The 55,944-nt window shown below is 72.0% G+C and carries 55 protein-coding genes (1 of these 55 only partly in view); 27 read left to right on the forward strand and 28 right to left on the reverse strand.

The window, feature by feature from the left end:
* Positions 1-545: 545 nt before the first annotated feature.
* The 3 genes from rlmN to BIV01_RS17010 form a co-directional block, all read right to left on the reverse strand.
* A complete protein-coding gene (rlmN, locus tag BIV01_RS17000) occupies positions 546-1,778 on the reverse strand; it encodes a 23S rRNA (adenine(2503)-C(2))-methyltransferase RlmN (protein ID WP_070416448.1) in 1,233 nt (410 codons plus the stop codon).
* A 40-nt stretch (positions 1,779-1,818) separates the two neighbouring features.
* Entirely contained in the window at positions 1,819-2,733 is a 915-nt protein-coding gene (locus BIV01_RS17005) for a C40 family peptidase (RefSeq protein WP_071303622.1), read from the reverse strand.
* Between the two features lie 179 nt (positions 2,734-2,912).
* Complete coding sequence (locus BIV01_RS17010; RefSeq protein WP_071303623.1) at positions 2,913-3,656, reverse strand: pyridoxamine 5'-phosphate oxidase family protein; 744 nt, start codon at positions 3,654-3,656, stop codon at positions 2,913-2,915.
* A gap of 58 nt (positions 3,657-3,714) precedes the next feature.
* Between BIV01_RS17010 and pdxR the strand changes: the two genes are divergently transcribed.
* The gene (pdxR, locus tag BIV01_RS17015; protein ID WP_175473773.1) at positions 3,715-5,109 is read left to right on the forward strand and encodes a MocR-like pyridoxine biosynthesis transcription factor PdxR; all 1,395 of its coding nucleotides are present in this window, start codon (positions 3,715-3,717) and stop codon (positions 5,107-5,109) included.
* Here pdxR and BIV01_RS17020 read toward each other — a convergent pair.
* The 3 genes from BIV01_RS17020 to BIV01_RS17030 all read right to left on the reverse strand — a co-directional run bounded on the left by BIV01_RS17020 (position 5,096) and on the right by BIV01_RS17030 (position 7,160).
* Complete coding sequence (locus tag BIV01_RS17020) at positions 5,096-5,974, reverse strand: alpha/beta fold hydrolase (protein ID WP_071303624.1); 879 nt, start codon at positions 5,972-5,974, stop codon at positions 5,096-5,098. The two genes, pdxR and BIV01_RS17020, sit on opposite strands and share 14 nt — an antisense overlap.
* Positions 5,974-6,843: a helix-turn-helix domain-containing protein gene (locus BIV01_RS17025; protein WP_139199535.1), complete on the reverse strand. Its 870-nt coding sequence runs from the start codon at positions 6,841-6,843 to the stop codon at positions 5,974-5,976. The genes BIV01_RS17020 and BIV01_RS17025 overlap by 1 nt, the downstream gene beginning before the upstream one ends.
* A gap of 137 nt (positions 6,844-6,980) precedes the next feature.
* The gene (locus tag BIV01_RS17030; protein WP_070416453.1) at positions 6,981-7,160 is read right to left on the reverse strand and encodes a hypothetical protein; all 180 of its coding nucleotides are present in this window, start codon (positions 7,158-7,160) and stop codon (positions 6,981-6,983) included.
* Between the two features lie 235 nt (positions 7,161-7,395).
* Here BIV01_RS17030 and BIV01_RS17035 point away from each other — a divergent pair, with 235 nt between their 5' ends.
* Complete coding sequence (locus BIV01_RS17035) at positions 7,396-7,746, forward strand: GntR family transcriptional regulator (RefSeq protein ID WP_070416454.1); 351 nt, start codon at positions 7,396-7,398, stop codon at positions 7,744-7,746.
* Positions 7,743-8,705 (forward strand): DUF1648 domain-containing protein, encoded by a 963-nt coding sequence (locus tag BIV01_RS17040; protein WP_071303626.1) that lies wholly within the window; start codon positions 7,743-7,745, stop codon positions 8,703-8,705. Before BIV01_RS17035 ends, BIV01_RS17040 begins: the two co-directional genes overlap by 4 nt.
* Positions 8,706-8,843: 138 nt before the next feature.
* Here the strand turns inward: BIV01_RS17040 and BIV01_RS17045 are convergent, their stop codons facing one another.
* Positions 8,844-9,620, reverse strand: coding sequence for an SDR family NAD(P)-dependent oxidoreductase (locus tag BIV01_RS17045; protein WP_071303627.1), 777 nt, complete (start codon positions 9,618-9,620; stop codon positions 8,844-8,846).
* Positions 9,621-9,722: 102 nt separating this feature from the next.
* On the opposite strand from BIV01_RS17045, the gene BIV01_RS17050 reads away from it, so the two are divergent.
* Positions 9,723-11,387 carry a hypothetical protein gene (locus tag BIV01_RS17050; RefSeq protein WP_071303628.1) on the forward strand — a complete coding sequence of 555 codons (1,665 nt, stop codon included), beginning with the start codon at positions 9,723-9,725 and terminating at the stop codon, positions 11,385-11,387.
* Here BIV01_RS17050 and BIV01_RS17055 read toward each other — a convergent pair.
* From BIV01_RS17055 to BIV01_RS17080, 6 genes are read right to left on the reverse strand one after another with little or no spacing between them, the layout of a single operon-like run.
* On the reverse strand, positions 11,377-12,294 hold the full coding sequence (locus tag BIV01_RS17055) for a phosphogluconate dehydrogenase C-terminal domain-containing protein (protein WP_071303629.1): 918 nt from the start codon (positions 12,292-12,294) through the stop codon (positions 11,377-11,379). The two genes, BIV01_RS17050 and BIV01_RS17055, sit on opposite strands and share 11 nt — an antisense overlap.
* Positions 12,291-13,124: a sugar phosphate isomerase/epimerase family protein gene (locus BIV01_RS17060; RefSeq protein WP_071303630.1), complete on the reverse strand. Its 834-nt coding sequence runs from the start codon at positions 13,122-13,124 to the stop codon at positions 12,291-12,293. The genes BIV01_RS17055 and BIV01_RS17060 overlap by 4 nt, the downstream gene beginning before the upstream one ends.
* Positions 13,121-13,912 carry a triose-phosphate isomerase family protein gene (locus BIV01_RS17065; RefSeq protein ID WP_071303631.1) on the reverse strand — a complete coding sequence of 264 codons (792 nt, stop codon included), beginning with the start codon at positions 13,910-13,912 and terminating at the stop codon, positions 13,121-13,123. The genes BIV01_RS17060 and BIV01_RS17065 overlap by 4 nt, the downstream gene beginning before the upstream one ends.
* Positions 13,912-14,412 carry a ribose-5-phosphate isomerase gene (locus BIV01_RS17070; RefSeq protein WP_071303632.1) on the reverse strand — a complete coding sequence of 167 codons (501 nt, stop codon included), beginning with the start codon at positions 14,410-14,412 and terminating at the stop codon, positions 13,912-13,914. Before BIV01_RS17070 ends, BIV01_RS17065 begins: the two co-directional genes overlap by 1 nt.
* 10 nt (positions 14,413-14,422) lie before the next feature.
* Positions 14,423-16,141 (reverse strand): dihydroxyacetone kinase family protein, encoded by a 1,719-nt coding sequence (locus BIV01_RS17075; protein ID WP_071303633.1) that lies wholly within the window; start codon positions 16,139-16,141, stop codon positions 14,423-14,425.
* Complete coding sequence (locus tag BIV01_RS17080; protein WP_071303634.1) at positions 16,138-17,532, reverse strand: MFS transporter; 1,395 nt, start codon at positions 17,530-17,532, stop codon at positions 16,138-16,140. The genes BIV01_RS17075 and BIV01_RS17080 overlap by 4 nt, the downstream gene beginning before the upstream one ends.
* Positions 17,533-17,720: 188 nt before the next feature.
* Here BIV01_RS17080 and BIV01_RS17085 point away from each other — a divergent pair, with 188 nt between their 5' ends.
* Entirely contained in the window at positions 17,721-18,461 is a 741-nt protein-coding gene (locus BIV01_RS17085) for a FadR/GntR family transcriptional regulator (RefSeq protein WP_070416464.1), read from the forward strand.
* Between the two features lie 195 nt (positions 18,462-18,656).
* A complete protein-coding gene (locus tag BIV01_RS17090; RefSeq protein ID WP_071303635.1) occupies positions 18,657-19,346 on the forward strand; it encodes a class I SAM-dependent methyltransferase in 690 nt (229 codons plus the stop codon).
* Here the strand turns inward: BIV01_RS17090 and BIV01_RS17095 are convergent.
* From BIV01_RS17095 to BIV01_RS17110, 4 genes are all read right to left on the reverse strand, one after another.
* A complete protein-coding gene (locus BIV01_RS17095) occupies positions 19,312-20,229 on the reverse strand; it encodes a sugar phosphate isomerase/epimerase family protein (protein ID WP_083414119.1) in 918 nt (305 codons plus the stop codon). The two genes, BIV01_RS17090 and BIV01_RS17095, sit on opposite strands and share 35 nt — an antisense overlap.
* Complete coding sequence (locus BIV01_RS17100; RefSeq protein WP_071303636.1) at positions 20,226-21,437, reverse strand: DUF993 family protein; 1,212 nt, start codon at positions 21,435-21,437, stop codon at positions 20,226-20,228. The genes BIV01_RS17095 and BIV01_RS17100 overlap by 4 nt, the downstream gene beginning before the upstream one ends.
* Complete coding sequence (locus tag BIV01_RS17105; RefSeq protein WP_254791879.1) at positions 21,434-22,717, reverse strand: Gfo/Idh/MocA family protein; 1,284 nt, start codon at positions 22,715-22,717, stop codon at positions 21,434-21,436. Before BIV01_RS17105 ends, BIV01_RS17100 begins: the two co-directional genes overlap by 4 nt.
* A gap of 343 nt (positions 22,718-23,060) precedes the next feature.
* Complete coding sequence (locus BIV01_RS17110; RefSeq protein WP_071303637.1) at positions 23,061-24,101, reverse strand: LacI family DNA-binding transcriptional regulator; 1,041 nt, start codon at positions 24,099-24,101, stop codon at positions 23,061-23,063.
* A gap of 248 nt (positions 24,102-24,349) precedes the next feature.
* Here BIV01_RS17110 and BIV01_RS17115 point away from each other — a divergent pair, with 248 nt between their 5' ends.
* The 6 genes from BIV01_RS17115 to BIV01_RS17140 all read left to right on the forward strand — a co-directional run bounded on the left by BIV01_RS17115 (position 24,350) and on the right by BIV01_RS17140 (position 31,769).
* On the forward strand, positions 24,350-25,633 hold the full coding sequence (locus tag BIV01_RS17115; protein ID WP_071303695.1) for an extracellular solute-binding protein: 1,284 nt from the start codon (positions 24,350-24,352) through the stop codon (positions 25,631-25,633).
* A gap of 77 nt (positions 25,634-25,710) precedes the next feature.
* Positions 25,711-26,685: a carbohydrate ABC transporter permease gene (locus BIV01_RS17120; RefSeq protein WP_217642571.1), complete on the forward strand. Its 975-nt coding sequence runs from the start codon at positions 25,711-25,713 to the stop codon at positions 26,683-26,685.
* Positions 26,682-27,602 (forward strand): carbohydrate ABC transporter permease, encoded by a 921-nt coding sequence (locus tag BIV01_RS17125; protein ID WP_229086649.1) that lies wholly within the window; start codon positions 26,682-26,684, stop codon positions 27,600-27,602. The genes BIV01_RS17120 and BIV01_RS17125 overlap by 4 nt, the downstream gene beginning before the upstream one ends.
* Positions 27,602-29,293: a hypothetical protein gene (locus BIV01_RS17130; protein WP_071303638.1), complete on the forward strand. Its 1,692-nt coding sequence runs from the start codon at positions 27,602-27,604 to the stop codon at positions 29,291-29,293. Before BIV01_RS17125 ends, BIV01_RS17130 begins: the two co-directional genes overlap by 1 nt.
* Positions 29,290-31,287 (forward strand): DUF6807 family protein, encoded by a 1,998-nt coding sequence (locus BIV01_RS17135; protein ID WP_071303639.1) that lies wholly within the window; start codon positions 29,290-29,292, stop codon positions 31,285-31,287. The genes BIV01_RS17130 and BIV01_RS17135 overlap by 4 nt, the downstream gene beginning before the upstream one ends.
* On the forward strand, positions 31,284-31,769 hold the full coding sequence (locus BIV01_RS17140; protein ID WP_071303640.1) for a tetratricopeptide repeat protein: 486 nt from the start codon (positions 31,284-31,286) through the stop codon (positions 31,767-31,769). The genes BIV01_RS17135 and BIV01_RS17140 overlap by 4 nt, the downstream gene beginning before the upstream one ends.
* Positions 31,770-31,782: 13 nt before the next feature.
* Here BIV01_RS17140 and BIV01_RS17145 read toward each other — a convergent pair whose 3' ends face one another.
* Positions 31,783-33,171 carry a serine/threonine-protein kinase gene (locus BIV01_RS17145; protein ID WP_070416471.1) on the reverse strand — a complete coding sequence of 463 codons (1,389 nt, stop codon included), beginning with the start codon at positions 33,169-33,171 and terminating at the stop codon, positions 31,783-31,785.
* A gap of 76 nt (positions 33,172-33,247) precedes the next feature.
* On the reverse strand, positions 33,248-35,128 hold the full coding sequence (locus BIV01_RS17150; RefSeq protein WP_083414120.1) for a family 43 glycosylhydrolase: 1,881 nt from the start codon (positions 35,126-35,128) through the stop codon (positions 33,248-33,250).
* Positions 35,129-35,217: 89 nt separating this feature from the next.
* Here BIV01_RS17150 and BIV01_RS17155 point away from each other — a divergent pair, with 89 nt between their 5' ends.
* On the forward strand, positions 35,218-35,820 hold the full coding sequence (locus BIV01_RS17155; protein WP_071303641.1) for a dihydrofolate reductase family protein: 603 nt from the start codon (positions 35,218-35,220) through the stop codon (positions 35,818-35,820).
* Here the strand turns inward: BIV01_RS17155 and BIV01_RS17160 are convergent, their stop codons facing one another.
* The 3 genes from BIV01_RS17160 to BIV01_RS17170 form a co-directional block, all read right to left on the reverse strand.
* Positions 35,821-36,303: a hypothetical protein gene (locus tag BIV01_RS17160; protein WP_071303642.1), complete on the reverse strand. Its 483-nt coding sequence runs from the start codon at positions 36,301-36,303 to the stop codon at positions 35,821-35,823.
* Positions 36,304-36,373: 70 nt separating this feature from the next.
* Positions 36,374-37,219 carry an ABC transporter permease gene (locus BIV01_RS17165; RefSeq protein WP_071303643.1) on the reverse strand — a complete coding sequence of 282 codons (846 nt, stop codon included), beginning with the start codon at positions 37,217-37,219 and terminating at the stop codon, positions 36,374-36,376.
* Positions 37,216-38,133, reverse strand: coding sequence for an ABC transporter ATP-binding protein (locus BIV01_RS17170; RefSeq protein WP_071303698.1), 918 nt, complete (start codon positions 38,131-38,133; stop codon positions 37,216-37,218). Before BIV01_RS17170 ends, BIV01_RS17165 begins: the two co-directional genes overlap by 4 nt.
* Positions 38,134-38,279: 146 nt before the next feature.
* Between BIV01_RS17170 and BIV01_RS17175 the strand changes: the two genes are divergently transcribed.
* The 3 genes from BIV01_RS17175 to arr are packed head-to-tail and all read left to right on the forward strand — an operon-like array spanning position 38,280 to position 40,494.
* Entirely contained in the window at positions 38,280-38,825 is a 546-nt protein-coding gene (locus tag BIV01_RS17175; protein WP_071303699.1) for an ArsR/SmtB family transcription factor, read from the forward strand.
* On the forward strand, positions 38,822-40,045 hold the full coding sequence (locus BIV01_RS17180) for an MFS transporter (RefSeq protein ID WP_071303644.1): 1,224 nt from the start codon (positions 38,822-38,824) through the stop codon (positions 40,043-40,045). Before BIV01_RS17175 ends, BIV01_RS17180 begins: the two co-directional genes overlap by 4 nt.
* 38 nt (positions 40,046-40,083) lie before the next feature.
* Positions 40,084-40,494: an NAD(+)--rifampin ADP-ribosyltransferase gene (arr, locus tag BIV01_RS17185; protein WP_071303645.1), complete on the forward strand. Its 411-nt coding sequence runs from the start codon at positions 40,084-40,086 to the stop codon at positions 40,492-40,494.
* A 120-nt stretch (positions 40,495-40,614) separates the two neighbouring features.
* On the opposite strand, the gene BIV01_RS17190 is transcribed toward arr, so the two are convergent.
* Entirely contained in the window at positions 40,615-41,439 is an 825-nt protein-coding gene (locus BIV01_RS17190; protein ID WP_139199537.1) for a helix-turn-helix domain-containing protein, read from the reverse strand.
* Between the two features lie 144 nt (positions 41,440-41,583).
* On the opposite strand from BIV01_RS17190, the gene melA reads away from it, so the two are divergent.
* From melA to BIV01_RS17210, 4 genes are all read left to right on the forward strand, one after another.
* Positions 41,584-43,008 carry an alpha-galactosidase gene (gene melA, locus BIV01_RS17195; protein WP_071303647.1) on the forward strand — a complete coding sequence of 475 codons (1,425 nt, stop codon included), beginning with the start codon at positions 41,584-41,586 and terminating at the stop codon, positions 43,006-43,008.
* A 127-nt stretch (positions 43,009-43,135) separates the two neighbouring features.
* Complete coding sequence (locus BIV01_RS17200; protein ID WP_071303648.1) at positions 43,136-44,440, forward strand: ABC transporter substrate-binding protein; 1,305 nt, start codon at positions 43,136-43,138, stop codon at positions 44,438-44,440.
* Positions 44,424-45,383 (forward strand): carbohydrate ABC transporter permease, encoded by a 960-nt coding sequence (locus tag BIV01_RS17205; protein WP_071303649.1) that lies wholly within the window; start codon positions 44,424-44,426, stop codon positions 45,381-45,383. Before BIV01_RS17200 ends, BIV01_RS17205 begins: the two co-directional genes overlap by 17 nt.
* Positions 45,383-46,261 (forward strand): carbohydrate ABC transporter permease, encoded by an 879-nt coding sequence (locus tag BIV01_RS17210; RefSeq protein WP_254791875.1) that lies wholly within the window; start codon positions 45,383-45,385, stop codon positions 46,259-46,261. The genes BIV01_RS17205 and BIV01_RS17210 overlap by 1 nt, the downstream gene beginning before the upstream one ends.
* A gap of 42 nt (positions 46,262-46,303) precedes the next feature.
* On the opposite strand, the gene BIV01_RS17215 is transcribed toward BIV01_RS17210, so the two are convergent.
* The gene (locus BIV01_RS17215; RefSeq protein WP_071303651.1) at positions 46,304-46,936 is read right to left on the reverse strand and encodes a TetR/AcrR family transcriptional regulator; all 633 of its coding nucleotides are present in this window, start codon (positions 46,934-46,936) and stop codon (positions 46,304-46,306) included.
* Between the two features lie 49 nt (positions 46,937-46,985).
* Here BIV01_RS17215 and BIV01_RS17220 point away from each other — a divergent pair, with 49 nt between their 5' ends.
* Positions 46,986-47,942 carry a zinc-binding dehydrogenase gene (locus tag BIV01_RS17220; RefSeq protein WP_071303652.1) on the forward strand — a complete coding sequence of 319 codons (957 nt, stop codon included), beginning with the start codon at positions 46,986-46,988 and terminating at the stop codon, positions 47,940-47,942.
* A gap of 70 nt (positions 47,943-48,012) precedes the next feature.
* Here the strand turns inward: BIV01_RS17220 and BIV01_RS17225 are convergent, their stop codons facing one another.
* Both BIV01_RS17225 and BIV01_RS17230 read right to left on the reverse strand, forming a co-directional pair.
* Positions 48,013-48,225, reverse strand: a complete 213-nt coding sequence (locus tag BIV01_RS17225) for a cold-shock protein (RefSeq protein WP_070419121.1) — start codon at positions 48,223-48,225, stop codon at positions 48,013-48,015.
* A gap of 14 nt (positions 48,226-48,239) precedes the next feature.
* Positions 48,240-49,349 (reverse strand): fatty acid desaturase family protein, encoded by a 1,110-nt coding sequence (locus tag BIV01_RS17230; protein ID WP_070416482.1) that lies wholly within the window; start codon positions 49,347-49,349, stop codon positions 48,240-48,242.
* Between the two features lie 167 nt (positions 49,350-49,516).
* On the opposite strand from BIV01_RS17230, the gene BIV01_RS17235 reads away from it, so the two are divergent.
* A complete protein-coding gene (locus BIV01_RS17235; RefSeq protein WP_071303653.1) occupies positions 49,517-50,554 on the forward strand; it encodes an LLM class flavin-dependent oxidoreductase in 1,038 nt (345 codons plus the stop codon).
* Between the two features lie 39 nt (positions 50,555-50,593).
* On the opposite strand, the gene BIV01_RS17240 is transcribed toward BIV01_RS17235, so the two are convergent.
* The gene (locus BIV01_RS17240; RefSeq protein WP_254791876.1) at positions 50,594-51,292 is read right to left on the reverse strand and encodes an alpha/beta fold hydrolase; all 699 of its coding nucleotides are present in this window, start codon (positions 51,290-51,292) and stop codon (positions 50,594-50,596) included.
* Here BIV01_RS17240 and BIV01_RS17245 point away from each other — a divergent pair.
* From BIV01_RS17245 to BIV01_RS17265, 5 genes are all read left to right on the forward strand, one after another.
* Positions 51,286-51,909: a TetR family transcriptional regulator gene (locus BIV01_RS17245; RefSeq protein ID WP_083414123.1), complete on the forward strand. Its 624-nt coding sequence runs from the start codon at positions 51,286-51,288 to the stop codon at positions 51,907-51,909. The genes BIV01_RS17240 and BIV01_RS17245 overlap by 7 nt on opposite strands.
* A gap of 118 nt (positions 51,910-52,027) precedes the next feature.
* Positions 52,028-52,654, forward strand: a complete 627-nt coding sequence (locus BIV01_RS17250) for a rhomboid family intramembrane serine protease (RefSeq protein ID WP_071303655.1) — start codon at positions 52,028-52,030, stop codon at positions 52,652-52,654.
* Positions 52,655-52,881: 227 nt separating this feature from the next.
* Positions 52,882-53,496, forward strand: coding sequence for a TetR/AcrR family transcriptional regulator (locus BIV01_RS17255; RefSeq protein ID WP_175473775.1), 615 nt, complete (start codon positions 52,882-52,884; stop codon positions 53,494-53,496).
* A 36-nt stretch (positions 53,497-53,532) separates the two neighbouring features.
* A complete protein-coding gene (locus tag BIV01_RS17260; protein ID WP_302847437.1) occupies positions 53,533-54,258 on the forward strand; it encodes an NADPH-dependent F420 reductase in 726 nt (241 codons plus the stop codon).
* A gap of 240 nt (positions 54,259-54,498) precedes the next feature.
* On the forward strand, positions 54,499-55,128 hold the full coding sequence (locus tag BIV01_RS17265) for a hypothetical protein (protein WP_071303657.1): 630 nt from the start codon (positions 54,499-54,501) through the stop codon (positions 55,126-55,128).
* Positions 55,129-55,195: 67 nt separating this feature from the next.
* On the opposite strand, the gene BIV01_RS17270 is transcribed toward BIV01_RS17265, so the two are convergent.
* Positions 55,196-55,944, reverse strand: partial view of an aldo/keto reductase gene (locus tag BIV01_RS17270; protein WP_071303658.1) — the 3' portion only. 130 nt of this gene lie beyond the right edge of the window; only the last 749 of its 879 coding nucleotides appear in the window; the start codon falls outside the window, past its right edge; the stop codon is at positions 55,196-55,198.

A 55,944-nucleotide genomic window follows, 5' to 3' on the forward strand; every position in this document is an offset into this window, starting at 1 on the left:
GATCAAACTCTCCGTAAAAAAATTACAACCAACACCCGAAAGCGTCAGCGAGTTGATTCTGACTGTTGACTGTCTACTGACAATCTTCAATCCAAAAGGAATTGTCTCCGACGATCACAACCGAAGCTGATCACGCACGGGGTCAATAAATTGGCATTGACAATGTGCACGCTGTTGAGTTCTCAAGGACCAGACGCACTCCCCACTCGACCCCGAAAGAGGTTCCGCCAGAGAGGCTTTTGGCTTTCGTTGCCCGGGGAAGAACCGTGGTGGACAAGATCTCCGGGTCTGTGACCAGGTGACCGTCTCGGCCGTTCCGTTCTCCGCCTCAGCGGCAACGAGTGATTACTTTACGCAGAGGTGAACGGCAGCACCAACCCGGGCCACATCCCGGGCGTGTCGGGTCTGCGAGGCCCGGAAACACGCGGATCGCGCGGTGCGGGCCGAGCCGACCCGCGCCGAGAACGACGGAAGGCACGGTGCGAACCCGCACCGTGCCTCCCGAACGAACCGAACCGGCCCGAACCGGACCGAACCGGACCGACCTACTCGGCCGCAGCCAACTGCCCGCACGCACCGTCGATCTCCTTGCCGCGGGTGTCGCGGAGGGTCGTCGGGATGCCGGCGGCGTTGAGTCGGCGGACGAACTCGTCCTGCACGTGGACCTCGGAGGAGGTCCAGACCGAGCCGGGCGTCGGGTTGAGCGGGATCGGGTTCACGTGCACCCACCCCTTGCCGCGCTTGTTCAGCTTCTCGGCGAGCAGGTCGGCACGCCACGCGTGGTCGTTCATGTCCTTGATGAGCGCGTACTCGATCGAGACACGTCGGCCTGTCTTGACGAAGTAGTTGTGGGCGGCGTCGATCGCCTCGTCCGCCTTCCACTTCGAGTTCACCGGGATGAGCTCGTCGCGGAGTTCGTCGTCGGGCGCGTGCAGGGAGAGCGCGAAGGTGACGGGGATGTCCTCGTCGGCGAGCTTGTTGATCGCGGGGACGAGCCCCACGGTCGACACGGTGATGCCGCGGGCGCTCATGCCGAGGCCGTTCGGTTGCGGCGCGACCATGATCCGCACGGCGTCCATCACGCGCTTGTAGTTCGCGAGCGGCTCCCCCATGCCCATGAACACGATGTTCGTGACGCGCTCGGCGTCGACGCGGTCCTTCCCGCCCTTGCGGGGATCACCGCCGAGCTCCCCCGCGGCGATGGCGGCGTTGGCACGGACGATCTGCTCGATGATCTCGGCCGTGGACATGTTCCGGGTCAGCCCGGCCTGCCCGGTCGCGCAGAACGGGCAGTTCATCCCGCACCCCGCCTGGGACGAGACGCAGAGCGTGATGCGCCCCGGGTACCGCATGAGCACCGACTCGACCAGCGCCCCGTCGTGGAGCTTCCAGAGGAACTTGATCGTGTCGCCCTTGTCCGTCGCCAGACGACGGGTCTCGGTGAGGAGGGGCGGGAGCATGCCCGCCACGAGTTCCTCACGCTGGGCGGCCGGCAGGTCGGTCATCTGCGCGGGGTCGGACGTGTAGTGCGTGAAGTAGTGAGTCGAGAGCTGCTTGGCGCGGAACTTCGGCAGCCCCAGCTCGACGACCTTCGCCTCGCGCTCGGCGACCGTCATGTCGGCGAGGTGCACGGGCGGCTTGCCACGCTTCGGGGACGCGAACTGCAGCAGCGGCCGGCCGTCGGTCCCGGTGGCCTGCGTCCAGCCCTCGGTGCGCGGACGCACCTGCGGACGAGCAGAGCGCTGCTCTTCGAAGGGGGTGCGGGTCTCGGAGGCCATCACTCCAGTTTACGGGACGACGACGCCCCGCGGGTGCCGGTCAGCTGCCGGCGGGGAGCACCCGGGCGAAGTGGTGCGCCGCGGAGTACATCGGCACGATGTCGACGACCGCGCCGGGGTGCGGCGCCTGGAGCACCAATCCGTCGCCGAGGAAGATGCCGACGTGGTCCTCGTTGTCGTACACGACGAGGTCGCCGGGCTGCGCCTCGGACTCCGGGATCGTCGTCGCGGCGGCGTCCTGCGTCGGGACGTAGTGCACGAGCGGGATCCCGACGGCCGCGTACGCGACCATCGTCAAGCCGGAGCAGTCGATGCCCTCGTGGCTCGCGCCGCCCTCGACGTACGGGTCGCCCATGTACTGCAGGGCGGTGGAGACCACGGTCGCCCGGTCGCCACCGGCGGAGAGGACCTTCGAGATCGCGTCCTCCGCCTGCTGGGTGCTGACGCCGAACTTCGTCACGATCGTCGGGTAGGACACCACGGTCGTGGTCGTCGTCATGCCGTCGGTTGACACCACGGGGACCTCGACGTCCCGCGCGACGGTGTAGGTCTGCGTGTGCTGCGAGGTGGTCGTCCCGTGGTGCGCGTCGGTCGACGGGGTCGCGGCGTTCGCCGGGACCGCGAGCGTCAGGCTCGAGGTGATGGCCAGTGCGGGCGCGAGGAGCACCGCTGCGCGCTTCGCGTTGGCAGCCCGGCGGACGTGCCGCGGGTCGACCGCCCGTTCGGCGCGGAGCGCTGCGGACCGGGACAGCACGGCCGCTCCGGCGACGGCCGTCGAGGCGACCGGGCGGGTGTTCGACAGGGACACGCTGCGCGCCGGCTTCTCGTGCTCCACGAAGGTCGAGCGGGCCACGGCGGGGCCGAACGCGGAACGACGTCCGCGGGGACGGCGCAGTTCGACGGCTTCGGTGGTGGCCGCGCCGTCGGGGGCTGCGGGCAGTGCGTGGCGTCCCATGGTTCCTTCCGGGTCGGACGAGCCGGCCCGAGCAGATGACGAGGCGACTCGGGAAGATAACGTATTGGTCACGAACCTGGGCCCCACTGGGCACTCGCCGCGGGTTCCTGCAGTTCGTCACAGGCTCGGGCGTTCCTCGCAGCCCGTTCAGAACCGGCCCGCACCGCTCCGGACGCGGCTCAGGCGGGGGTGGGCCGCATGACGGCGGCGATCCGCGCCTCCCGAGCCCGTGCCAGGTCGTCGAGGCGGGCCGCCAGGGCGCGCACCGACTCGTCGACCGGCGCGTCCCCCGAGATGTCCCCCGGGAGCGGCGCCCCGGCGGTGACCGCGAGCGGGAGGATGCCCGCCCAGACCGCGTGGTCCTCGGCGTCGTCGACCGACTCGCCGACGCCGGCGGCGCGGATCTTCACGCTCGCGTGCTCGAGGGGCAGCTGGAGGACCTGGGTGGCACGGACCTCCTTGGCGGTCATCTCGCGGACCTCGTCGCGGCGTCCGGGCATGAGGTGGTCGGCGACCTGCCAGAGCGCTTCGGTCCGCAGGTCGTCCGGCACCACGGTGGCGTTGCCGACGACCACGGCGCTGCGGTAGTTCGCGGAGCTGTCGAAGGTCGAGCGTGCGAACACCAGGCCGTCGACGTGGGTCACCGTGGCGCTGACGGGGACTCCCGCGGCGCCGGCGTCGAGGAAGAGACCGCCGCCGGTCGAGCCGTGCAGGAGCAGGACGCGGCCGGCGCCGAGGTCGCCGACGCCGCAGAGGAACGGCAGGACGAGCGGGTGTCCGTCGCGGACGAAGCCGACGTGCGCGACGATCGCCTCGGCGAGGATCGCGTCGAGGTCGGCGGCGTCGTGGGACTGGCGGTCGCGGAGACGGCGGACGGCCAGCGACGGGACGGCGGGGTCGGACGGGAGGCTCGTGGTGCGCATGCGGGCAACGCTAGGGTCAGGACCGGTCCGGTTCGTGGACCAGATCGGGAGTGCTCAGGTGGACCAGTTCGGGAAGACCGCCGGGGTCGTCGCGCGCGTCCGGGCGATGGTGCAGGACGGGACGCTGGTGGCCGGCGACGCAGTGCCGTCGACCCGCGTCCTCGCGGCGGAGCTGGGGGTGGCGCGGGGGACGGTGGTCGCGGCGTACGAGCAACTCGACGGCGAGGGGTGGATCCGGACGCGGCAGGGTGCGGTGGCGCGGGTGGCGGCGGGGGTCGGTGCGGGCCACTGGCCCACCGAGCACACTGCGCGCGACGCGACGGGGCACGCGGACGGCTCGGCGAGCACCGGCGCGGACCTCCTCGACGCCCGCCCCGGGATCCCCGCCGTGACGGCGATCGCCGCCCGCGACTGGCGGGCCGCCTGGCGCGCCGCTGCGGACGCCCCGCTCCGCAACGCACTGTCCGACCCGGCCGGCCTCCCGGAGCTCCGCGCGCAGATCGCTGCCCAGCTCGGCCTCGCTCGCGGGTTCGCGCCGGAGATCGGCCGGGTCGTGGTCACCGCCGGCACGGCCGAGGCGCTCTCGCTCGTCACCGAGGGACTCCGGAACCGCCTGGGTCGGGCGCCGGTCGTCGCCGTCGAGGATCCCGGCTACCGCTCCGGACGTCGGGCGATGACGAGCGCCGGAGCCACCCTCGTGGGTGTCCCGGTGGACGGCGACGGGATCGACGTCGACGTCCTCGGCCGCATCGGCCCGGTGGACGCGGTCATCGTCACGCCGACGCACCAGTACCCGCTCGGCTCGGTGATGCCGGTGGCACGACGGCTCAGCCTGCTCGACTGGGCGACACGCACCGGGGCGGTCGTGGTCGAGGACGACTACGACTCGGAGTTCCGGCACCGCGGCTCCCCCGTCCCGGCGCTGGCGGCACTCGACGCGACGGGCGTCGTGGTGCACGTCGGCGGGTTCTCGAAGACCCTCGATCCACGGCTGCGCTGCAGCTACGTGGTCCTGCCACCGGGGCCGGTGCACGAGGCCGTCGCCGCCTCGCGCCTCGCTCGCGGACCCGTGGTGGCGGAACCCGTGCAGATCGCGCTCGCGCACCTCCTCCGCACGGGCGCCCTCCGCCGTCACCTCGGCCGCGTGCGCCGGGACTACACGCACCGGCGCGAGCGGGTCGCGACGCGCGTCGCAGCGGTCGCGGGCCTGGAGGCGCGTGCCCTGGACGGCGGGCTGCACGCGGTCCTGACGTGGTCGGGTCGGGCGGCGGGGCGCGACGTGGTCGCCCGGATGGCGCGGTCCGGTGTGCTGGTGAGCGCGCTGGAGGAGTACGAGGTGTCGCCGGGGAGCGCACCGGCGGGGATCGTCCTGGGCTACGGCGCGCTGACGCTGCCGCAGCTCGATCGCGCACTCGACGTCCTGCTCGAGGTCCTGCGGGTCAGGGGCGACTGAGCCGCAGGTGGGCCCGCACCCGGTCCTGCACGGCGCTGGCGTCCGGGTGGTCCCAGAGCGCGAAGTGGGTGCCGCCGGGCAGGACGAGGAGCTCCGCGCCCGGGACCTCGTCCGCCGCCCGGACGCTGTTGGACGGCGGGACGTCGACGTCCGCGTCACCGTGCAGGAGCAGCGTCGGGGCCCGGACGGCTCCGAGGTCGAGGTCGGTGACCGCGCCGAGGTTCCGGACGTCGGCCTCCCACCCGGCACGGTGCGGGCCCGCGGTGTTGCCGGTGCGGGCGAGGTCGAGCAGGAACGTGCGACGCTCCGGGTCGCGCAGGATCCCGCGGACGTGCTCGCGGAGCCGTCGACCGCGCAGCGAGCTCACGCCCGAGACCGCGAGGCGCACGACGACGCCGGGCACCAGTCGCGCGGCGGCCCGGGCGAGCGCGGCACCGAGGAGGGTGCCGCCGACCAGGCGCTCCGGTGCGGAGACCTCCGGGGGCGTCCAGGGACCGGTCAGTCCGGCCGCCACGACGAGGGAGTGCACCCGATCGGGGTGGCGGACGGCGAACCGGTAGGCGGCAGGGGCTCCGCCCGACCAGGCGAGCACCGCCACGCGGTCGATGCCGAGCGCGTCGAGGACCTCGGCGTACCGATCGGCCTCGTCGTCGAGCGAGTCGTGGCCGGGTCGGACCCGGGTGCCGAGGTACCCGGGACGTGAGAGCGTGACGACACGGAAGTCGGCGGACGGCAGGAACCGCGCCATGATCTCGGCGACGTCGATCCCGCCGGGGGTGCCGTGCACGACGAGGACGGGAGCGCCCGCGCCGCGGACGGCGAACTCGGTGTCGTCGGTGACGACGGGACGCGTCTCTGGTGGCATCACCCGACGATATCCGCGGCGGCGATGAGTCGTCTCCGACCGCGGAGGGTGTCCCCCGGGTACTCGCCGTACATCGAGAAGTACGAACCCGAGAAGCGCCCCATGTGCCGGAAGCCGCAGGAGTGCGCGACTGTGGCCACGGAGGTCTCGCGGGGGTCCGCGAGCTGCAGGCCGAGGCGGGCCTTCTCGAGGCGCAGGTCGCGGAGGTACGCCATCGGGGTGCTGCCCTCGCGCCGTTGGAACCCCTCCTGCAGGGTCCGGACGCTGACCTCGGCCGCGGCGGCGATGTCGGTGGCGGCGATGGTCCGGTCGAAGTGCGCGTACATGAACGCCTTCGCACGTTCGACCGTCCCGGCGGGCGCAGCGGTCCCCCGGCGGTCGGCATCAGAGCGGAAGGCGCCGAGCACCGCCTCGGCGAGCCGCAGGTCGAGCGCGGCCCGGTCGGCGTCGACCACGGCGACGTCGAGCAGCGGACGGGCGACCTCGCGCAGCACGGCCTGCAGCGGCGCGAGGCGTTCGGCGGACACGGTCACGGGGAAGGCGAGGGGCACGGGGGCGGCGTCGGTGCCCACGACCGCGACGGCCTCGAGGAAGTCCGCGTCGAAGTGCACGAGGTGCTTCGTCCCTGCCGGTGCCGAGACGTGGAAGGGGCGTCCGGCCGGGTACATCACGGGCACGCCGGCGCGGAGGAGCACGTCGTCGTCCACCACGATGCCGCCCTCGACCGACCACGCCAGCAGGTACTGCCGTTCGGGTGCGAGGAAGCCGGACCGTGCGGCGGACACCGACGACGTCCGGAGGCTCAGGCGGCCGTCCCCGGTGGCGCGGTAGCGGAAGCCGAACGGCGACGAGGAGGGGGCGAAGGCCATGTCGTGACCGTCGTACACGCCGCGGTAGAACTCGAGTGCTTCATCGGGGTCGGTGCCGCTCTGGAGGACTTCCCGGACAGAGGTCCGACGGACCTCCGCGGTCGAGGACTCCGCCGGCGGCCGGTCCGCCGCGGGGATCACCGTCGCTCCGGACCACCAGGCGATCGCTCCCCGACGAGGTCGGCGAGCGACGGCTCGGACTCGACGGGGACGGCCCAACCGCGGCGTGTGGCCCGTCGGAGGTGTCGGTACGTGGTCACCCGCACCGGCTGGACGTCGGCGTTCGACTCGTAGCTGCTCAGTTCCTGGCTGCTCATGGCGTGCTCCCTGCTCGCGAGCCCGGCTCCGCCTCGGCCTCGTGGATGCCGACGTCCAGAACGGCCTCAGGGTCAAGGAGGTGCCATCGGAGCGTCGGGAGGACGCGGATCGATGCCGTCTTCTCCAGCGACGGTACGCGCGTGCCGGACAGCCCACGTGGACCGGACACCCAGCCCGCGCTATCCGGACGGACCGCTGTCGGCACGGACTGGATTGTTCGCATACAATGCAAACATGTTGATCACCGTCGACCCCGGAGCGCGGGCATCGCTCGCGGACCAGGTGGCCGCCCAGATCCGGCACGCGATCGCCCGCGGCGAGTTCCGGAACGGCGAGCGGCTGCCGTCCGCGCGCGAACTCGCGGCCGCCGTCGACGTCAACATGCACACGGTGCTGCGGGCCTACGCCCAGCTGCAGGACGACGGGCTCATCGAGCTGCGCCGGGGCCGCGGCGCCACGGTGCTGCGGTCGGGCAACGCGTCGTTCGACCGGCTGCGGTCGCTGGTGGTGGAGCTCCGTGAGCAGGCGGAGACCCTCGGGGTCCCGCTCGACGACCTGTACGCGATGATCAAGGGGGCACGATGACGACTCGGACGATGGGGACCGGCGCACGACTGGCCGTGGTGGGACCGAGCGCGGCGGTGGCCGTCGCGCTGGTCGTCACGGCGCTCACGCTCGGACCCGCGCTGCCGGCACGGGTGGCGACGCACTTCGGCGCGGACGGTGTCGCCGACGCCTGGGGGTCGCCGTGGCCGTTCTTCTGGGGGTCCCTCGTGGTGGCCCTGGTCGCCGCCGGACTCGCGGTGGTGGCGCTCGGACGCAGCGACCGACGGACGTGGGCGACCCTGCTGCTGGTGGCGAACCTCCTGAGCGGGTCCGTCGCGACCGCGTGGATCGCCGAGGCGATCGTGAACCGCGTCGACGACCCGACGTTCCCGGTGTGGTGGGCCGCCCTCACGCTCGCGGTCGGTGTCGCCGTGGCGGTGCCGCCGACGATCGCGCTCGTCCGGACGGCAGCGCCGGTCCCCGCGCACGACGTCCCTCCGTTGGACGTCCCGACGGACGCCCGGGTCGCCTGGCGTGCACGGGTCGGCAGCCCCTGGTTCGCGGGGCTCGGCGTGGTCCTCGTCGTCGGCGGCGTCGTCGCGGCCTGGGCCACCGCGTCGGCGTCCGGCGACATCGGCGCGGCCGCGGTGTCGGGCGGGCTGCTCGTCCTCGCCGGGATCGCGGTGGCGGTGCTCGCGCGGGTCGAGTGCACGGTCGATCGACGCGGCCTCCGGCTGACCTCGACGTGGACGCGGATCCCCCTCGTGCGGGTCCCGCTCGACCGCATCGAGTCGTGCGGGTGGGAGCAGGTGTCGCCCGGGCAGTGGGGCGGGTGGGGCTACCGGATCTCCGGCCGGGGTGTGGCGTACGTGGTCCGTTCGGGGCCGGGGCTCGTCGTCCGGCTCCGGGGCGGCGGAGCGCGGGTGGTCACGGTCGCCGATGCCGAGCGCGGTGCGGCGGCGCTCGGCGCGCTGCTCGCGGCACGCGGGCACGCCTGACCCCGGGGCGCGTGCGCTCTTCGTGAGCAGGAATGGTCGGGTCGGTCGAGCGGACCCGACCATTTCTGCTCACCATCGAGCAGCGCGGCGGGGCGCGGGAGCGGGGCGCGGGGGGGGGGGGCGCGGCGCGGCGCGGCGCTACAGGCTCGTCATGCCGCCGTCGACGCGGAAGAGCGCGCCGGTGGCGTAGGACGACTCGTCGCTCGCGAGGTACACCATGATGCCGGTGACGTCGTCCGGGGTCCCCGCCCGGCCGAGCGGCGTCCGGGACACGATCGCCGCGCGGGACTCGGGGTCGCCCGAGATCGCCTGGACGAGCGCCGTCTCGGTGTAGCCCGGCACGACGGTGTTGGCGCGGATGCCGTCACGGGCGTAGGCCATCGCGGTCGCCCGGACGAGCGCGTGGACGCCGCCCTTCGTGGACGAGTAGGCGGCGAAGTCGGCACCCTCGCCGTTCAGGCCGGTCGGCGACCCCGTCACGATGACGGACCCGCCGCCACCGGCCGCGAGCATCGCCCGGACGGCGTGCTTCACGGTGAGGAAGGTGCCGGTCAGGTTCACCGCGAGCGTGCGGTTCCAGGTCTCGAGCGAGACGTCGGCGACCTTGGCGTCGTGGCCGAAGAGCTGCACGCCGGCGTTGGCGACGACGACGTCCGGCACGGCGCCGCGGGCGACCAGGGTGGCGAAGCCGGCCGCGACGCTCGACTCGTCCGCGATGTCCACGGTGAGCGCGATCGCCGAGTCGGCAGTGGCAGCCGTGGACGCAGATGCAGCAGCAGCAGTGGCAGCAGCGGCGTCCCGGTCCGCGTACACGACCCGCGCCCCCTCGGCCACGAACCGGTCCGCGATGGCCCGCCCGATCCCCGATCCGGCCCCGGTCACCAGGGCGGTCTTCCCGGTCAGTCGTCCGGCCATGCCTGCGCTCCGTCCTCGGGGCGGCAGTGCCCCGTCCTCGGAGCGACGTCGCTCCTGGACACATCATTGCGCAACCGGTTGACCGACTGGTAGCAAAGGGACATGACCGACGACGGTGCGTGGGCGGACTCGACCGCCGAGGACGTGCTCGCCGTCGGACCGTGGCGGGTGACCCTCCGCGGCGCCGAGCTCGCCGACGTCAGTCACGACGGGGTGCCGGTGCTGCGCGGCATCCGGTTCGTCACCCGCGACCAGGACTGGCGCACCGCGGACGACACCGTCACCCGCCGGACGACCGACGCCGCCGCCGAGGCCGAAGCCGAAGCCGAAGCCGACGCGACCGACGAACACGGGCACGCGCGGGCCCGCGCCCGCGCCCGCATCGAGGTGACGAGCGCCTTCGACGGCGCCGAGGTCCTCCGCACCACCCTCGACCTCACGATCGACGGCGACACCCTGCACGTCGACGCGACCGCCACCACGACGGCGCCGTTCCGCCGCAACCGCATCGGCCTGGTCGTCCTGCACCCGCCGACCCTCGCCGGCACCCCGTTCACGGTCCGTCACCCGGCAGTGCCCGCCACGGCGCACACGTTCCCGCTGTGGATCGCCCCGCACCAACCCGCGACCGACGTCGCCGGGTACGCCTGGACGACCGGCGGCACGGACTGCACGCTCGACCTCACCGGCGACGTGTTCGAGATGGAGGACCAGCGCAACTGGACCGACGCGTCGTTCAAGACCTACTCGACGCCGCTGGCCGAGCCCTTCCCCGTCGCGCTCGACGCCGGTGCCGTCGTCCACCAGGCGCTCACGCTGCGCGCGGTGCGACGACCGGGAGGCGCGCCCTCCCCCGCCCCGGACCTCGCCGCGCTCGACGGGCCGGCCCCGACCTCCGTGGTCACCCCGCCCCCGACCCTCCAGCTGCTGGCCGCCTCCGCCCCGGCCGCTGCGCGCCCGGACGACGCGGCACTCCCCGGCGGCGTGCCGATCCTCGTCGAGCCCGTCCTCGGCGACCCCGACGTCGCCGCGGTGCTCGCCTCCGCCCGGCGGGACGCCCGAGCGGTGCTCGCCTCCGCCCGGCGGGACGCCCGAGGCGCGCCGCTCGACGTGCGGTTCGTCACCGACGACCCGGCCCTGCTGCGCGCCGCGGTCGACGAGGTCCTGGCGTCCGGGCCGGTGGTGCGCATCGGCGCGTTCGACCCGTCGTCGCACGTGACGACCACGGCGCTGCAGCGGGCGCTCCGAGAGGCAGCGGCCGCACACGAGGGACTCGACGTCGTGGCGGGGACACGCGCGCACTTCACCGAGCTGAACCGCACGATCGACCTGTTCGGCGACTGGGACGGTCCGCTCACGTTCAGCGTGACGCCGCAGATGCACGACCGCAGTCGTGCCCAGGTGACCGAGTCGATCCGGATGCAGCGCTGGGTGGCGATGAGCGCCTCCAGGCTGGCCGCCGGCAGGCCGCTCCACGTCGGGCCGGTGACGCTGCGTCCGCGGTTCAACGCCGTGGCGACGTCGCCGCGTCGGGCCGTGACCGACGCGTCGGTCGAGGCCGGCTACGGGCCGCAGTCCGTGCCGGACGCGACGGATCCGCAGCAGCACTCCGCCGCCGCCGCCGCGTGGTTCGCCGCGGCCGTGCAGGCGCTCACGGTGCCGGGAGTCGCCTCGATCACACTCGCCGAGGTGTGGGGACCGAGGGGAACGCCCCGCCGGAAGGGGGTCGGCGGGGCGTTCCGGTCTCGGGTATCGATCAGCGCTTGACGGCGTCGATCTTGAGCATCTTGGCGATGACGCTGTCGAGCTCGCTGTCGTCGAAGACCTGCTTCCAGTCCTCCTTGATGAGCTTCTCGCGCCCGTAGCCCATCGCGATGTGGCAGGCGTCCGAGAACGGGTTCGAGCCGCGCAGGCCGTTGGTCAACGCGATCCAGGTGTGACCGTAGAGCATCGCGCGGGCGGCCTCGCGGGGCACGCCGACACCGGTGACGGTCTCCTCGAGGGCGTCGTTGAGGAAGTCGCCGATCATGCAGGCGATGGTCTCGACGAGCGTCGGCTCGAGGACGGCGAGCTGCTTCACCGTGACCCAGTGCACCTGGATGACGGGCGCGTACATGGTCGTGATGACGGCCTCGGCGATCGCCTTGGCGGCGTCACCCTCGTCGCCGAGCGACTCCGACGCGTCGAAGGCGGCGATGACCTCCTGCGGGGCGGCGATGCCACCGAAGGTGTCGTCCCACTCCTCCTTGGTGGTGCGCTCGAGGAACACCGACGGGTGGCACGGGTGCGCCACGGCGTAGTGGATGTCCTCGCGCTTCGCGAGCAGCCCTGCGTAGGCGGCGGCCGGGTCGAGGGTCAGGATGCTGGCACCCGACTTCATGACGGGGACGAGCTGCTCGGAGATGCTGCCGAGCAGGACGTCCGGCACGGCGAGGATCACGACGTCGGCGACCTTGGCGGCCTCGACGCTGTCGGTGAGCGACCGGCCGAGGGCCTCGATGCGCTCCTGCCCGGCGGGCGAGGCCTCGCTGTAGAGCGTCGTGTACTCGCTCTTGGCGAAGTTGTTCGAGACGCGGGTGCCCATCTTGCCGCCGGCACCGATCACGGCGACGGTGACGTCGGCCGTACCGGATCCGGCAGCGACGGTGTGGGGGGTGGTGACGGTGTCGGTCATGATTCCTTGCTCCTGATGTACTCGATGGTGTGTTCGGTCCACGCCGCCTCGATGCGGGTGGTGGTCTGTGCCGGGTCGCCCGTGCTGCCGAGGGCCTCGTCCTGCCAGGGCAGCCAGAACTCGACCACGCGGTTGATGCCCCGTGCGTCGGGGTCGATCGCGGCGCGGACGGCGTCGTAGTCGAGGAGACCGGTGCCGGTACGGACGCCGGTGTACTGGAACCCGACCCAGCCCGGTGAGCGGGTGAACCCGGAGTCCTTGACGTGCCAGTTGCGGGTGTACGGGGCGGCCGCGGCGACCACGTCGGCGGGGTGCTCCAGCCGCGCGACGGTGTTCGCCGGGTCGAGGCAGATCCCGAGGTGGTCGGAGCCGACGGCCCGGACGACGGCGACGAGGTCCTCGGTGGCGACGACCTCGTAGGTCTCGAGCGCGAGCGTCACCCCGGCGGCCTCGTACGCGGGGAGCGCCTGGCGCAGTCGGCGTTCGGTCTCGAGGGCGTCGGGCTGGTCGTCGCCGCTCGTCCACATGCTCCGCACGAGGGTCGCACCGAGCGCCTGCGCGACGTGCAGGTACCGCGCGAGGTGCTCCGGGTGGGTCCCACGGGTGCCGACCTCGAGCGCGAGGCCGAGCTCGTCGGCCAGTGCCCGGATCGCGGCCAGTCGGTCGTCCGAGGCGGTGTCGAGCGGCAGGTGGTCGCAGATCTGGAAGAGGTCGACACCGTCGTGCGCCGCCGCGTCCCGCATCGCGTCGTCGAGCGACATCGGTTCCGGCACGCGGTCGGACATGCGCCAGAAGTAGGCGTAGGTGGAGAGGCCGAGCAGGGAGGTCATGCGGTCGCCCCCAGCTGCCCGGCTTCGTCGAGGATGGTCCGGATCGCGGCGGGGTCGTGGGCGAACCGTCCGAGGAACAGCCCGCCGATGCGCCCCCGCCCACGGGTGAGCAGGCCCGGTCCGGCGCTGCCGCCGTAGATCGCGACGGAGCCGGCGAGCTCCGGTCGGGAGGCGAGGTGCTCCTCGATCCCGGCGAGGACCGCGACGATGTGCTCGTCGGGCGCGGGCGCCGGGGCGCCGATCGCCCACACGGGTTCGTACGCCGCGACGACCGGCCCGGAGAGACCGTCCGCGGTCGCGGTCGCCAGGAACCGGTCGAGCTGCGCGGTCACGTCCGCCACGGCGGTCTCACTGGAGGCGCGAGTGGTCTCCCCGACGCAGATCAGGGGCCGCAGGCGGTTGCGGAAGGCGGCGTGCACCTTCCCGGCGATCTCCTCGTCCGTCTCGTGGAACAGGGAGCGCCGCTCCGCGTGCGCGATCTCGACGAGCGCGACGCCGATCTCGCGCAGCTCCGCACCGGACACCTCGCCGGTGAAGGCGCCGGTGTCCGCCCAAGCCAGGTCCTGCGCGCCGAGCGTCACGGGGGCGTTCCCGATCACCTCGCGCACCGGGACGAGCGCGGGGAACGTCGGGATGACGAAGAGCTCGACGGCGCCGGACCGCACCGCGGGGTGGGTCCGGGCGATGTCGGCCACGGCGGCTGCCCACTCGAGCGTCCGGGCGTGGGAGAAGTACATCTTCAGCGACACCCCGATCGTGAGCGGGGCGGCTGCCGTGGACGCGGGCATCAGGCGTCGGTCCCGACCGGGGCCGACCCGTCGGCAGTGCTCGTTTCGTACGAGCAGATTGCCTGCACCTTCTCCGCGCTCGCGGACGACGTGTCGAAGGTGTAGCCGAGCCACTCCTTCGCCATGCGCCGGGCGACCTCGACGCCGACGACGCGCTGGCCCATGCAGAGGACCTGGGCGTCGTTCGACAGGATCGAGCGCTCGACGCTGAACGAGTCGTGCGCGGTGACGGCCCGGATGCCGGGGACCTTGTTCGCGGCGATCGCGACGCCGAGACCGGTGCCGCAGATCAGGATCGCCCGGTCCGCCTCGCCGCTCGCCACCATGCGTGCTGCGTCGACGGCGACGTGCGGGTAGGCGGTGTGCCCGTCCGCGTCGACGCCCACGTCGACCACGGACTCCACCCGCGGATCGGCGAGCAGATCGGCCTTGATGATCTCCTTGTAGTCGAACCCGGCGTCGTCGGAGCCGACGACGATGCGGAACTGCTGCTCGGTCATGGGGTCTTCCTTACTTCTCGGAGAGCGTCGCGAGGACCGCGGCGGTGATGAGGGCGAACGAGATCGCACCGGCGTCGGGGGTGCCGACCGCGTCCTCGCCGTGGGTCCGGGCGCGGCCCATCCGCGGCAGCAGGTCGGCGGTGGCGTCGGCCGCGGTCGTGGCGGCGGCGGACGCGGCGGACCAGGCGGTGAGCAGGTCGTCGCCGGCCGCGGTGCGGGCGGCGAGGACCTCGTCGAACGGGACGAGCGCGTCGACCATGGTCTTGTCGCCCGGGACGGCCCCGAACGCGAGGACGGCCTCGGCGGCCGCGTGCACGGCGTCGGCGACGGTGGTGGCCGACGGGCGCGAGGTGTCCCCGAGGACGCGACCCAGTGCCTCCAGGGCCGCACCCCAGATCGCACCGGACGTGCCACCGGCCTTGTCGGACCAGGCGTCACCGGCGATCGCGAGGACCGAGCCGGCACCCGCGCCGCGTGCTGCGGCGTCCTGCGCCGCCGCGTCCGCCGCGGTGGAGCCGCGCTGCATGCCGATCCCGTGGTCGCCGTCGCCGGCCACGGCGTCGATGCGGCCGAGTTCGTCGGCGTGGGCGTCGATCGTCGCGCGCACCGCCGTGATCGCCGTCGCGATGCGGGTCGCGGCCACCCGGGACTCGTCGGTGCCGACGGTCACGGGGACGACCACGCCGGCCTCGAGGACGTCGGAGGACACGGGCTCCTGCGGGACGGCACCGCCCTTGCGGTAGGCGGGACTGTCGGCCGGGGCGGCCCAGAGTTCCTCGAGCTCGTCGTCGAGCCAGAAGAGGGTGAGCGAGACGCCGGCCATGTCGAAGCTCGTGACGAGTTCGCCGACCTCGGGCTCGACGACGACTGCGCCGGCCGCGGTCAGTCGGCGCTGCACGGCGTCGAAGACGACGAAGAGTTCCTCGTACTTGACGGAACCGAGGCCGTTGAGGATCGGGACGACGCGTGCCCCGTCGACTGCGACACCGGACGGCAGCTCGGTGAGCAGCTTGTCGACGAGCAGGTCCGCCAGTCCGGACGCGGTGGGGACGTCGGCTTCGTCGATGCCGCGTTCGCCGTGGATGCCCATGCCGATCGCCATGCGGCCCTCGGGGACGGTGAACAGGGGTTCGTCCGCGCCGGGGAGCGAGCAGCCGGAGAACGCGACGCCGAAGCTGCGGGTGCGGTCGTTCGCCCGCTCGGCGATCGTCGTGACGGTGTCGAGGTCGTCGCCACGCTCGGCGGCCGCTCCGGCGACCTTGAACACGCAGAGGTCCCCCGCGATCCCGCGGCGCTTGTGGGCCTCGGCACTCGGGGCACTCGCGACGTCGTCGGTCACGCGGACCGTGCGGACGTCGATGCCGGCCGCGGTGAGTGCCCGGGCAGCTGCGTCGAAGTTGAGGACGTCGCCGGCGTAGTTGCCGTAGCTCAGGAGCACCCCGCCGCCGTGCTCGGATGCATTCGCCACCGCCGTGACCTGCTGCGCGCTCGGGCTGGCGAACAGGTTCCCCATCGCCGCACCGGCGGCCAGGCCGTGCCCGACGAGTCCGCCGAACGCCGGGTAGTGCCCGGATCCGCCGCCGACGACGAGCGCCACGGTGCCCTCGGGGCTGGTGGTCGAGCGGGCGACGCCGCCGTGGACCTTCCGCACCCGGGAGCGGTTCGCGGCGACGAAGCCGTCGACCATCTCGTCCGCGAAGTCCGCGGGGTCGTTGAACAGGCGGGTCATGCGTGGGACTCCTGGGTCGTGGTCGTCGCGGCCTGCGCGGCAGCGTCGGCGTCGCGTCGCTCGTTCCGCTTCGTGGTCCGGCCGAGGACGAACATCAGGACGCTCGACAGGACCATGAAGAACCCGACGATGAACATCGGCGCCTGGTACCCGCCGGTCCACTCGCTGACGGCGCCGGTGATGTACGGCGCGGCGAACCCGCCGAGGTTGCCGACGGTGTTGATGAGCGCGACGCCCGCGGCCGCTGCGGCACCGGTGAGGAACTGCGTCGGGACGGTCCAGAAGTTCGGCAGCGCGGCGAAGATCGAGCACGCGGTGATCGCGATGACGGCGACCGTGGCGGCCGGGCTGTTCATGTAGAGGGCCACCGGGATGCTCAGACCACCGACGAGGGCGGGGACCGCGATGTGCCACACCCGGACGCCGCGCCGGAACGCGTCACGCGACCAGAAGTAGAGGACGACGGCGGCGGGCACGTACGGGATCGCCGTGATGAGCCCCTTCTGGAACAGGTCGAACGTGGTGCCGAACTGCTCCTGGAAGCCGTCGATGATGGTCGGCAGGAAGAAGCTCAGGGCGTACAGGCCGTAGATGAAGCCGAAGTACACGGCGGCGAGCATCCAGACGCGACCGGAGCCGAACGCCGCTCGGAGGCCGCCCTTGCCGTGCGCGTTCCCCTCCTTCTGGCTGTTCTCCTTCGCGAGGGCGCCCTCGAGCCAGAGTTTCTCGTCCTCGTCGAGCCACTTCGCCTGCGACGGCTTGTCCTTCAGCACGAAGAGGCACAGGATGCCGACGATGATCGCGGGGATCGACACGCAGAGGAACATGAAGCGCCAGCCCGCGAGGCCGCCGAGCAGTCCCTCGTGGGTCATCAGCCAGCCGGCGAGCGGCGAACCGATCACGCTGGTGAGCGGCTGCGCCAGGTAGAAGAGCGCGAGCATCTTGCCGCGGTGCCGGGCGGGGACCCAGGTCGACAGGAACAGGATCGCGCCGGGGAAGAACCCGGCCTCGGCGATGCCGAGCAGGAAGCGCAGGCCGACGAGCTGCGGGTAGTTCTGCACCCACGTGAAGAGCAGCGAGACGATGCCCCACGTGATCATGATGCGGGCGAGCCAGACGCGGGCGCCGAACTTGTGCAGCGCCAGGTTGGACGGCACCTCGAGCACGAGGTAGCCGATGAAGAACACGCCCGAGGCGAACCCGAACTGTGCGGCGGTCAGGCCGAGGTCGGCCTCCATGCCGTTCGGGGCCGCGAAGGAGATCGCGGTGCGGTCGAGGAAGTTGATGAAGAACATCAGCGCCACGAAGGGCACGATGCGGATCGCGATCTTGCGGATGGCCGTCTTCTCGACGACCGAGGTGGGGATGCCTCGCGTGGCGGGGATGTCCACGATGACTCCTGCTCGGGTGGGGTGGTGCTCCGGTCGGCTGCTGCGCCGGGGACGGAGGTGACGCATCGGTGCGCACGGACCAGTGTGCGCGGTCACTCCAAACTTGTCAACCGGTTGACCATTCCGTGCCGCCGCGGCTCGGCGAGGAGTCCCACCGCAACCGGTTGACCGACCGGTACGCTCACTGCATGCCCGCGTTCAGCCCGGACGACCCGCTCAACATCCGCCTCGAACTCGAGTCGGTGCCGACGGGCTCCCCCGCCTCCGAGGTCGCCCGACAGCTCGTCTCCCTGCTGACCGCCGGCGACCTGGCACCCGGCTCGCGGCTGCCCTCGGAGCGGGTGCTGGCCGAACGGCTCGGGGTCGGCCGGTCCGCCGTGCGAGAGGCCCTCGCGGCGCTCGAGATCCTCGGCATCGTGCAGATCCGCCCGGGTTCCGGCACGTACCTGCAGGGCGGGACCTCGGACCTGCTGCCGACGACCCTGTCGTGGGGGCTCATGCTCGCGTCGAACCGGACGCGGGAGCTGCTCGAGGTCCGGTCGTCGCTCGAACGCACCGCGGCGATCCTCGCCGCACAGCGTGCGACGCCGGCGCAGCTCGACGAGCTCCAGACCTACATCGACCGACAGCACCAGGCGCTCGACGACCCGGACGCCTTCATCGACGCCGACGTCCGGTTCCACGTGCTGCTCGCCCGCTCCGCCGGGAACGACGTGCTCGCCGACCTGCTGCAGAGCCTCCGCTCGATGCTCAGCGTGTGGGTCGGCCGTCGTGTCCGGACCCGCCAGGCCACCGAGGCCGCGTACGAGGAGCACCGTGCGATCCTCGAGGCGCTCCGGGCCGGGGACGTGCTCGCGGTGCAGCGGGCGATGGACGACCACATGGCCACGGCGAGCGCCCGCATCGAGCACGCCGGCCCCGCCGACTGACGGGCGGGGCGCGGGGGCCCGGGCGCGCGGGCGCTTCGTGAGCAGAAATGGTCGGGTCGGGGACAGCGTCCCGACATCTTCTGCTCACGATCGGGCGGCCAGGAGGCGCGGCGCGGCCCCGCCACGCACGGTGCGACGTTGCCGGGGTGGCAACACCGCTTGGGGTCCGGCCGGTCCGTGCGGTGGAGTGTGCGCATGCACACGCACGACGACAGCACCGCCAGCGAGTCCGGTTCCGCACGCAGCTGGTGGGAGGCCCGCTACGCCGAGCACGACGGGATCTGGTCGGGGCGGGTGAACGCGGTGCTCGCCGACGTCGCGTCGTCGCTGCCCGCGGGACGCGCGCTCGACCTGGGCTGTGGCGAGGGCGGCGACGTCGTCTGGCTCGCCCGGCAGGGGTGGGCGACCACCGGGGTGGACCTGTCGGTGACGGCGATCACCCGCGGTTCCCGGGCTGCCGTCACCGCCGGGGTCGAGGAGCGGACGGCGTTCGTCGCGGCGGACCTCGGCTCGTGGGACACCGCGGCGCGGTTCGACCTCGTCACGGCGTCGTTCCTGCAGTCGTGGCCGGTCGAGATCCCGCGTGCGGCGATCCTGCGGCGGGCGGCCGGGTTCGTGGCGTCCGGCGGGCACCTGCTCGTGACGGCGCACGCCGCACCCCCGCACGGGGACCTGCCCGAGGAGATGCGGGCGTACCGCTTCCCGACGCCGGCGGAGGACCTCGCGGCGCTGGGGCTCGACGACGGGTGGGAGGTCGTGGCCGCCGAGCTCCGACCGCGCACCGCCGTGACGCCCGAGGGAGCGCCGCACGAGGTGCTCGACAGCGTGGTGCTGGTCCGCCGCCGCCCCCTCAGCGAGGCAGGGGCAGCGGCACCGAGGCCGTGAACGCCCGGACCACCCGGTCGACGACGTCCGTCGCCGGGGCGTCCCACACGGCCTGGTTGAAGATCTCCACCTCGACGTCCCCGGAGTACCCGGCGGCCGTCACGGCAGCGGTGACCGGCCCGAAGTCGATGTGCCCGTCCCCCATCACACCGCGGGAGAGCAGCGGGTCGGCGGCGATCGGGGTGAGCCAGTCGCACACCTGGTAGCTCGCGATCCGCCCGGCGGCACCGGCGCGGGCCACCGAGGCCGCGAGCGCCGGGTCCCACCAGACGTGGAACGTGTCCACGACCACACCGACGGCAGCGGCCGGGAAGGGCGCCGCGAGGTCGAGGGCCTGCGCGAGGGTCGACACGACGGCCCGATCGGCGGCGTACATCGGGTGCAGGGGCTCGACGGCGAGCTGGACGCCGGCGTCGAGGGCGTGCGGGACGAGGTCGGCGAGGGCGCCGGCCACGCGGTCCCGGGCGTCGATCAGGTCGCGGGACCCCTCGGGCAGTCCTCCGGCGACGAGCACGAGCACCGGCGCGGACCCGGGCGCGCCGGCCTCGGCCAACGCCGCGGTCTCGTCGATCGCCCGGCGGTTGTCGTCGAGTGCCCGCTGCCGTTCGGTGCCGGCCGGGAGGGTGAAGAAGCCGCCGCGGCAGTGCGAGGACACCCGGAGGCCGGAGTCGGCGACCATCCGCACGGCCTCGGACAGCCCGACCTCGGCGACGGGCTCCCGCCAGGTGCCGATCGCCTGGACGCCGGCGGCGCGGACGGTGTCGAGGGCGTCCCGGAGCGAGGCGTACTTGATCGTCGCCTGGTTGATCGAGAGCCGCGGATGCGGGGGTGCGGAGCCCGGGGCGGCACCGGCCCGCGTGGCGCGGACGACGGGGGTGCTCACGCGACCACCCCGGCGAGCGGGCGGTCGGCGGGGGCCGAGCCGCGCCTCCTGGCCGTCACGGGCACACCGGACACGGTGAGCAGGTCGTGCCACCGAGACGCCGCGAGCGACGGGTCCTCGAGCGCGCCGCAGGCGTTCGCGAGCCGGACGGTCTCGGACAGGTGCGGCAGGGAGCGGCCGGCGTGCTGACCGCCGACCATGGCGAAGGCGCCCTGGTGGCCGTTCAGCCAGGCGAGGAAGGCGATGCCGGTCTTGTAGTGCCAGGTCGGGGCGCTGAAGACGTGGCGGGACAGGGCCTCGGTGGGGCCGAGCAGCGCGCGGAAGGCGGTCTCGTCGGGGAGGGCCCGGACGGCGGCGGAGGCGATCGGCGCCACGGCGGCGAACGCGCCGAGCAGGGCGTCGGAGTGCGTCCGATCGGTCCCGGCGATGAGGTCGACGTAGTGGAAGTCGTCGCCGGTGAACATCCGGACGCCGGCGGGCAGCTGGGAGCGGAGGGCGACCTCGGCCCGGGCGTCGAGCAGGCTCATCTTGATGCCGGCGACCTTCGACCCGGCGTCGCCCATGATGTCGAGCACGGTGTCGGGGCCGTGCTGACCGCCGAAGTAGCCGGCGAGGGCGGGGTCGAACGCCTCCCCCAGCCAGTGCAGGACGACGGGGGCGCTCGCGCGCTCGATGACCCTGCGGTAGACGCGGCGGTAGACCGCGGGATCGCTGCCCGCCAGGCGCGCCAGGTGCCGGCTCGCCATGAGCACGACCCCCGCGCCGGCGTCCTCGGCGTGGTGGAGCTGGGCGACGTAGGCGTTGACGACCTGCTGCTCGGTGGCGACCTGGTCCGGGAGGTCGTCGGTGTTCACGCCGACGACGATGCGGCCGCCGACGGACTGCGCCTCGCGAGCGCTGCGCGTGATGAGCTCGCGCGTGGCGGCCGGGTCGAGCCCCATGTTCCGCTGCGCGGTGTCCATCGCGTCCGCGACGCCGAGGCCCCACGACCAGAGGTGGTGCCGGAACGCGAGGGTGGCGTCCCAGTCGAGGTCCGCCGGCGCACCCGGCGTGTTGTCGGCGGCGGTGCGCGGGACGACGTGGGCGGCGGCGTAGACGACGCGCTCGGTGAGCGGGGCGGTCGGCTTCGCGGTGGCCGCCACGGCCGGCTCGCGCAGGTCGACCCGGCTGGTTGTGCCGTCGGGCGCGAGGAGGGTCAGGGTGGTCATGCGCGTGCTCCGACGGGCGCGGCGTTGTCGGCGCTGTCGGCGCGGTCGGCGCCGTCGGCGCCGTCGGCGCGGTCGGCGCGTTCGGCGTTGTCGGCGCGGTCGGCGTTGTCTGCGCGTTCGGCGCTGTCGCCCTGGAGGCGCGGCTCGGCCCCGGTGGGCAGGGTCAGCTCCGGCAGGTCGATGCGTCGTCCTTCGGCGCTCGAGCGCAGACCGGCCTCCGCGAGCGCCACGCCGCGGGCACCGGACAGCAGGTCGTAGGGGTGCGGGCGGCCGGCCACGAGGTCGCGCAGGAAGTCCTCCCACTGCGCGCGGAAGCCGTTGCCGAACACCTCGTTGTCGGGGACCTCGAGCCACTGCGCCCTGTAGTCGCGGTCGTCCCGCAGGTCGGGGTTCCACACCGGCTTCGGCGTCGCCGTCCGGGGCTGGATCCGGCAGCCGAACAGTCCCGCGACGGCGCTGCCGTCGGTGCCGTCGACCTGGAACTCGACGAGCTCGTCACGGTCCACCCGGACCGCCCAACTCGAGTTGATCTGCGCCGTGATGCCGCCGGCGAGGTCGAACACGCCGTAGGCCGCGTCGTCCGCGGTCGCCGCGTACCCGGTCCCCTGCTCGTCGGTTCGCTCGTCGATGTGCGTGACCGCGCGGGCGTACACCGACTCCACGCGGCCGAACAGCTGCTCGAGGACGTAGTTCCAGTGCGGGAACATGTCGACGACGATGCCGCCGCCGTCCTCGCGGCGGTAGTTCCAGCTCGGCCGCTGCGCGGTCTGCCAGTCCCCCTCGAACACCCAGTAGCCGAACTCGCCGCGGACGGAGAGGATCCGGCCGAAGAACCCGGAGTCGATGAGCCGGCGGAGCTTCCGGAGGCCGGGCAGGTAGAGCTTGTCGTGCACGACGCCGTTCGGCACGCCGGCGTCGGCGGCGAGGCGGGCGAGCTCGAGTGCCTCGTCGGAGGTCTCCGCCGTAGGCTTCTCGGTGTAGACGGCCTTGCCGGCGGCGATCGCCTTCCGCAGGGCGTCGGCGCGGGCGCTCGTCACGGCGAAGTCGGCGAAGACGTCCCAGCGGGGATCGGCGAGGGCGGCGTCGAGGTCGGTCGTCCAGTGCTCGAGGCCGTGCCGGGTGGCGATCTCCTCGAGCTTCGCGGCGTTCCGGCCGACGAGGATCGGTTCGACCTGCAGCCTCGTGCCGTCCGGGAGCGGGAGCCCGCCGTCGTCGCGGATGGCCAGGATCGACCGCACGAGGTGCTGGCGGTAGCCCATGCGTCCGGTGACGCCGTTCATGATGATGCCGATGGTGCGCGTGGTCAACGCGTGCTCCCTTGCTCGCTGTGGCCCGCTCGCCACCGTGGTGGAAAGCGCTTGCCGGAACCGTACACCACGGCCCGTGCCGACCGCACGCGCGTGTTCGGGTGTGTGCGTTCGGGGCCGGGCGTGCGGCGCGGGCGCGCGGGCGCGGGGCGTGGGCGCCCCGCGCCACTTCGTGAGCAGGAATGGTCGGGTCGCGCCACGGCACCCGACCGTTTCTGCTCACGATCCGGCCGACGGGACGGGCCCGGGCGCGGGCGGCGGGGACGAGCGCGGGGCGGCCGGGCCCGGTGCGCCCGGGCTCGGCGCGCCCGGCCCGCTAGCGCGCCGTGCTCGCGCGCAGCACGACCTCGCCGTCGATGGCGCCGTCCGCCTCGAGCCCGAGGGCCCGCCGCACCGCCCGCTCCCCGATCTCCTCGAGGGGCAACCGCACCGTGCTCAGCGCCGGCACGACGTCGGCGAGCATCCGCACGTCGTCGAACCCCGCGACCCCGACGTCCACCCCCGGGACGAGCCCGCGCTCCCGGATCGCCGCGACCGCCCCCACCGCCATGAGGTCCGTGACCGCGAACACGCACCGCGGCAACGCCCCCGAGCCCGCCGCAGCCCGGTCGAGCAGCGACACCATCGCCCGGTACCCGCCGTCCCGCGTGAACTCCGACGGCACCACGGCGGCGTCGGGCACCCGGATCCCGTGGGCGGCGAGGCCCGCGACGAAGCCCTCGTAGCGCGCGTGCGCGGTGGCGAGCGACGGATCCCCGGCGAGCACCGCGAACGAGTCGTGCCCCTGTTCCACCAAGGCCCCGGCGAGCGCCGCAGCACCGCTGAGGTTCCGGATCACGAGTGGTTGCACTCCCGACACGCCTGCCACGGCGCCGTCGAGGTCGGACACGAGCGCCGACACCCCCGCCCCGGCCGCGACGAGTCCGGAGACGGCCGACGCCAGCTCGGCGCCACCACCGAGGCGACGGCTCACCGCGAGCACCACGGCCCGCGGCCGGAGCCCCGCGACGACGCCGAGGACGGCCGCCTCGCGCGATGGATCCCCTCCCGTCGACGTGATCGTGACGACGAGCCCGGCGTCGTCGGCGGCACGGATGGCCCCGGCGGCGATGGCTGCGAAGTACGGATCGGCGATGTCGCCCACGACGAGCGCGAGCGTCGTGGTGGTCCCGCGGGCGACGGCCTGGGCCTGCACGTTGGCGGTGTACCGGAGCTCCTGGGCCGCGGCGTGGACGCGGTCGACCGACTCCTGCCGGACCTTCCGCACGCTGCCGTTGAGTGCGCGCGACGCGGTCGCGAGCGAGACGCCTGCCCGCGCAGCCACGTCGGCCAGGGTGACCGAGCTCCGTTCGGGCATGTCGCGCCTCCAGTCCGTCGGCTCCGCGCTGTGTGGCGAGGGCTGTCTGTGGCGAGGATAGCGATTTCCCGCGCGCCGGGGCGGAGCCGCGGCAACGGACCGAGCCGTCACGTCACAATGTCCAAACATTCTGCAGGAAAGCGCTTGCCAGAATCACCGGGCGTCGTGTAGACCTTGTCTCCTCGGCCGAGACACCCCGAACGCTCGCCCACGGCAGACGCCAGTGGTCCCGAACGAAAGCAGTGACGATGAAGTCATCCAAGAAGATGCTCGCGCTCGCCGGCGGCATCGCCGCACTGGCGCTCCTGAGCGGCTGCGCCTCCGGCAGCGGTTCCGGCAACGGCGGCAAGGTCGACCAGCTGACCTTCTGGCTCTCCACGTCGACGGCGCAGGAGAAGGGCTACCAGGACCTCGCGACCGATTACGAGAAGAAGACCGGCGTCACGGTCAAGATCGTGAACCTGCCGTACGACGGGCTACAGACGAAGCTCCGCGAGTCGGCGCAGGCGAACTCGCTGCCCGACGTCGTGCGAGCCGCGGGCATCGACCCGATCTGGACCGGCAAGACCGTCGACCTGGCCTCGATCGTGGACGACGACGCGAACAAGATCGACAAGGACATCATCGCGAAGGACGACGACGGCAAGGTCACCTCGATCCCGTCCGACGTCACCGCGGCGGGCCTGTTCGTGAACAAGTCGCTGTTCGACAAGGCCGGCATCGCCTACCCGACGGACCCCGCGAAGGCCTGGACCTGGGACGAGTTCCTGCAGGCCGCCGACCAGGTGAAGGCGAAGACCGGCGCGAAGTACGACCTGGTGTTCGACTCCTCGCCGTCCCGCCTGCGCGCCTACATGTTCACCAAGGGCACCGACTTCATGCAGCAGGAGAAGGACGGCTCCTTCCCGACCGACTCGAAGACCGTCTCGGCGCTGCAGGACTTCGCCGACATGAACGACGACTCCACGATGCCGAAGTCGGTGTGGACGAGCGGGCAGGACCCGAACGCCCTGTTCAAGAGCGGCCAGGTCGTCGCCTACTTCTCGGGCGTCTGGCAGTCGTCGGACTTCGCGTCGAACATCACCGACTTCGACTGGGCCAGCGCCGCGACCCCGGCCGACCCGACGCACGCCACCGAGATCAACTACGGCGGCAACATCGTCGGCTTCGAGAACTCGGACGCCCGCGGGACCGCGGCGAAGAAGTTCATCGATTACATGTACGAGCCGACGAACTACGCCAAGCTCGTTACGACGAACGGCTTCCTGCCGGTGGAGTCCGGGCTGGACATCAGCTACCCGTTCGAGTCGCAGGCCGCCAAGGACTCCTTCGCGCTCTACCAGAAGGAGATCGACGCGGCGGACCCGATCTCGAGCTCCTACGCCAAGGAGAGCGCGAAGTGGGCGGTCGAGGGCAAGGAACTCGGCACCGACCCCACCACCGCCGAGGTCGGCAAGCTCATCAACGGGCAGCAGTCGGCCAAGAAGACCCTCGAGACGATCACGAAGTACTACGAAGAGCACGTCGGATGACGGATCGGGGTCGGGTGCACGCACCCGACCCCGGCGTCTTTCCCCCAGCAACACCGCGACGAACGAAGAGGATCATCGTGAGCATCCCCACCGCAGCCGGCGACGTGCAGACCGCCGTGCCCACCCCGGTGCCGCCCCGCCGGCCCGGAGCCGCGAAGACGACCAAGCGCCGCCGCTCCGGCGTCAGCAAGCCCGTCCTCGCCCCGATCCTCTTCGTCAGCGTCAACGCGGTGCTGTTCGTGGTGTTCTTCGTGTGGCCCGCGGTCATCGGCCTCGGCTACTCGTTCACCGACTACAACGGTGTCGTCGCCCCGAAGTTCATCGGGCTCGAGAACTACTTCGAGCTGTTCGCCGACGACACCTTCTACGCGGCACTCCTCCGGACGTTCCTCTACGCGATCGTGGCGGTTCCGCTCGGCTTCGTGCTCTCCCTGTCCATGGCGCTCATGCTCACGAGCCCCGCGGCGAAGGGCCGGAGCGTCGCCCGCATCGTCTTCTTCGTGCCGTGGCTCATCTCGCCGATCGTGACCGGCGTCATCTGGCGGTGGATGTTCGGCGAGAACTTCGGGCTCGCGAACTTCGTCATCGAGTCCTTCGGCGGCACGGCCGTCCCGTGGCAGTCGAACGCGGACCTGTCGCTGCTCGTCGTGGTGTTCGCCACCGCGTGGGCCGGAGCCGCCTTCAACATGCTGCTGTTCGTGGCCGCGATCCGGAACGTGCCGCAGTCCTACTACGAGGCGGCGTCCCTCGACGGCGCCGGCGCCTGGCACCAGTTCCGCTACATCACGCTGCCGAGCATCGCACCGACGTCGTTCATCGTGGTCCTGCTGTCGTCGCTCGGCGCCTTCAAGGAGTTCGCGACGATCCAGGCACTCAACGGCGGCGGTCCCGGCACCGACAACAACCTGCTCGTGCAGTACATCTACACGAACGGGTTCCAGAACGCCCACATCGGCTACGCGAGCGCGGCGTCGATGGTCCTCATGCTCATCCTCATGGCCATCGCGCTCATCCAGCTGGCCGTGAACCGTCGGACGGAGGCCCGCCGATGACCGCCACCCTGCCCAGCGCCTCCGGCGCACCCGCGACCGACGTCACGTCGGGGACCGCCAAGAACAAGAACACGACCAGGACCAAGCGCCTCGACGGCCCGCCCCGCCCCAGGGCCATCGCCGCCACCGCCCTGCTCTGGGTCTTCATCATCGCGTTCGGCTTCCCCGTGCTCTGGTTCGTCCTGAGCGCGTTCAAGCCCGGCGGCGAGCTGTTCTCCTACCCGCTCACCCTGTTCCCGAAGACGTGGTCGGTCAGCGGCTTCACGGAAGCCTGGGCGAGCTACGACTTCGCCCGCTACTTCGGCAACACCGTCATCGTCGCGCTGGTCACCACCGTCCTCACCGTGCTGGCGAGCGCGGCGACGGGGTACGCGCTGGCGAAGTACGACAACAGGTGGCTCAAGGTCTTCTTCGTCTGCATCCTCGCGACGACGATGCTCCCGACCGAGGTCATCCTCGCGCCGACGTTCATCGTGATCCGCGACCTCGGCATGTACGACTCGCTCGCCGGGATCATCGTGCCGTCGGTGATCACCGCGACCGGCATCTTCATGTTCCGGCAGTTCTTCCTCACCGTGCCGGACGACCTCGTCGAGGCCGCCCGCATCGACGGCGCGAGCGAGTTCGGAATCTTCTGGCGCATCATGCTGCCGATCTCCCGCCCGATCATGCTGACGCTCGCGATCTTCTCGTTCCAGTGGCGGTGGAACGACTACATCTGGCCGCTGCTCGTCCTCAACGACCCCCACCAGTTCACGATCCAGATCGCGCTGCAGAGCATCGTCGGCGCGGAGAACGTCAACTGGACGGTCCTGCTCGGCGCCTCGGTGATCTCGATCATCCCGCTCGTCCTCATCTACCTGGTCTTCCAGAAGTACGTGAACGGCGCGGACCTCAACGCGGGCCTCAAGGACTGATGGGCTTCCTCGACCTCGCCGGCACCGCGGCCGACGCCGACGCGGCCCGGCTCCGGCAGGCCACCGACGCCCCGGAGACGCTGCAGCACCGCGAACTCATGGCGCGCGCCCTCACCCTGGTCGGGGCGTGGGTCCGGAACGAGCGGACGGGAGGCGCGGCTCGCCCCACCGACGACGACCTCGCCACCGCGCACGGCTGGGTCCGGCACCTCGCCACCAGGCAGTCCCCCGGCGGCACGTTCGTCGGCGGCGACAACGTCCTCTCCCCACCCGACTCCGCGTTCACGGTCAACGACGTGTGCGACGCGCTCGAGCTCTTCGCGCCGTACCGTGCGACCGTGCCGACGGCCGCGGCGCTGGCCGACGACCTCGACGAGATCGTGCACCGCGCGACCCCGGCGTTGCTGACGGGTGGCGTGCACACCCCGAACCACCGGTGGGAGATCGCGGCCGCACTCGCCCGCGTCCACCGGCTCCACCCCGACCCGGCCCTCGTCGAGCGGATCGACGAGTGGCTCGCCGAGGGACCGGACATCGACGCCGACGGCCTGTGGTCCGAGCGCAGCCCGAACTACGCCGCGGCGGTCTCGTGCCCGTCCTTCCTCGTGCTGGCGTCGGTGCTGGGTCGCCCCGAACTGCTCGACCCGGTGCGCCGCTCGCTCGACGCGACGCTCGCGCTGCTCCTGCCCGACGACAGCGTCGAGACCGTGCAGTCCCGACGGCAGGACCAGTCGCAGCCGTTCGGGATCGGACCGTTCGCACCCCTGCTCTGGCACGTCGCGGTGCTCGACGGCCGAGCCGACCTCGCCGCCGTCGCCGCCCGGGCAGCGGTCGCCGACACCTGGCAGCCCGGTGCGATGGCCGCACGGGCGATGACCGACCCGGTGCTCGAGCGGCCGCTGCCGGCGGGCGCACCGCTCCCCCGGGGCACCTCGACGTTCCGGGCGGCACGGCTCGTCCACGTCCGCGAGGCCGACCGCGACGTCGTGCTCTTCGCCGGCTCGGACGTCCCGGCGGCAGGACACGTCCGCTCCGGGCTCGCGAACAGCCCGACGTTCCTGCGGGTCGTCGCCGGCGCCGTCGTCCTCACCGACGTCCGGCTCTCGCGGGAGTTCTTCGGCCTCGGCCCGTTCCGCCCGACGAGGCTCGAGGACCTCGGCGCCGGCCGGTTCCGGCTGACCGAACGCGTGTCGGCCGGCTACCACCAGCCGCTCGCACCCGAGCACCGGCGGGCCGACGGCGACTACGCGCTCGGCGACGAGGGGCGGTTCTCGGCGTCGATGGCGTTCGGCAGCCGGACCGCCGACGAGGTGGCGCTCACGACGACGGTCGACGTCGCCCTGACGGCCGACGCGGTCACGCTCGACATCGAGACCGCCGGGGCCGACGTCCCGTGGTCGCTCCAGCTGACGTTCCGCGACGGGGGTACGTTCTCCGGTGTGAGCACCGATGCCGCCACCGCCGAACGCGTCCTCGTCACCGGGACCGCTTCGTACCGCGTCGGCACCGACACCGTGACGTTCGGGCCGGGCAACGGCTCCGGCCCCGGGCAACCCGCGTTCTACGCGCCCGGTCAGGACTACGCGTTCCTCGGCGGGACGGACCGGCCGACGGGCTCGCACGTCCACGTCACCGGACGCGCGCCGGGCCGGACCCGTGTCGTGATCGGCACCCCGTCGGTGGGGTCGTGACCACGGAGCGACCGGCGGCCGGAGACCCGAGCCGCACCGCGCCTCCCGGCATCGTCCTCGTCGGCGCGCGCGGCTACGGCCTGCACCACCGGGCGACCATCGACCGGCTCGTCGGCCTCGGTGTCTGCACGCTGACGGCCGTCGTCGACCCGACCCTCGACGCCGACGAGGACGGCGGCGTGCCCGTCGTCCGCGACGTCGCCGCAGCCCGCGCGACCGGCCCGGTCGACGTCGTCGTGGTCGCCGCCCCGATCGCCGCGCACCTCCCCCTCGCCCTGGCCGCCCTCGAGAGCGGCGCCGACGTCCTCCTCGAGAAGCCGCCGGTCACGACCCGCGCGGACCTGGCGACCCTGCTCGACACCGAACGACGCAGCGGGCGCGTGGTCCAGGTGGGGTTCCAGAGCCTCGGGTCGCACGCGCTGCCCGCACTCCGCGACGGGTCGCTCGTCGGGACCGTCCGGTCCGCCGCGGCCGTCGGCACCTGGACGCGCGACCAGGCGTACTGGGACCGCTCCGCCTGGGCCGGCCGCCGCAGGGTGGACGGGGTCGACGTCCTCGACGGCGTCGTCACGAACCCGCTCGCCCACGCCGTGGCGACCGCCCTCGCGCTCGTCGGCTGCCGTCGAGCCGACGAGGTGGCGCGCGTCGAGGTGGAGCTGTACCGGGCGAACGCGATCGAGGGCGACGACACCTCGGCCGTCCGGGTCACGACGACCGCCGGACGCGAGGCGACCGCGGCGCTCACCCTGTGCGGGCCGACCGAGGTCCTCCCGAGCGTGCGGGTCCGCGGCACGACCGGGAGCGCGGTCCTCGGGTACACGACCGACGAGGTCACGATCGACGGGGTGACCCACGGACTCGGGCGCACCGACCTGCTCGAGAACCTGCTCGCCCACCGGTCCCGCGGCGACGCGCTGCTCGTGCCGCTCGCGTCGACCGGCGCCTTCGTCGAGGTGCTCGAAGCCGTGCGGGCGACCGAACCGGTGCAGATCGACCACCCGTGGGTGACGTGGGACGGCGAGGGGCCCGCGCGTCGGCCGCTCGTCACGGACGTCGAGTCGGTCGTCGACCGCGCGGCGGACCAGGGCGCGCTGTTCTCCGAGGTCGGCGCGCCCTGGGCGCACGCGGACCGCGACGAGGTGCTCGACGAGCTCGTCGTCGACGGCGTCCCGGTCGCGTCGGTCCTCGACGGCGCGGGGACGATCCCGACGTCGTCGCCCCGCCCGTACCTGCACCCGGTGCGGACCCTCGGCGGCACGGTCGTGAGCGCCCACCACCCGCCGGACCACGACTGGCACTGCGGCGTGGGGTTCGCGATCCCCGACCTCGACGGCGTGAACTGCTGGGGCGGACGGACGTACGTCCACGGCGAGGGCTACGTCTGGCGCGACGACCACGGGAGCGCAACGGTCGTGCACGCCGAGCACCACGGCCCCTCCCTGCGGCAGGAGGTCGTCTGGCGCGGTCCCGACGGCCACGTCGCCCTGCACGAGGACCGGATCCTCGCCTGGCGGGCGGTGGACACCGGGTGGGAGCTCACGTGGTCGTCGTCGTTCCGCGTGCCCGGGGACGCGGTCGTCCGGCTCGGCGGCCCGGGCAGCAACGGTCGGGTCGGGGCCGGGTACGGCGGCTTCACCTGGCGCTTCCCGCCGTGCGCCGACATCGCGGTCCGGACGGCGACGGCCAGCGGCGAGGACGCGGTGCACGGATCGGTCGCGCCGTGGGTCGAGTGGTCGGCCGTGTTCGAGGGCGTCGGCGCCACGATCCGGTTCGAGGCCCTCGACCACGACGACCCGTGGTTCGTCCGCGCCGCCGAGTACCCCGCGATCGGCTCGGCGCTCGCCTGGCGCACCCCGACGCTCGTGCACCCGGGGGTGCCTGTCGTCCGGTCGTTCCGGGCGACGGTCTCGGACGGCCCGGTCGAGCACGGCCCGGGCGAGCACGGCCCGGGCGAGCACGGACCGGACCGGTCCGCCAATACGCTGGTGGGATGAGCACCGAGGACTGGGAAGCCCGCGTCGCCGCACTCTGGGCCGACGACACCATCGACGACCAGGAACGCATCGACCGCATGCGGGTCCTCGCCGACGCCGCACCCCACCCGGCGCTGGGCGCGTTCGAGCTCGGCGGGGCGAACGACTCCGGCGGCCACGAAGCCGAGGCCGACGTCCACTACACGGCCGCGACGGCAGCCGGGCTCGACACCGTGGACCCGACGAGGGCGGCGCGGATGGTCGTCCAGCACGCCTCGACGCTCCGCAACCTCGGCCGGGTCGACGAGGCGATCACGATGCTCCGCGACGCCCCCGAGCACCCGGCGACCGGCGCAGCGCCGAAGGTGTTCCTCGCACTCGCACTGCACAGTGCCGGTCGCCACGACGAGGCGCTCCGGGTCGCGATCGAGGCGGTGGAGCCGACGCTCCCCCGGTACCACCGGTCGGTCCGGGCCTACGCGGCAGCCCTCACCGACGCCTGATCGCGACCACCCGTCAGGGTGCCAGCGGCAGCGCGTCGCTCGTCGTGCGGAGCGACTCCTGACGGATCTCGAGCTGGGTGACGGCGAGCGCGGCGAGGTCGTGCAGGTTCGCGAGGTCCGCCCCGGTCGTCTGGCGCGGCTTCGTGTCGAGCACCGCGAGCGTGCCGATCGGGGTGCCGTCGTGCTTCACCAGCGGGACGCTGACGTAGAACCGGATGCCGAGCGGGCCGGTGACGAGCGGGCTGTGCTGCATCTCGGGATGCGTCTGGCCGTCCGGGATCACGACGGGTACCGGCACCGGGGCGAACCCGTTGCGGAAGTTGATGTGGCGCGCCGCGTCGTCGACACCGGGAGCGATGTACGACTGCGACCAGGCACGGTCCTCGTCGAGCACCTCGACCAGGGCGATCGGGGCGTCGAACAGTCGCGCGGCCATCGCCGTCGTGCGCTGCAGCGCCTGTTCGGGCAGGCTGTCGAGCGTCGCTGGGCGGGCACGGTCGGCGTGCGCAGCAGCCTCGGCCACGGGCGGCGCCTCGACGACGTGGTCGGCGGCGGTGGTCTCCGCGATGACGACGTCGCGCAGCATGGTCACGAGATCGGCGCCGGCCGGGCGCGCTGCCGGGTCCTGCGCGGTCATCGCCCGGAGCAGGACCTTCCAGTGCTCGGGCAGCGGCTCGGGCAGCACCGGGTCGCGGGACAACCGCGCGACCGCGGACTCGACGAGCGACCCCGGGAACTCCCGACGGCGGGTGAAGCACTGCAGCAGCACGAGCCCGAGCGAGTAGACGTCGCTCGGCGGACCGACCTCGCCGCCCCGCGCCTGCTCGGGGCTGAGGTAGGCGGCGGTCCCGGTGGTCACGCCGTCGGCCGTCAGCCGCTCGACACCGGCGGCGAGCGCGATGCCGAAGTCGGTCAACCGGGCGCGTGCACGGTCGGAGTCGTTGCCGTAGTCGACGAGCAGGATGTTCGACGGTTTGATGTCGCGGTGCACGACACCGTGGCTGTGGATGTAGTGCAGCGCCTCGGCCATGTCGTAGCCGATCTCGGCGATGTGGCGGGAGGCGAGCGGGCCGACGGAGAGCCGGTCCTCGAGGTCCTGCCCGGCGACCAGCGCCATCACGAGGTACCGCTGGCGGGTGCCGTCGTGGCCGGTGACGACGCCGGTGTCGAGCAGGCTCACGAGGTTGTGGTGCTCGAGGGACGCCAGGACGCCGAGCTCGGCCTCCTGCCGGGCGACGTCGACGGTGCCGGCGTGGAACACCTTCACGGCGACGGGCCGGTGGAGGCTCTCGTCGACCCCGCGGTACACGACGGACATGCCGCCCTGGCCGATGGCGTGTTCGAGCCGGTACCGCCCGTCGAGCAGTGGGGCCGTGGACGCGGTGTCCTCGGTCGGACTCATCTGACCCTCGTTCTCGGTTCCGGCAGGCAACGATGCATCTTCGCATCCCGGCGGGGATCGTGTTCCGTCGACGCGCTCAGCGGCCCGTCGCCACCGTGCTCACCCGCAGGTCGTCGAAGGTGCTCGTGAAGCCCGCACCGCCGAGCGAGATCAGCCCGATCCGCGGCTCCGCCCCGAGGTCCGCCGTCCACGTCCCGCCCCGCACGAAGTGCCGTCCGTCGACGCTGGTGTACGCGGTGTAGCGGTGCTCCCCTGCCACGAACCGGTGCACGATCCGCAGCGTGGTGGTGTCCCCGACCGGCCCGACGACCATGTTCCCGTAGGTCGGGGCACCGGCCGGTTGTCCGGAGACCTGCTTGCCGAACTCCGTCTGCCGGGTGTCGAAGATCGAGTTCGACGTCAATCGGAGGTAGTCGCTGTCGCTCCCGTACACGATGAGCCCGCCCTGCACGTAGTTCACGCCGTCGCCGGTCGCCGGGGTGTCGACCGCGACGGTGGTCTCGGCCACCCAGTCGCCCCGAGGAGCCGGTTCGGACAGGACCGAGGCGAGCGGTGTCTGCGGCGGGTGGATGTCGGCGTCCTGCGTCCGCCACCGGAAGGCGCCCCCGGCGACCGTCCACGCGGAGGCATCGGGCTCACGGGTCCAGCGGAGCGCCGGCGGCAGGGTCGTCCCGTCGAAGTCGGTGGACAGCGCACGGATCGTCCGACCGGGCACGTCGACCGGTGCGGCGGTGGCGCGGTACGTCGGCCGTTGACCGGGCTGTGCCACCGGCCCCGGTTGCACGCCGTCCGAGGGGCCGGCTCCGCCGCGGACCACGGGCCAGCCGTGCACCCAGTCGAGCGGGTCGATGAGCACGGGCCGCTTCGTGTAGGTGCCCTGGCCCGCGTAGTACGGGTCGTCCCGGTCGACGGCGTGGTAGACGATCCAGTCCTGCCCGGCGAGGTCGGTGACGACCGTGTTGTGCCCGGTGCCGACCCAGCGGTTGCCGTTCTGGGCGAGCAGGGGCGTGCCGCCCACCCGGGTGCTCGTGATCCGCACGCCGTCCTGGTCGGTGAACGGGCCGAGCGGGCTGCGCGACCGGGCGACGAACACGCCGTACCCGGTCAGGGCGCCGTTGCAGCAGTTCGTGGCGGACCCCATGAAGTACCACCAGCCGTCGTGCCGCATCAGGTACGTGCCCTCGTAGCGGTTGTCGATCGCGATCTGCCGCTCGGTCGAGGGGATCGACCGCAGGCCGTCGGTGCTCAGCCGGCGGACGTTCACCCCGCCGAAGTAGCTGCCGAAGTACAGGTACGTGCTGCCGCGGTCGGTGATGACCTCGGGGTCGAACTCCCACCGCTGCCCGGTGCCGTTCGGTGCCGCCTGGGGTGCCACCACGGGTCCGCCGGAGTCCGTCCACGGTCCGGTCGGGCCCGGGCTCGTCGCGACACCGACGGCCGATCCGCCGCCGGTCGGTGCCGTGCCACTGGGGGTGTCGGACGCCGCGTAGTAGAGGTACCAGGTGCCCGGGCGCCCGTGCGTCCCGGCGCGGTACACGACGTCCGGCGCCCAGATGCCGTTCGCGTCGCCCACCCAGGCCGGCTTCGTGGGGAAGGCGTCGTCGACGTACGTCCAGTGCGTCAGGTCGGTGGACCGGTACGTCGGGACCCCGTGCTGCACGAGCGACCCGTCCGGGTTCTGCTCCGTCGCCGTGAGGGCGTCGGTCGTGCAGTAGAGGTACCAGTTCCGGTCGCGTCCCACCCCGCGCACGACGGTCGGGTCGGCGCAGCTCGCCGCGGTCTGGCCGTCCGGCAGGGCGAGCGTCATCGGGTTCTGGTGGGTCGGCGCGGCACCGCCCCGCGCGGACGTGGTCTCCGCGGCGACGGCGGGCGCACCGCCGGCACCGACCTGGAGGAACGTGGTCGCGAGTCCCGCGACCGTCGCGATCGCGAGGACTGCTCTGAGTGACCGGCGCACGGTGGACCTGCTCTCGTCGTCGAGGAGCGTGCGGACGAGCGTGAGCGTACGCTCACGCCCACCGGCCCGTCCGACGAAGGAGTCGCGAGATGCCCGCACGGTTCGTGTACTGGATCAACGCCTCGCTCGACGGCTTCGTCGAGACCGAGGCCGGTGAGCACAGCGGCGTCGAGGGACCGGAGTGGATCCGGATCGACGAGACCGTGCACCGCGAGTTCAACCGCCGCGCCCGGGCGATGACGCTGTCCGTCGAGGGCCGCATCGTCCACGACATGATGGACCCGTTCTGGCCCGACGCCCGCACCGACGAGTCCCTGCCCGCGTACATGCGCGAGTACGGCGAGATCTGGACCGAGCAGCCGAAGGTCCTGGTCTCCCGGTCGCGGACGGCGGCGGACCACAACACGCGGATCATCGGCCGCGACGAGGACGCGATCGACGAGCTCGCCCGCATCCGCGCCGAGTCCGAGGGCGACGTCGGTGTCGGCGGTCCGAGCATCGCGACGCAGCTGCTCGACGCCGGACTCCTCGACGAGCTGATGGTCTTCACGCACCCGGCCGTCCTCGGGCGTGGGCGGCCGCTCTTCGACCCACCGCCGTCGGGTGCGCGACCGCCGCTTGTCCTCGACCTGCTCGAGCAGCAGCGGTGGGACAACGGCGTGACGCTGCACCGGTACGACCTCCGGCGCTGATCAGCCGGCGGACGGTGCCGTCCCGACGATGACCAGCCGCCACGCGCTCGACCGGTCGCTGTCGAAGCCGTTGAACGCGACGGAGTCGACGTCCGTGCTCGCGAGCCGCGTCAGACGGATCGGGTTCGGGCTGTCCCGGCAGGCCACGGGGTCGACGGTGAAGTCGCCGGATCCGCCCCGGGACTCGATGCGGACGATCCCCCGCATGTGCCCGTTGCCGAAGCACGAGAACTCGAGGTGGTCGATCGCCTTCGCGGCCGGGAACCGCAGCGTGACGCCGGTCCCGACCTCGGACGGGTCCTCGTCGCCGGGTTGGATGTCCGCTGTCAGCACGCCGAGGACGTCCGGGTCGGTCTCGGTCGCCGCCTCCTGTGCGCTCCGCCAGTCGGCGAGCGCCTCCTCGTCGACCGTCGGCGTCGCCGTGCAGCCGGCCAGCAGCAGCAGGACGGCGAGCGGCGGGACGAGGAGGTGGGGACGGTGCACGGTGCGAGCCTACGGAACTGGAGGCGCGGCGCCAGCTGGCATCGCGCCTCCAGTCCGGGGGATGGTGGCGTCAGACGTCGCGTCGGCGTGCCACCACGAGTGCGAGTGCGCCCACCACGGCCACCTCGGCCGCGAGCACGCCGAAGCCGCCCCAGCCGTTCAGGACGATGCCCTCCTGCGGCGTGGCGTCGCCGGCCGAGTAGGTGAACAGCTGCATCCCGGCCTGGTCGGGCAGGAACTTCGTGACGTCGAGGAGCCACTGCGCCTGCAGCACGCTCGCGATGAGCGACAGCACGATCGGGACGACGAGCAGGAGCCCGAGGGTGATCGCGATCCCGCCGGCGCTCGACCGGACGAGGAGTCCGATGCCGTACGCGAGCAGGGCGAGCAGCGTGACGTACACCGAGGCGCCGAGCAGCGGCATGAACACCGACGGATCGGCGAGGTCGGCGTGCACGCCCTTGCCCGCCTGCAGGGCAGCCGAGGCGAACACCCCGATCCAGATCGACACCGCGCTGACGACGAAGGTGGTGACCGCGAGGACCGAAGCCTTCGCGAGGATCACACCCGTCCGACGGGGGTCGGCGGTGAAGGTCGAGCGGACCTGGCCGGTGCCGTACTCCCCCGTGATGATGAGCACGCCGAGCACCGCGACGACGAGTGCCGTCAGGGAGACGCTCGCGGTGTTGATCGTGACGAGGGTGCCGTTCGCGGAGTCCTGGGCGACGGGCGTGCCGACGTCGAGGGCGTTGCCGATGAGGACCGCCATCGCGATCGTGACCACGACGAGGATCGCCAGGCACCAGATCGTGGAGCGGATGCTGCGGAGCTTGATCCACTCGCTGCGGACGAGCCGGCCGAAGCCGAGCCCGATCGTGGGCGGCAGATTCGTGGGCGGCAGGGTCGTGGCGGTCATCGGGTGCCCTCCGATCGGTACTCGACGTCGTCGCGGGTGAGCGCCATGTAGGCCTCTTCCAGGCTGGCGCCCACGGGTGTGAGCTCGTGGAGCGGGACGCCGACCTGTGCGGCGATGTTCCCGACCGTGGTGGCGTCCGGGCCGACCACCATGAAGGTGCCGTCCTCGCGCGGGGTCACGGACGCGTTCGGGCCGATCGCCTGGAACAGCTGGTCGGGAGCCGGCGTCCGGACGACGACGCGGCTGCCGCCGGTGCCGCCGCCCGCGGCGACGAACTCCTGGATGGGGGCGTCGGCGAGGACCCGGCCGCGGCCGAGGACGACGACGCGGTCGGCCGTCTGCGCCATCTCGCTCATGAGGTGGCTGGACAGGAACACGGTGCGCCCGTCGGCGGCCATGCGGCGGGCGAGCTGCCGCACCCAGAGCACGCCGTCCGGGTCGAGGCCGTTGACCGGCTCGTCGAGGATGAGCGTCTTCGGGTCGCCGAGCAGTGCCGCGGCGATGCCGAGTCGCTGCCCCATGCCGAGCGAGAACCCGCCGACGCGCTTCTTCGCGACGGAGTCGAGGCCGGTCATGTCGATGACCTCGTGCACGCGGGACTTCGGGATCCCGTGGGTCGCCGCGAGCGAGAGGAGGTGGTTGTAGGCGCTGCGGCCCTGGTGGACGGCCTTGGCCTCGAGGAGCGCCCCGACCTGCCGGAGCGGGTCGCGGAAGGACGTGTACGGCTGCCCGTTCACGGTCGCCCGCCCGGCCGTGGGGCGGTCGAGCCCCATGATCATGCGCATCGTGGTGGACTTCCCGGCGCCGTTCGGCCCGAGGAAGCCGGTCACGCTGCCCGGCCGCACGACGAACGAGACGTCGTCGACGGCGGTCTTCGGACCGTACTGTTTGGTGAGGTGCTCGACTTCGATCACGGCGGCCACGCTACGGGGACCTGGGAGTCGGCCGCGTCCACCCTGAGGGGGAGATGGGGTGGACCGCTCGGGGGACCCCGTCGCGACCTCGGCTCGGCGCCCGACCCCCAAAGACCCGTTTGACGGTCGCGCCGGGGCCGACCACGATGGCTTCCGTGTCCACCATCGAGAGCCTCCGGGCGACCGCGCACCCCGTCCGCCTGCGGCTGCTGTCGCTCGTCACGGGTGCGGCGATGAGCGCTGCCGAGGCCGGTCGAGAGCTCGGCGTCTCCCAGGCCGCGGCGAGCTACCACCTGCGGGTGCTCGAACGCGCTGGACTCGTGCGGGTCGTCGAGACCGTGCGGCTCCGGGGCGGTGACGCGAAGCGGTACCGGCACGAGTCGTCGGCTCGGCGGTTCCGCCTCGACGACGGCGACGGGAGTGCTGCTCCGGAGGTCCTCCCCGCGGACGACCAGCGTGTCTACGTCGAGGCCCTGGTCCAGGAGCTCCTCCGGCGCACCGACGACCGCACGACCGGTCCGTCGACCTCGACCGACGCCGAGCTCTGGGTCGGACCGGAGACGTGGCGCCGCGTGGTGCAGCACGTCGGCGACGCGGCCGCGCTCCTGCACGCCGCGGCCCGACCGCCGCGGACCCCGGGAACGGTGCCGGTCTCGATGACGGTCTCGATGTTCCCGCTGCGGCGACCGTGAGGACGCCGAGGGGCACCGGGCCGCTGCGGCACGCCCCGTTCCGGTGGCTCGTCACCGCCCGGACGGTGAGCATCGTCGGGAACGCGGTCGCACCCATCGCCCTCGCGTTCGCGGTCCTCGACCTGACCGGCTCCCCCGTCGACCTCGGTCTCGTGGTGGCGGCGCGGTCGGTGGCGAACGTCGCCGTCCTGCTCTTCGGCGGCGTGCTGGCCGACCGGCTGCCCCGTGACGTGCTGCTCGTGGTCACGTCGCTCGCGGCCGCGGCCACCCAGGCGATGATCGCCGCGCTCGTCCTGACCGGCAGCGCCACCGTCCCGCTGCTCGTCCTGTTGAGCATCCTGAACGGCGCGGTCGCCGCGGTGAGCCTGCCGACGACCGCGGCCATGGTGCCGGAGACCGTCCCGGCGACGGAACTCCGTCCTGCCAACGCGGTGATCCGGCTCGCGCTGAACGGCGGCACCATCGTCGGTGCGTCGGCGGGTGCGGCGGTCGTCGCCGTCGTCGGTGCCGGCTGGGGGCTGGCGATCGACGCGGCGGGGTTCGCGCTCGCCGCGCTGCTCTTCACGCGGATCCGACTGCTGAGACCCGCGCGGGACGCCGACGCCGAGCCGACGTCCGTGCTCGCCGACCTCCGGGACGGCTGGGCGGAGTTCACCCGGCGCCGGTGGGTCTGGACCGTGGTGGCGCAGTTCACCGTCCTGAACGCCGCTTTCGTCGGTGCGACGACCGTGCTCGGCCCGGTGGTGGCCGACGGGTCCTTCGGTCGGGCTGCCTGGGGACTCGTGGTGTCCGCGCAGACCGTCGGGCTCGCGCTCGGTGCGGTCGTGGCGCTGCGGTGGCAGCCCCGGCGAGCGCTCGGCATCGGCGTCGCGACGATGGCGGTGACCGCGCTGCCCGCAGCCGCGCTCGGACTCGTGCCGACGCTCCCCGTGCTCCTCGTCGCGTTCCTGCTCGGCGGCACCGCCCTCGAACTGTTCTCCATCGCCTGGGACCACGCGCTGCAGACGAACGTGCCGCGGGAGCTGCTCTCGCGGGTGTACTCGTACGACATGGTCGGGTCGTTCGTCGCCGTGCCGCTCGGCGAGGCGCTCGTCGGACCCCTCGCGGGGGTGGTCGGCACCCCGGCGACGCTCGTCGGGTGCGCGGTCGTGATCGTGCTGGCCACCGCCGTCGCCGCGTCGACCCGGAGCGTCCGGCGCGTCGAGGTCACCGCTGCCTGACGTGCCGCCGCAGCCGGCGCCGGGGCTAGCCTGACGCCGTGAGCGACGCACTGGACGACGGGCCGTTCTTCCACGGGACCAAGGCGGACCTGCACGTCGGCGACCTGCTGATCGCCGGGTTCCGCTCGAACTACCGGCCCGAGGTCGTGATGAACCACGTGTACTTCACCGCGCTCCGGGACGGCGCCGGGCTCGCGGCCGAGCTGGCGGCGGGCAACGGACTCCCCCGTGTGTACGAGGTCGAGCCGACCGGAGCGTTCGAGGACGACCCGAACGTGACGGACAAGAAGTTCCCGGGCAACCCGACGCGCTCCTACCGCAGCACGGCGCCGCTCCGGATCACCGGCGAGGTGACGGGCTGGCCGCGGTTGACGCCGGAGGCACTCCAGGCGTGGCGCGATCGGCTGGCGGCGCTGCGCGCGGACGAGCGGGGCGAGATCATCAACTGACCGCCGCGCCCGACCGGCCGGCGCCCCGGACGGGATTTCGCGCTGCGCGACAGTTCACGGGAGCGCGACCGCGTGAAGTGTCGGTCAGCGCGAAAACCCGCGCCCGCCCGGCGGAGGCCGTCAGCGCGACCGCGCCCGGTACTCCCCCGGCGGCCCACCGCACGCGCGGGTGAAGTGCGCGTAGAAGCTCGACTGCGACCCGAACCCCGCTGCGTGCGCGATCTCCGACGTCGTCATCGAGGTCGTCGCGAGCAACCGCTGCGCCTCGGCGACCCGGCACCGGGTGAGGTACTCGAGGATGGTCGTCCCGACGTCCTGCCGGAACACCGACATCGCGTAGTGCGGGTGCAGGTGCGCCGCCGCGGCCACGTCGGCCACCTCGATCGGCTCACGGAACCGGTCGACCACGAACCGCACCATGTCGATCACCCGGTGCATGGCGTCCGCGGTGCCGTGCCCGCCGCCCGGGCGGAGGTCGACGGCGTCCCGGTGGTGCCGCAGCAGCCGTCGGACGAGCGCCTGGGCCTCGAGGTTCGCGATGGTCTCGGCGCCCTCGTCCGCGAAGTCCCGCTGCCACGAGCCGAGCATCGACTCGACGTCACGACCGGCGGCCTCGGTCGGCACGACGACCGGCCGGTTGAGCAGCATCGCGCCGAGGTCGTGGTCGGGCAGCCCCCACGCGAGCACCTCGCCGAGCGGGATGTGCACCCATCGGAACTCCCCGGTCCCCGTCCCGTCGCCGACGAGCTGGTGCGGGGTCCAGCCCCAGAAGAGCGCGATCTCGCCGGCGTGCACGCTGACCGGGGCGCCGCCGAAGCGGTAGTCGAGGTGCCCGTCGAGCACGAGGTTGATCTCGAGGTCGTCGTGCCGGTGGGACGACGGCATGAGCGGCGCCGGGCCACGGTGGCTCCAGTACGCCGCTTCCATCGTCTCCACATCGAGCACACCGCGAGCCTACGACAGCGACCCGCGGGCCCGACAGCGGCCTCCGGGCCCGACAGCGACCCGAGCGCGCCCATCCGAGGATCCTGGAACCCCGCCGTCCGAAGCCGGAGGCCCGCACCCGCCCCCGCTTCCTACCGTCGTTGCATGACCAAGATCACCATCATCGGCGCCGGCGGCTTCGTCTTCCCGTTCCGCCTCATCGGCGACCTCGTCTCCTTCCCCGCACTGCAGGGCGCGACGCTGCACCTCATGGACCTCGACGCGGGCAGGGTCGCCCGCACCGCGAGCGCTGCCCGCGAGCTCGTCGCCCACCACGGCCTCGGCACCGAGGTCCTCGAGACCACCGACCGCCGCGAGGCCCTCGCCGACGCGGACGTCGTCATCATCACGTTCCAGGTCGGCGGCGTGGAGTCGTACAAGTGGGACGTGGAGATCCCCCGGAAGTACGGCATCGACCAGGCCGTCGGCGACACCGTGGGACCCGGCGGCGTGTTCCGCTTCCTGCGCTCCGTGCGCGCCTACGAGGACATCGCCCGCGACGCGCTCGAGCTCTGCCCGGACGCCCAGTTCATCAACTACGCGAACCCGATGGCGATGGCCACGGCGTTCCTCAACGCGAAGGGCCTGCGCACGGTCGGCCTCTGCCACAGCGTGCAGGGCACCACGCGCATGCTCGCCCGGACCCTCGACGTGCCGTACGACGAGGTCGAGTACGTCAGCGCCGGCATCAACCACCAGGCCTGGATCCTCGAGTTCACGCGGCGGAACGGCGAGGACCTGTACCCGCGCCTCCGCGAGGTGATGACCGCGAAGCACCGGCGCGGCGTCGCGGCGGCCGACCTGCACGACGACGACGGCGACCACAGCGAGGCGGCTGCGGCGGCGAGCAACTACGAGGGCGGCAACGAGCAGGTCCGCACGCAGCTGATGCGGTCGTTCGGGTACTTCGAGACCGAGTCGAGCCACCACGCGAGCGAGTACGTGCCGTACTTCCGCAAGGACCCGGAGACCGTGCTCGAGTACATCCCGGAGCGCTGGGACTACTACGAGATCTGCCTCGCCCACGACGAGCAGGGCGACGTCGACCAGCAGCTCGAGAAGCTCAAGGCCGACCTCTCCCCGTCGGTCGAGTACGGCGCGAGCATCGTCAACGCGATCGTCACCGGCGTCCCCGCGGTGGTCTACGGCAACGTCCCGAACCGCACCGGCGTGATCGCCAACCTGCCGTCGGACGCCTGCGTCGAGGTCGCCTGCCTGGCCGACGGCAACGGGGTCACCCCGATCTCGTTCGGCGAACTCCCCCCGCAGCTCGCGGCGATCAACCGGACGAACACGAACGTGCAGACGCTGGCGGTCCGCGCGGCACTGACCGGCAGCGTCGAGCACGTCCACCACGCGGTCGCGCTCGACCCCCTCACCGCGGCGCACCTCACGCTCGACCGGATCGCCGAGATGACCGACGAGCTGCTGCACGCACACGCCGCGCTGCTCCCGGAGTCGCTGCGTCCGGCGACCGCGGCACCGGCCGAGCAGGGTGCCGTCCAGGAGGCGCGACCCGCCCTCGTCTGACCGCCCCGTCCGCCGACGGGGCCGGGTCCACCGCGCGACCCGGCCCCGTCACGGACGCACCCGGACCCCGGGACGCGCACCGCGCCTCCTGGACCACCACGGCACCACGACCTCGAAGGAGAGGACCATGCCGACCCGACCACCCACCCAGCTGGCCCGACGCGGGTTCCTCGCGCTGGCCGGCATCTCGATGGCCGGCGCACTCGCCGCCTGCGCCGGCCAGGGCACCGCTGCCCACGGCGGCACGAAGCACATCCGCCTCTCGACCTGGAACATCCCGACGGACATCACGAGCTACCAGCAGATCGCCGACGAGTTCGTCGCGGCGCACCCCGGCACGAGCGTCGCCGTCGAGGTCACCACCGGCCAGTTCCACCAGTGGTTCATCACCCGGCTCGCCGCGGACCTCGCGCCCGACGTCATCCGGATCACCCCGCAGCAGATCGGCCGGTACGCCGCGAACGGCAGCCTCGTCGACATCTCCGGCTCGATCCCGAAGGACTACCAGCAGGACTACAGCACGCCGTTCTGGGCGATCGGTGCCCGGGACGACGGTGTGTACGGCGTCTTCCAGCACACCGACAACTTCATCACCTACTACAACCGCGAGGTCATGGACCGGATCGGGGTCACCCCGCCGGAGCGCCTCGCGGACGCGTGGACGTGGGACGAGTTCCTCGACGTCGCGAAGGAGGTCAAGCAGGTCACCGGCAAGTACGCGTTCGGGTACGGCTGGTCCGCGCCGGAGACCGCCTACCGGTGGCTGCCGTTCGTCTACCAGAACGGGGGCGCGTTCCTCGGCGAGGACGGTGCCACCCCCTCGATGGACACCCCCGAGGCGATCGACGCCCTGGCGTTCGGGCGCAAGTGGTACGCCGACGGCCTCGCCACCACCGGCAACCTGTCGAAGAGCGGCGGCGGGGACGTCTCCCGCAACCTGTTCCTGACCGGGCAGATCGGCATGATGCTCAACAACCCCGAGTCGATCGTGCAGCTCGACACCGACATGCGGGACAACTGGGGCACGGCGCCGATGATCCGGAACGTCGGTGAGGCGAGCGACCTCGGCGGCAACGCCCTCGCCGTCACGAAGTCGAGCAAGCACCCCGAGCTCGCGGCCGAGCTCGTCGCGATGATCACCTCGCGGCCGAAGATGCAGCAGTTCTGCCACGACGGCAACTGGCTGCCGGCCCGCGAGTCCCTCGACGCGGCGGACATCGGGTACGCCGCGAACTCGGACACCATGCAGCGGTTCATCGACCAGGGGTCGACCATCCCGCTGTCGATGGTGAAGGCCGAGAGCGGGCAGTACTTCTCGTCGCTCAACGCGGTGTTCGCCGACTACCTCGACCTGTGCCTGCTCGGGCAGCTCAGCCCGAAGGAGGCCTCGAGCCAGATGATGGAGGCGATGCGCAGTGTCACTGCGAACTGAGACCGCGCCGGTCCGGACCACGGCGTCGACCGCCCCGCCGACCGGTGGGCTCCCCGTCGGTGGTGCCGCACGACGACGCCAGGGCCGGTTCGTCCCCTGGGTGTTCGTCGGCCCCGCGGCGCTGCTGTTCCTCGGCTTCTCGCTCATCCCGATCGTGACCGCGATCACCCTGAGCTTCCAGGACTCGAGCACCTCGCTCGGCGACGGCACCTGGGTGGGCGGGAAGAACTTCGTCGACATGGGCTCCGACCCGTTGATCGGGACGGCGCTGCGGAACACGCTCGTCTTCACGATCGGGACCGTCCCGACCGCGATGGCGATCGGCCTCGCCCTGGCGGTGGCGCTGAACCGACCGCTGCCCGGGCGTTCGGTGTTCCGTGCGCTCTTCTTCGTGCCGATGGTCGCCGCCGGCGTCGTGGTCGGCGTCATCATGTCGTGGATCTTCAACGGTGACTACGGCGTCGTGAACAACCTGCTCGAGGCGCTCGGTCTCGGCCGCGTGCCCTGGCTGACCGCGCCCGGCTGGGCGATGGCGACCCTGGTGATCGTCGTCGTGTGGACCCGGATCGGGTTCTGCATGGTGATCTACCTCGGTGCGCTGCAGTCCGTGCCCGCCGAGCTCAAGGAGGCAGCCGCGATCGACGGCGCCTCGCGGTGGGTGCGGTTCCGGACGATCACGTGGCCGCTCCTGCGACCGACGACGTCGATCCTGCTCATCCTCAACGTGGTGTTCTCGCTGCAGGCGTTCGACGTCATCTACGTGATGACCGGCGGCGGCCCCGGCTTCTCCACCACGGTGCTCATCCAGTACGTGTTCCGGTCCGCGTTCATCGACGCGCGGATGGGGTACGCCGCGGCGCTCGGGCTGGTGCTCGTCGCGATCCTGCTCGTGTTCACGCTGCTCCGGCAGCGGGCCAACAAGAAGGCTGAGGAGGCCATCTGATGGCACTGTCCGTTGCGGGGTCGACCCGCGCCTCCCGTCCGACCGCCGCGCGGCGGAAGCCACGCCCGGGCCGCTGGGTGCTCGTCGCCGCACTCACCGCGTTGGCGATCCTGATGGTCTTCCCGCTGTACTGGATGGTCGTCTCCGCGCTCACCCCTGGCGGCCAGTCGCAGAGCGGCACGTTCTCGCTCTTCCCGACCCGGCCCACCTTCGAGAACTACACGCAGGTGTTCAGCACGCAGCCGGTCTGGCGGTGGCTCGGGAACTCCGCGCTCATCACCAGCGTCGGCACCGCGCTGAGCGTCGTCGTCTCGCTGATGGCCGGGTACGCCCTGGCGAAGTTCCGGTTCGTCGGGCGGGGGCTGCTCTACTCGGCGTTCCTCGTCACGATCATGATCCCGATCCAGGTCACCCTCGTGCCGAGCTTCCTCGTCGTCGCGAAGATCGGGCTCGTCGACTCCCCCTGGGCGGTCATCCTGCCGACGGTGTTCGACGTGGTCGGGATCTTCATCGCCCGGCAGTTCATGCTCGGGGTGCCGGACGCCCTGATGGAGGCCGCGCGGCTCGACGGCGCCGGCGAGTTCCAGACCTTCTTCCGGGTCGTGCTGCCGACCTGCGGTCCCCTCGTCGGGGTACTCGTGATCCTCGGGTTCATGACCCGGTGGAACGACTTCCTCTGGCCGCTCGTCGTGCTGCAGGGCAACGAGAACCTCACCGTGCCGGTCGCGCTGTCGACGCTGACGAACAACCCGGCGTTCAGTTCGCCGTGGGGTGCCGTGATGGCGATCGCCACCGTGACGGTGCTGCCGCTGCTCGTGGTGTTCCTGGCGTTCCAGCGGCAGTTCGTGCAGGGCATCGCCTCGACGGGCATCAAGTAGGCCGCGGGCGCGCGGGCGTACCTGGTCGGGACGGCAGCACGGTTACACCGCGGCGCGGAGCACGGCCCCCACGACGCGCGCGGGCTCGGGCAGCCGCTCGTTCGTGGCCGACGCCCGGAAGGAGTCGAGAGCGAGCGCGGCGAACCGCCGCGCGGCACCGAGTCGCTCGGCCGGGTCGTCCCCGCCAAGCCCCCGCGCCGCGAGCAGCACGAGGAGCAGGTCGTCGACGACGAAGTCGGGCCGCAACCGTCCCGCGGCCTTGGCTCGCAACGCCAGGCCCGCCATCGCGTGCAGGAGCTCGGCGCGGTGCCGTGCGAGCCGGTCGGACACCTGGCCCGCGGCGACGAGCGCATCGACGAAGCCCTGGTTGCGAGCGTTCAACTCGACGGTCCGCTCGACGACGGAACGCAGGCCCAGCCAGGGGTCCGGGAGCGCGGCACCCTCGAGGACGATGCTCCGGCAGAGCTCGAGCTCGTCCTCGAACGCGGCGTCGACGAGGTCCTGCCTGGTCGGGAACCGCCGGTAGAGCGTCGCCGGCCCGACCCCCGCGTGCCGGGCGATGTCCCGCATCGTCACGTCGAGGCCGCGCGCGCCGAACAGCTCGCGCGCGGCCTGCAGCACGCGGTCGCGGTTCTCGCGTGCGTCGGATCGGAGGTGAGACGTCTCGTCGGTCATCGCTCCCACTTTAGTCAAGTGGACGTGGGCGTCCGTTAGCGTCGCGAGCATGCACGCAGTCACCATCCAGTCCTTCGGTCCGCCGGACGGCCTCGTCCCCACCGAGCTCCCCGAACCCGTCGCCGCACCCGGCCAGGTCCTCGTCGACGTCGAGGCGATCGGCGTCGGCGGCGTGGACGCCGTCATCCGGCGCGGGACGATCGCGCGCCCCGGACTCGAGCCCGGGTACGTCCCGGGCAGCGAGGTCGCCGGGCGCGTCGTCGCCGTCGGGGACCAGCGGGACGTCGACTGGCTCGGCCGCCGGGTCTGGGCGTTCACGGGCGTCGGTGGCGCGTACGCCGAGCGTGTCGTCGCCGGGACCGGGGACCTCACACCGCTCGAGGACGGTTTCGACGCCGTGGACGCCGTCGCCCTGGGGTCGGCCGCCCCGGTCGCCCGGTTCGCGCTGGCGCACGCGCACCTCGCCCCGGGCGAACGGGTGCTGGTACGCGGAGCCGCCGGCAACATCGGGATCGCCGCGGTCGAGCTCGCCGCACAGGCCGGTGCCGCGGCGGTCGCGGTGACGACGGGTTCGGCCGAGCGAGGCGACCGTCTGCGCGGGTTCGGCGCCACCCATGTGCTCGACCGGCAGGGCGCGGGCGACGGGCCGGAGTCCTACGACGTGGTCATCGACGTCGTCGGCGGCCCCGCGATGCCCGCGTTCATCGAGCGCCTGGCACCGAACGGTCGGCTGGTCCTCGTCGGCGCCGTGGCCGGCATGCCGCCGGCGGACTTCGGCGCGCACCTGCTCCGCGGCTTCCAGCAGTCGCGGTCGGTCGCGACCTTCAGTCTCGACTCCGTGCCGCGCGACGCCCTGGCGTCGGAGCGGACGGAGCTGTTCCGCGCGGCCGCCGCGGGGACCCTGTCCCCGGTCGTCGACGCGGTGCTGCCGCTCGCGGACGCTGCGGAAGCGCACCGCCGCATGGACGACGGCGAGGTCTTCGGACGGATCGTCCTGACGCCCTGATCCCGGTCATGGAAAGACGGGAGGCGCGGTGCCGGCTGGCACCGCGCCTCCCGTCCGTCACCTGGTGACGTCAGCCGCGGATCACGGAGATCTCGTCGGCCTGCGGACCCTTCTTGCCGGGGCCGACCACGTAGCGGACGTGGTCGGTGTCCTCGAGCGAGCGCAGGCCCGTCGACGCGACGATGCTGGAGAAGTGGGCGAACAGGTCGTCGGACCCGTCGTCCGGGGTGATGAAGCCGAACCCCTTGTTGTTGTCGAACCACTTGACGGTTCCGGTGGGCATCAGAGCCACCCCTCTCAGTGGATGCGCAGTTGCGCGACCATCGGGCAGGCGAACGGGTCACGAGCGGCGAGCCCGACCCGGTTGAGGTACCGGACGACGATGCCGTACGAGCGCAGCAGGGTGGTCTCGGTGTAGGGCACGTCGAGCGTGTCGCAGTGGTCGCGGACGAGCAGGCGGGCCTGCTTCAGCGCCGGACGCGGCATCGACGGGAACAGGTGGTGCTCCACCTGGTAGTTCAGGCCACCCATGAGGAACGAGACCCACCAGCCACCGCGGATGTTGCGGGAGGTGCGGACCTGGCGCGAGAAGAAGTCGACCTTGGCGTCGTGCGCGATGGTCGGCATGCCCTTGTGGTTCGGGGCGAACGAGGCGCCCATCATCACACCGAAGACGGCGAGCTGGACCCCGAGGAACGCGCACGCCATGCCGAAGGGCAGGAACCAGAACACGATCGTCAGGTAGATGCCGAAGCGGGCGACGAGCAGGCCGGCCTCGAGCCAGCGGTGCTTCACGTCGGCCTTCGTGCCGTTGCCCGTGACGATGCTCATCACGGCGTAGCGGTGCAGGTTCAGGCCCTCGAGCGTGAGGAGGGGGAAGAACAGCCAGCCCTGGAAGCGCATGAACGTCGTCATGAGCGGGCCCTTCACCGACGCGGCGTCCTCCGGCAGGAAGCGGATGCCGTCCGGCGCGATGTCCGGGTCCTTGCCGACGGTGTTCGGGTTGCCGTGGTGGCGGGTGTGCTTGTTCATCCACCACGAGTAGCTGAGGCCGACCATGAACGTGCCGAGCCAGCGGCCGGCGTGGTCGTTCCACTTCTGCGAGGCGAAGACCTGACGGTGCGCGGCCTCGTGCGAGAGGAACGCGAACTGCGTGAAGAGGACGCCGAGGGCTCCGGCGACGATGAGCTGGAACCACGAGTCGCCGAGGAACGCGAACGCGACCCAGGCGAGGGCGAGGGTGCCGATGAGGGTTCCGAACAGGGACCAGTAGAAACCGGTGCGGCGGCGCAGGAGGCCGTTGTCCTTCACCTGCGCCAGCAGCGCGGAGTAGGTCGACGTGCCCTTGCGGGGACCTGTTGCGGGACGGGTGCGGGTGTAACCCGGTGCGAGCGGAGTGGTGGTCATGAGGACCGCCTTCCGGTACGGATCGGTCCTTCAACCAATGCGAGTGAGTTCACGCGTTTGCGCTTGGCGCGACACTAGGGGCGGAACATGCGTGTTCGCCTGGGAGTCCGGTTTGCGTCGGTCCGTCTGCCACGATCTTCCGTCGGTCCGTCTGCCACGATCGACGCATGCCTCTCGACGGACGTCCCCTCGAACGCCTCGGCTTCCTCACCATCGGGTCGTTCGACCCGGCACGGCCCGGACTCGGTCACGAGGAGACCCTCCGGGTCATCGAGCGCGCCGAGGCCCTGGGCTTCGACAGCGCGTGGTTGCGGCACCGGCACGTGCAGCACGGCATCTCCTCCCCCGTCGCGCTGATGGCCGCCGCCTCACAGCGGACCTCCCGGATCGCGCTCGGGACGGCCGTCACGCCGATCGGCGCCGAGAACCCGTTCCGGCTCGCCGAGGACCTGGCGACGGTCGACGTGCTCCTCGGCGGTCGTCTCAACCCCGGTTTCTCCTCCGGCACCCCGATGCACTACGACCTCTACCGGGACGCGCTGTACCCGGACACCGCCGAGCAGGAGGACTTCGGCGACGCCCGACTCCTGCGCTTCCGTGACCTCGTCCGGGGCGACCCGGTCGTCGAGGTCGCCGAGCAGCGCGGCATCGAGGAGTTCGCCACGACCGTCCAGCCGCAGAGCCCCGGCCTCGCCGACCGGCTCTGGTACGGCACGGGCAGCACGCGGTCAGCGGTGTGGGCGGCGCAGAACGGCTTCCACCTGCTCACCTCGAGCGTGACGCGGAGCGAGATCGGCACGGACTTCGCGACGAACCAGCGCGCCCAGGTCGACGCCTACCTCGAGGCGCACCCGTCCCCGGGGACCGCCCGCGTGTCGCAGGGACTCGTCGTGATCCCCACCGACACGGCGACACCCGAGCAGGAGGCCCGGTACCGCGCCTACGTCGAGGGTCGGTCGGGTCGCGTCGGGGTGCCGACGAGGCCGGGGAAGCTGCTCTTCGCCGCCGACCTGGTCGGGACATCGGCCGAGATCGCTGATCGTCTGCGCGCGGACGCCGGGTACCAGGTGGCCACGGAGGTCGCCTTCGCGCTGCCGTTCTCGTTCGAGGCGGAGGACTACGCGCAGATCATCACGGACATGGCGGAGCGGCTCGGGCCGACGCTGGGATGGGCGCCGGGGGCCGTGGCGACCACCGGTCGCTGAGACCGCCGCGGAGCGCCCGGTCAACGCCCCGCGCGGTGTTCAGTGCGCGGCGAGGAAGGGGTCGAGGACCGCCCACGTCGCCGCGGGTGCCTCCAGGTGCGGAAGGTGCCCCGCCGCAGGGACGACATGGAACTCGGCACCCGGGACGGCAGCGGCGACGGCCCGCCCGTACGCCGGGGTGACGATGCCGTCGCTCTGGCCGAACACGACGAGGGTGGGGACCCGCACCGCGCCGAGCCGCCCGAGGAGCGTGGGATCGCTCATGGCCCGACCCGCGAGCACCGCCATCGTCCGTCCGTTCGACTGCTGGACGGCTCGCTGCTCGGGCGTGGCCGAAGCGGGATCGACGTACCCCCGGTCCGGGTCGTGCCACGCGGCCTCGGCGAGTCCGCGGGCGTCGAGCGCGAAGAAGTCCGCGATGGGCTCGCCGTCCACCACCGCACCGACGCCGTCGATGTCGACGACGGCGCCGAGCAGCCCCCCGTAGCGCTCGTCGGCCGCTGCCTGCACCGCCATCTCGAGGGCGATCCAGCCGCCGATCGAGGAACCGATCACGGCGACGTCCCGCTGCCCCTCGGCGAGCAGGCGCTCGAGGTACGCGGTCGCGAGGGCGGCGATCGAGTCGAGGTCGTCAGGGCGCTCGGTACGTTCATTCGATTTACTTGAGTGAGTAATAAGATGCTCGTGAAGCAGTGGCACGTCAAGTTGCACGGCCAGCAGGAGGACCTCGGATGGCACCAGCATCATCGCCCAGCGCCGCCGCGCTCCGACGCCGATCGCAGATCATTCATGCCACCATCGCGGTGATCGCCGACGTCGGGTACGCACGCTGCTCGTTCGCGGAGATCGCCCGTCGCGGAGGTCTCAGCAGCACCCGCCTGATCTCGTACCACTTCGACGACCGCGACGCATTGATGCGTGCAGTCGCGTCGACGATCGTCGATGACCTCGCGGTTGCGGTCACGACGGCGATGCGGCGAGCAACCTCGCCACGCGACGCGGTGCACGCCTACCTGCGCGCGAACGTCGCCTTCGCCGACACCCACCGGCCGGAGGTGATCACGCTCGCGGCACTGCTGTTCGCCGGGAGCCTCCCGGCAGACGGCGGCGATGTCGATGCGACGCAGCAGACCATCGCTTCGTTGATCGCGGCCGGCGTCGAGGAGGGTGAGTTCAGCGGCGTCGACCCGGTCATCGCGGCAGATGTCTTGCAGCGCACGGTCGAGGGAGTCTTCCTCCGACTGCACCGGGCACCCGACGCGGACCTGTCGGATCTCGGTGACGGCCTGGTCGCGTTCTTCGACTCCGGACTCGGCACCATGGACCACGACCGTGCTGCGAGGGAGTCGTTCTGATGACCCGTCGGTTCGTCAGCGGCTCGCGGCGCAGTCCTCACGCACCACCCTCGTCGTCACCGTCGTGACAGCAGCCGTGAGCGTCGCGGCGGTTGTCCACTCACCCCTCACCGCGGTCATGATCCGCGACGGGGAGCTCGTGCGCGCCGGACAGTGGTGGCGGCTCGTCACGTCGATCCTCGTCCAGCCCGACGGGTGGGGGCAGTTCGCGTTCAACCTGCTGGGGATCGCTGTGGTGGGATCAGCACTCGAGCAGCGTCGGTCGGAACGGGTGTGGCTCCTGACGTACCTGGTCGCAGGCGTCGGGAGTGGGCTCGTCGTCACGCTGCTCCTCCCCGAGCAACGCGATGGTGGCGCCTCGGACTGCGTCGCGGGCCTGATCGGCGCGCTCGTCGTCGTCTGGGTTCTGGACCGCACCACCTCCACCGGTTTCGAGGCCTTGCTCGACACCGTCGCGATCGCGTACAGCGCATTCTTCTGCGTCTACCTGACACTGATCGACCTCGGCGGCGTCTGGCCCGCGATCATCGCTGGCGACGCCGCGGTCGCAGTCGCACTGACCGCCTCGCGCCGCTTCGGTGCTGTCCGGACCGTCTTCGGTCTGCTGGTCCTGGTCACGGTCACCGGCGGGGTCATGACGGCGCGGATCGACGGCCACGGGATCGGGCTCCTCACCGGCGCTCTCCTCGCCATCATCATCGCGCGGACACGGCCACGGCGTCCGACGACCGCCGCTGCCACGTGAGATGAGGTGCATCGAGACCCGGTCGCAATGGTGACCGCTCGACCATTCAACGGGCGGAGGGAGGATGGGCGTCATTCAGATGAGGATCCCTCATCGGGCAGCCAGAGACGATCGTTCCGGGCCAAGGATCGGCGGCGCCCTGCGGTGTAAGTTCTTGCACTTTCAGTAAACGGAGATAGTCTCCCTGTCTACGCGGAGAGTGTCTCCGCTCAGAGCGGAGGATCACCGTGGTTACTGACGTGAGCACGAGCGGGCGGGCACCTAGGGCTGACGCTCAGCGCAACCGGGATCTCATCTTGGGGACCGCAGAGAGGCATTTTTCCGAGCACGGCGTCGGCGCCTCGCTGGACGCGATTGCGAAGCAGACAGGCGTCGGTGCTGGCACGCTCTACCGTCATTTCCCGACCCGCGAGGCCCTGCTGGCAGCACTACTGGCCGCCCGCGACCAGGAACTGATAGCTCGACGCGAGCACCTGCGCGCTGAGTCGGTGAACACGGCCGAAGCGCTTGACGGCTGGCTTGCAGCGATCGTCACCTGGGCCGGGGCGTACGAGGGTCTTCCCGAACCTCTACGAACGGCGACGGAGACGAGCGCGTCGCCGCTCGCCACGACGTGCGAAGGGTTCGTGACGACGACGGCGGAGTTCCTAGAGGCGGCCCAACGGGATGGCCTCGCGCGCCATGACGTCCGGCCGCGTGATCTCTTCCTCGCTGCACTTGCGACGAGCTGGGTGCGCGGGGCCTCTCTCGCGGACGACGCTTCGGCCTTGGCGCTTTCTGCGCTGACGCGCACGGGATGGGCGGCGCCGGAACCTACTCGGCCCACACACCCCCGCAACTGACAGCACGTTCCCCTGCCCGGCACGGGCAACCACCACATCACGAAGGAGATGGCTATGAAGAGAATCGGCATCATCGGCAGCGGAGATATCGGAAGCGGCATCGCCCGCCTGGCGGTCGCCGCTGGCTACGAGGTTCTGGTCGCGAACTCACGGGGCCCCGAGTCGCTGCGAGGCCTGATCGAGGAATTGGGACCGCAGGCGCAGGCCGGCGACAGCCGCGAGGCCATCGAGTTCGGTGAGGTCCCGGTCTTGGCCGTGCCGCTTGGTGCGTACAAGGAACTCCCTAGAGAGGCGTTCTCCGGTAAGACCGTCCTCTCGACGGGTAACTACTACCCGCATCGAGACGGCCGGATCGCTCGCCTGGATTCGCTCGAGGTCAGCACCGCCGAGTTGGAGCGAGAGCTGCTTCCTGGGGCGGTCGTGACCAAGGCCTTCAACAACATACTGTTCCAACACATCCCCGCCCTCGCTCACTCCACTCCCCGCACCGCCCTCGTGGTCTACGGCGACGAGGATTACGCCAAGACTCAGGTTTCAGGGATCGTGAACGACCTCGGCTTCGAGCCCGTCGACGGGGGAACACTTGCCGAGTCGTGGCGAGCAGAGCCCGAGTCGGGCGCCTACACGCCGATCTATGCCGCCGACCTCGACGCATTCGCTGCCGACTACCTGTCGGACCCCGGAGCCCCCGTCACCGCCGACCGCCTCCGTGTGGTCCTGGCCGCGTCGACGCGGGCGGATGTCGCGGCACGTCAGTTCTAAGAATCGGAGACTCGCCAGCCCGCTCAATGCCTGGCGCGCCACGTCGACGTCCCTCAGGCTCTAACCCGGGACTGCAGCGCAACGGACACGCGGACACACGCCCGCGTGTCCCTCTCGCATCATCGAACGATGTCGGTGGGCTCGATCGGCCCGACCGCCGAACGGACGCGCCGGCACGGGCAACGTGCACGTCTCGATAGACGATCGGCTATCGGGACAGGGCTCTCGTAGTGTGCGGGTATGCAGTGGCAGCAGGCGCTTCTCAATCAGCTCGAAGATGCGAGCCCGGCAGTAAGTGCGGTGCGGCCGTATGGTTCGGTCCTCACACCCTTGGAACTCGATCGGTGGAGCGACCTCGACGCTGAGGTCGACCTCTCGGCGGACGTTGATGCCCGAACGCTCCTCGGGGCGGAACTCTGGGCGTGGCAGAGCACCCTCGACGACGGTGTCCAGCGTCTCCGCGCAGTCCTCCACGACGGCCGCCGCTGCGACCTTGCAATACGCGGCGCGGCGCTCGTGCTTCCACGCCAGCCTGCCGACAACGCTGTGCGGTTCGACCTCGCCCTCGCGGCGACACGCTTCGGCCGTGGCGCGAACGTCATCGGACTGCATCTGACCCTCGGGGTCGTCCGCGAAGCCCTCGTGTACAGCATGGTCCTAGCGGATCGGCAGAGCGACAGTGTTCATCACCGATCGGGAACACCTACCGACGCCGCTGCTGCACGAGCACTAGCGCTGCTGCCCGCCGACCCGGCGCCAGGCATGACGATCCGGATCGCGGAGTTCTATGCCGAGAGTCGCGCGCCGATCGACGCCGACTACGAACCCGACTGGAGTGGACTGACCGCGATCGTCGCCCCGCCTGCCTAGGTGTCGGCCGCCCGGTCACCCATCCACTACCGGTCGCCGCAGCCGGTCTATGCCAACAGTGCGACGCTCAGCCCTCGGACGCGAGGTCGGTGATCATGGCGACCTCATAAGAAGTGAGGGTGATTTCGGCCGCAGCAAGGTTTGTTCGGAGGTGCTCGAGGCTGGTGGTTCCGGGGATGGGCAGCGTGTTCGGCGCACGGTGCAGGTGCCAGGCGAGGGCGACCTGCTGGACGGTGGCGTCGTGGTTCTGCGCAATCGGCTCCAGGGCCGCGGTGATCCGTTCCGGCTCGCCGCCATCGGCGATGCTCATGGGGTGCCACGGCGAGAAGACCGCACCGGTCTTCTCGGTCGCACGGAGCAGGTCCACACCCCGGCGGATACCCGGGTTGTAGAGCGCCGTCGCGGCAGCGATCGGGGTGATCGTCTGCGCGAGCTCGAACTGCTCGAGAGTGACGTTCGACAGGCCGATGTGCCGGATCAGGCCCTCTTCCTTGAGGGCGGCGAGAGTGGCGACCTGTTCCTCGAACGGGACGTCCGTGGCTTGCCCGCTGTGCAGGTAGTAAAGGCCGATGCTGTCGACTCCAAGTCGCCGCGCGCTCATGTTGGCCGACTGGCGGAGGTAGTTCGGGTTGCCGACCGCGTCGAGGGTGGAGTAGTTGTAGCCGCCGCGGACGAAGCCGCCCTTGGTCGCGATGACCAGGTTCTCGGGGTAAGGGTGCAGGGCCTCTCGGACGAGGAGTTCGTTCGAGTGCGGTCCGTAGACGTCTGCGGTGTCGATGAACGTGACGCCGGCGTCGACGACTGCTCGGAGCAGGG

The sequence above is a fragment of the Curtobacterium sp. MCBA15_013 genome (assembly GCF_001865095.1).
Classification (GTDB): domain Bacteria; phylum Actinomycetota; class Actinomycetes; order Actinomycetales; family Microbacteriaceae; genus Curtobacterium.

Coding starts and splice junctions, on each gene's coding strand:
- rlmN (WP_070416448.1), bottom strand. CDS start 1,778: ATGGCCTCCGAGACCCGCACCCCCTTCGAAGAGCAGCGCTCTGCTCGT.
- BIV01_RS17110 (WP_071303637.1), bottom strand. CDS start 24,101: ATGCCCGAACGGAGCTCGGTCACCCTGGCCGACGTGGCTGCGCGGGCA.
- BIV01_RS17250 (WP_071303655.1), top strand. CDS start 52,028: ATGATCCGCGACGGGGAGCTCGTGCGCGCCGGACAGTGGTGGCGGCTC.
- BIV01_RS17090 (WP_071303635.1), top strand. CDS start 18,657: ATGCACACGCACGACGACAGCACCGCCAGCGAGTCCGGTTCCGCACGC.
- BIV01_RS17130 (WP_071303638.1), top strand. CDS start 27,602: ATGGGCTTCCTCGACCTCGCCGGCACCGCGGCCGACGCCGACGCGGCC.
- BIV01_RS17145 (WP_070416471.1), bottom strand. CDS start 33,171: ATGAGTCCGACCGAGGACACCGCGTCCACGGCCCCACTGCTCGACGGG.
- BIV01_RS17210 (WP_254791875.1), top strand. CDS start 45,383: ATGGCACTGTCCGTTGCGGGGTCGACCCGCGCCTCCCGTCCGACCGCC.
- BIV01_RS17165 (WP_071303643.1), bottom strand. CDS start 37,219: ATGACCGCCACGACCCTGCCGCCCACGAATCTGCCGCCCACGATCGGG.
- BIV01_RS17115 (WP_071303695.1), top strand. CDS start 24,350: ATGAAGTCATCCAAGAAGATGCTCGCGCTCGCCGGCGGCATCGCCGCA.
- BIV01_RS17230 (WP_070416482.1), bottom strand. CDS start 49,349: ATGACCACCACTCCGCTCGCACCGGGTTACACCCGCACCCGTCCCGCA.
- BIV01_RS17040 (WP_071303626.1), top strand. CDS start 7,743: ATGACGACTCGGACGATGGGGACCGGCGCACGACTGGCCGTGGTGGGA.
- BIV01_RS17100 (WP_071303636.1), bottom strand. CDS start 21,437: ATGACCACCCTGACCCTCCTCGCGCCCGACGGCACAACCAGCCGGGTC.
- BIV01_RS17005 (WP_071303622.1), bottom strand. CDS start 2,733: ATGGGACGCCACGCACTGCCCGCAGCCCCCGACGGCGCGGCCACCACC.
- BIV01_RS17035 (WP_070416454.1), top strand. CDS start 7,396: ATGTTGATCACCGTCGACCCCGGAGCGCGGGCATCGCTCGCGGACCAG.
- BIV01_RS17235 (WP_071303653.1), top strand. CDS start 49,517: ATGCCTCTCGACGGACGTCCCCTCGAACGCCTCGGCTTCCTCACCATC.
- BIV01_RS17085 (WP_070416464.1), top strand. CDS start 17,721: ATGCCCGCGTTCAGCCCGGACGACCCGCTCAACATCCGCCTCGAACTC.
- BIV01_RS17060 (WP_071303630.1), bottom strand. CDS start 13,124: ATGACCTCCCTGCTCGGCCTCTCCACCTACGCCTACTTCTGGCGCATG.
- BIV01_RS17175 (WP_071303699.1), top strand. CDS start 38,280: ATGGCTTCCGTGTCCACCATCGAGAGCCTCCGGGCGACCGCGCACCCC.
- melA (WP_071303647.1), top strand. CDS start 41,584: ATGACCAAGATCACCATCATCGGCGCCGGCGGCTTCGTCTTCCCGTTC.
- BIV01_RS17050 (WP_071303628.1), top strand. CDS start 9,723: ATGACCGACGACGGTGCGTGGGCGGACTCGACCGCCGAGGACGTGCTC.
- BIV01_RS17020 (WP_071303624.1), bottom strand. CDS start 5,974: ATGCCACCAGAGACGCGTCCCGTCGTCACCGACGACACCGAGTTCGCC.
- BIV01_RS17045 (WP_071303627.1), bottom strand. CDS start 9,620: ATGGCCGGACGACTGACCGGGAAGACCGCCCTGGTGACCGGGGCCGGA.
- BIV01_RS17125 (WP_229086649.1), top strand. CDS start 26,682: ATGACCGCCACCCTGCCCAGCGCCTCCGGCGCACCCGCGACCGACGTC.
- BIV01_RS17070 (WP_071303632.1), bottom strand. CDS start 14,412: ATGACCGAGCAGCAGTTCCGCATCGTCGTCGGCTCCGACGACGCCGGG.
- BIV01_RS17075 (WP_071303633.1), bottom strand. CDS start 16,141: ATGACCCGCCTGTTCAACGACCCCGCGGACTTCGCGGACGAGATGGTC.
- BIV01_RS17030 (WP_070416453.1), bottom strand. CDS start 7,160: ATGAGCAGCCAGGAACTGAGCAGCTACGAGTCGAACGCCGACGTCCAG.
- BIV01_RS17215 (WP_071303651.1), bottom strand. CDS start 46,936: ATGACCGACGAGACGTCTCACCTCCGATCCGACGCACGCGAGAACCGC.
- BIV01_RS17025 (WP_139199535.1), bottom strand. CDS start 6,843: ATGGCCTTCGCCCCCTCCTCGTCGCCGTTCGGCTTCCGCTACCGCGCC.
- BIV01_RS17010 (WP_071303623.1), bottom strand. CDS start 3,656: ATGCGCACCACGAGCCTCCCGTCCGACCCCGCCGTCCCGTCGCTGGCC.
- BIV01_RS17155 (WP_071303641.1), top strand. CDS start 35,218: ATGCCCGCACGGTTCGTGTACTGGATCAACGCCTCGCTCGACGGCTTC.
- BIV01_RS17265 (WP_071303657.1), top strand. CDS start 54,499: ATGCAGTGGCAGCAGGCGCTTCTCAATCAGCTCGAAGATGCGAGCCCG.
- BIV01_RS17220 (WP_071303652.1), top strand. CDS start 46,986: ATGCACGCAGTCACCATCCAGTCCTTCGGTCCGCCGGACGGCCTCGTC.
- BIV01_RS17065 (WP_071303631.1), bottom strand. CDS start 13,912: ATGCCCGCGTCCACGGCAGCCGCCCCGCTCACGATCGGGGTGTCGCTG.
- BIV01_RS17245 (WP_083414123.1), top strand. CDS start 51,286: ATGGCACCAGCATCATCGCCCAGCGCCGCCGCGCTCCGACGCCGATCG.
- BIV01_RS17105 (WP_254791879.1), bottom strand. CDS start 22,717: ATGAACGGCGTCACCGGACGCATGGGCTACCGCCAGCACCTCGTGCGG.
- BIV01_RS17225 (WP_070419121.1), bottom strand. CDS start 48,225: ATGCCCACCGGAACCGTCAAGTGGTTCGACAACAACAAGGGGTTCGGC.
- BIV01_RS17055 (WP_071303629.1), bottom strand. CDS start 12,294: ATGACCGACACCGTCACCACCCCCCACACCGTCGCTGCCGGATCCGGT.
- BIV01_RS17140 (WP_071303640.1), top strand. CDS start 31,284: ATGAGCACCGAGGACTGGGAAGCCCGCGTCGCCGCACTCTGGGCCGAC.
- BIV01_RS17200 (WP_071303648.1), top strand. CDS start 43,136: ATGCCGACCCGACCACCCACCCAGCTGGCCCGACGCGGGTTCCTCGCG.